Consider the following 57,671-nt stretch of genomic DNA (forward strand, 5'->3'; position numbering starts at 1 on the left):
GCCGAAGATCGCGGCGAGGCTGGCAAAAAATGCACCGGCCAGCAGCGCGACGAACATCCACAACGCGGTCAAGGCTGCGACTTTAGCTGCGGTGTCAGCCGCTTGTTGCGCCGCCAGTTTGGCGTCGGCGACGGCTTTCTGGGTGCGGGCATAGACTTCATCGACACGGCGTTCGGCGTCCGCTTGAGTGAGGTTGGTCCGCTGGGCGACCAGTTGTGCCAGGTAGGTCCGATCCTCGGGCGCCAGTTGACCGTCGTTACGCAGGCTGCGCGCGAAGATCCGGGTGACGGTGCCATTGACGGCGTCCTCGCTGACAGCGACGGGTCGATCATCACGAAACAGGCTGTCGATGAAGTAACCGTACGGATCATTGTCGGTATTACCGACCGCGCTACCGGCAGCCTGGGTCATGGCGCTGGCGGCACCGCCGGCGACCGTTGCCCCGGCCTGCACGCCGCCGCTGACGATGTTGCTGACCGAACCGACCACCAGGGTCGCGGTCACCAGCGTCGCGATACACCAGGCCAGGAAGCCATGGGCGGTGTCACGGAAGTAGACCTCATCGCCGTGCAGGTAGGCCCACCTCACCCGCAGGCGACCGGCGATGTAGCCGCCGAGCCCAGACGCCACGATCTGAGTAAAGGCCAGCCAGATAATCGTCGAGATACCCAGGCCCTTGGCGCTGACGCCTTCATGGGCCCACGGCGAAACCGCCGAAAAACCCAGGCCAAAACCAAGCAGTACGAGAATCAGCGACAACGCCGCAGCCGCCGCAGCCCCGGCGAAGATAGCGGCCCAGGACACGCCCGAGAGCGTGCTGAACTCATCTGCGACAGGATAAAAACCATCAGAGGATCTGTTCATTGTTGTAGTGCTCCAGGCAGGTGTTACAACTCGTCAAACGAGCAATTGCAGTCAACGTGCCAGACGCACTATTTAAATAAATCTTTCTATTTCAAATAGTTGAAAACAATGAACTTCTCAGGGTCATGCAGTTTGCAAGGAGCCGGCCATATCGGCGGGTTTTATGCATTGCGCTAAATGAATTACTTGCGCTTGTAGCTCTTGTTGCCGCTGGGCGTCAGGCAATACACCCCGCCTCTTGGCCCGGTGCAGAACGTGCCGGTGCCGCAGGCGCAGCCATCGGAATCCTGCAACAGCGTCTGCGGTCGCGCTTGGTCTTTACTGCCAAACATCGCCGAGCAACTTTTCTTCGAACCACTGATGGAGCCGTCATTGCACAGGAACAGATCGCCGTCGCAACGATCGATGCCGCCCTTCTTCCCCGAACATGGCGTGTTGGCAGCCCAGGCGGAGGAGCCGAACATGCACAACAACAGCAAAAACATCGGCATCCAGCCACGAACCATTAAAGTGCGCACAGTGCAGCTTCCCTTTAGAGTTATGGCCGGATGATATCAACGTTCCGGGCAGGCTCACGAGGCAACATGAAAGTTAATTTAAAAAGCCGCGCGTAATTCTTGGCAAAATGAGCCCCACTTCGTATTGAACCGATTATCAGGCAAGCCCTATGACCCGCATCTTGACCATCGAAGACGACGCTGTGACCGCCCGGGAAATCGTCGCCGAACTGAGTAGCCACGGCCTCGACGTGGATTGGGTCGACAATGGCCGCGAGGGGCTTGCGCGCGCGGTCAGCGGCGACTACGACCTGATCACTCTCGACCGCATGCTGCCGGAGCTCGATGGGCTGGCGATCGTCACCACCCTGCGCACCATGGGCGTGGCCACGCCGATCCTGATGATCAGCGCCCTCTCCGATGTCGATGAACGGGTGCGCGGCTTGCGCGCCGGAGGCGACGATTACCTGACCAAACCATTCGCCACCGATGAAATGGCCGCCCGGGTCGAAGTCTTGCTGCGCCGGCAGAACACCGTGACCGCCCAGGCCACCACATTGCGCGTGGCGGATCTGGAGCTGAACCTGATCAGCCACGAGGCCAGCCGCGACAGCCAGTTGCTGACGCTGCTGCCCACCGAATACAAGTTGCTGGAATTTCTGATGCGCAACACCGGGCAGATTCTGTCGAGGATGATGATTTTCGAAGAGGTCTGGGGTTATCACTTCGACCCCGGCACCAACCTGATCGACGTGCACATCGGCCGTCTGCGCAAAAAGATCGACCCGCCCGGCAAAGCCCCACTGATTCGGACCGTGCGAGGCTCGGGTTATGTCATTGCTGAACCCCTCTAAAGGCTGGCGTTCCTCCAGCAGCCGCTTGCTGGCGCTCTACAGTTCGCTGTTCGTGGCCTGGAGCGGGATTCTCATGGGGGTCATGTACTACGAGGTGTCCAGCTACCTGGACACCCTGGCCAAGCATTCGTTGATGCAACGTCAGCATCTGTTTTCCCGATTCCAGGGCGCGCAACTGGAGGACGCCCTCGCCGCCAGCGTGACCTTCGACGTTCGCGGCATTGATGCCTATGGCTTGTTCGATGACCAGCGGCGCCACCTCAGCGGGCCCTTGCGCCAGATCCCTCAAGGCCTGCCGCTGGACGGCAAGATTCACATCCTCAGCGATTGCGTCGACGCCGACGACCCGACCCTGCCCGCCGACAGTTGCGATGCCACGGCAACCCGAACCCTGGACGGACGCTGGCTGGTACTGGTGCGGGACAACGGTTCGTTGTTTGCCGTGACCCGGATCATCCTGCATGCGCTGCTGTGGGGCGTGTCGCTGACCATTCTGCCCGGCATCGCCGGCTGGCACTTATTGCGACGGCGCCCGCTGCGGCGGATCCGGGCGATCCAGGCCAGCGCCGAAGCCATCGTCGCCGGTGACCTGACCCGGCGCCTGCCGCTGTCCAACCGCCGTGACGAGCTGGACATGCTCGCCGCCATCGTCAACGCCATGCTCGAACGCATCGAACGCTTGATGAACGAGGTCAAGGGCGTGTGCGACAACATCGCCCATGACCTGCGCACACCGCTGACGCGCCTGCGGGCGCAGCTGTACCGGATTCAGCAACAGGCCGATGACGGTTCGACGCTGGCCGTGCAACTGGATTCCGTGCTCAGCGAGGCCGATACCTTGATGGCGCGTTTTCGTGGGCTGTTGCGGATTTCCGAGCTGGAGGATCGCCAGCGCCGTTCGGGTTTCGTGCAACTGGACCCGGTGCCGTTGCTGCAAGAGTTGCATGACTTTTATCTGCCGCTGGCCGAAGAAGGCGAACTGACCTTTGAACTGCAACTGCCTGAGTCCCTGCCCAAGCTCAACGGCGACCGGGCGCTGCTGTTCGAAGCCGTGGCGAATTTGCTGAGCAACTCGATCAAGTTCACGCCGCCGGGTGGCAAGGTGATTTTGCGTGGGGTGAATGACGCCGGGCATACACGAATCGAAGTACTCGACTCCGGCCCCGGCATTGCGCTGGCCGAACGTGAGGCGGTGTTTCAGCGCTTCTATCGCGCCGAGGGCGGTAACCCGCAAAGCGGATTCGGGCTGGGCCTGTCGATCGTCGCGGCCATCGTCAGCCTGCATGGGTTTACGCTGGAAGTGGGCAGCAGCGAACTGGGTGGTGCGTTGTTGGTGCTTGATTGCCGGCAGAGTTTGATTGCTCAGGCCTGACCCAAATCTCCTGAACTGACACATAACCTGTGGGAGCGGGCTTGTGGCGAGGGGGCTTGCCCCCGTTTGAGTGCGCAGCACTCACAAGATATTTGGTACATCAGAGATTTTGGGGCTGCTTCGCAGCCCAACGGGGGCAAGCCCCCTCGCCACAGGTCGCTCCCACAGGGATTTGCTTGCGCAGGGGAACTCAACTCAATACCCCGGAACCTCGCGCAGAAACACCGGCAGATCAGTGATCGGCGGCAGGGCCGGAATCTCGACGTACATCTGGACCACCCAGCCTCGGTGATAACTGGCGTGGTTGACCACATGCAACAGCATCGCGCCGGCGCTCATGACCCCGCTTTCCCCCGCGACGGAGGTGAATTCGATGGGTTGATCCAGCGAATCGTCGGTCTGGGCCGCACTCCATCCACAGAACCATTGATCGATCTCCTGTTGCGCCATTCGCAGCTCGGGGAGTTCGGTATGGAGCAGGTCATGTGAGGTTTTGAAGTCGTGCCCTCGGCCCTCCAGGTGGGCTTGCCAGATGCAGTCCACCACGTAGATATGGTTCAAGGTGCCGATGATGTTGTTGAACACCGACACCCGTTTGCGGTTGAGCTCTTCCGGTGGCAGCGCCATGAGGCTGTCAAAGAGTCGCTGATCGGCCCAGTGCCTGTAATCGGCGAGCATGCGGGCAGTGCGTACGTTGATCATCAGAGGTCTCCCATGAGGATGGGCGCATTGCCAAGAATAGCCCTCGCGGTGAATGGCATCGCAGACACTGATAACCGGCACCTTCACGACGACCTGTGTAGCAGCTGGCGAAGCCTGCGTTCGGCTGCGCAGCAGTCGTAAAACCTGCCCATGCGGTTTACCTGATAGACCGCAGTGCCTGAATTCACGACTGCTTCGCAGCCGAACGCAGGCTGCGCCAGCTGCTACGAGGAATGCGGAGCGGCTAGTATTTTTACCACCCGGTCGGCCAGCGCCAGGCAACTGGTCAGCCCCGGCGATTCGATGCCGAACAGGTTGACCAGCCCCGGCACGCCATGCACATCCGGGCCGCTGATGATGAAGTCTGCGGCCGGTTCGCTCGGCCCGCTGATCTTCGGGCGAATCCCGCTGTAGGCCGGTTGCAGGCTGTTATCGGGCAATGCCGGCCAGTAACGCCGGATCGCCTGATAGAAACCTTCGCTACGGCGGGGATCGACGCGGTAATCGACTTGCTCGACCCATTCGACATCCGGCCCGAAACGCGCCTGACCGCCCAGGTCCAGGGTCATGTGCACGCCCAGCCCGGCGCTTTCCGGTGCCGGGTAAACCAGATGCCGGAACGGCGCCCGGCCGCTGAAACTGAAGTAACTGCCCTTGCACAGCCAGGCCTTGGGAACGTGCTGCGCTGGCAAGCCTTCGATCCGGCTCGCCACGTCAGGCGCGGACAATCCCGCGCAGTTGATCAACTGACGACAGCTCAACGTCATCGGCTGGGCTCCACCCATGTGCAACTCGAAACCGTGCCCGGTGCAACGGGCCGATTCCAATGGCGTGTGAAAGGCTATCGAAGTACCGCACGCTTCAGCATCTGCCTGAAGCGCCAGCATCAGGGCATGGGAATCGACGATGCCGGTGGACGGCGACCAGAGTGCGGCAACACAGGATAACGCCGGTTCAAGCGCCCGCGCCTGCCCGGCATCCAGCCATTGCAGGTCATCGACACCGTTGCGCCGCCCCTGCTCCAGCAATGCTTGCAAGGCATGGCACTGACGTTCATCGGTGGCCACGATCAGCTTGCCGATACGCCGGTAATCGACGCCGCGTTCATCACAGAAGGCGTACAGCCGTTGCCTGCCCTCCACGCACAATTGCGCCTTGAGACTGCCGCTCGGGTAATAGATACCGGCGTGGATCACTTCCGAATTACGCGAGCTGATGCCCACGCCAATCCCCTCGCCCGCCTCGACCAGAATCACTTCTCGCCCGATCCGCGCCAAAGCCCTGGCCACCGCCAGCCCGACCACACCGGCCCCGACCACCACGCATTCGATATCGACGCTCACCTGCCCTCCACCCATTCAAGCCATCCCTCGCTCCCGATGATCGACCACGCTGGAGATTATCGCCAGCATGCCCATGAAGATCCCGTCACGGGTTACCTACGGTCTATGTAGGGTCGGGTGTTCGTCAGATACCACGATCCGGCTGCGTGATCAGTGCCTGACTATGGCGCAACCGTGCGGTTCTGAGCGCTCATCTGTGCCTATATCGAATCGGCAGGGAACTCCTGAGCGCTGCCAGGCATCCTAAACTATGTGTTACTTCCTTTCCGCTTTCGGAGGACGCCGTCATGCGCCGTCTGTTGCTCATATCTTCACTAGTGCTTTGTTTGCCCGTTGGTTCGGCCATGGCCGATGTAGATGCAAAAGATGTCGCCACTTCGGCCGGGGTCTCCGCATCGCTGTACTCGACGTTCAAGGATGACAAAATCGTGATTCCCGCACGGGATGATGCCTCTAGCTTCGTGGCGAGTGGCGGTACGATTCGCGGCGTTTATCTGGAGTCGGTGCTGAAGGAAATTCGACAGAATCATCCCGACCTCAAGGCAAGCGATGAGGACCTGGCCAAAGCGATCCTCGCTCAATAAAGTCCAGTCAGTCGCTGAAACCTGTAAAAGTCAGCCGTGGGGCTCGCAACACGGGATAGTGTTCGGGCCCTAGGTTGCTTGCGCCCCAGCGGACAGGCGCGCCCAGCCGGCGACCAATTGCGCGCTGATGCTGACGCCGCCGCACACCACAATCACCACATCATGGGCCTCGGCGATCGCCGGATGGTCGAGGTACGCCACCGCCAATGAAACGCCGCACGCCGGCTCGACCAACTGACGCAAGTCGTTGGCGTAACGGACCACGCCCATGATCGCCTCATCATCGCTGAGCACCACGCATTCGTGCGCGAAGTCGAGAATGTGCTGCACCGGCCAGGCTGCCACCTGCGCCGCGCCAAGTGACGTGGCGACGGTATCGATGCGCGGCAATCTGACCGGGTGGCCGGCACTCACGGCGGCCGCGAAAGACGCTGCGCCCTGGGTTTCGCACGCAACGATTCGACAATCCATGCGCTGATGACGAATCAGTCCAGTGAGCAGGCCCGCCAGCAACCCTCCGCCGCCCACCGACGTCACCAACACATCGACCTGAGGACAGTCCTCGAGAATTTCATCGATCATCGTGCTGTGCCCTTCCCACAGCACCGGATGATCGAAGGCAGGCACGTATTCGGTGTCCGCGCCCTTTGCGAGTTCTTTCGCCCGTTGATTGGCTTCGTCCCAGACCTTGCCATGAACGATCACCTCGGCACCGACTTTCCTGATCCTGGCGCGGGTGGTTTCCGGGGTGGTGTTCGGCACCACGATGCAGGCTTTCAGCCCAAGGCTGGCGGCGGCCACGGCGGTGGCCAACCCGGCGTTACCCCCGGAAGGACAGACCACTTTACGCTTGCCCTGCTCCGCGGCCTGACTGCACAGCAGGCCCATGCCGCGCAGTTTGAACGAGCCGCTGGGTTGCAGGTTTTCCAGCTTGAGCCAGATTCGCCGGGTCGGTGTTGACAGGCCTGGGTGCAGAATCAGGGGCGTTCTGATGTGAAGCATCGTGTGCTCCTTGTGACGCTCCCGGCCCAGCGAAATGTTCAACGCGCCGGGAGTGAATAGATAGAATCATCCTTATCCAAGCTTAGTTCACCCAGCCCGGCGGCTATCGTTGTGGCGATAACGCGGTACCGCGTCGAATGACCGAACAACCACTGTCGCAGGCTGCGATCTTTTGATTTTTGAGCGATATTGTCAGGGGCAAAATCAAAAGATCGCAGCCTTCGGCAGCTCCTACATGTCCTTTGCGAAGTCAGTCATGAAAATCTCTGCCAAACTCGCGTTTTTCGCCCTCGTCAGCACCCTTGCCTACCTCGCTCTGGCGGTAGTCGGGCTGGGCGGGTTGGCAGCTTTTTTCTCGCACCCGCCGCTGGTGGTCATTGCGTTTGCAACCCTGGTGATGGCGATCGTGTCTTTGTTCAGCGAGGGCAACCTGAGCTCCGGCGAACGTGAAGACCGGGCCAATCGCTGGGTATTGCCGGTTTTCGGGGTACTTGGGCTGTTGAGTGGGTACCTGCCAGCCTATACCGACCGGATCGACTTCTGGACCTTCGGTGGCGAGGGCGTGCGTTGGCTGGGCGCGCTGTTGTTCATCGGCGGCGGCGCACTGCGGATGTGGCCGGTGTTTGTATTGGGCAAACGCTTCAGCGGTCTGGTGGCGATTCAGCCGGGGCACCGCCTGGTCACCGACGGGATTTATCGGACCTTGCGCAACCCCAGTTACCTGGGGCTGCTGATCAATGACGTGGGCTGGGCGCTGGCCTTTCGCTCCGGCGTCGGGTTGCTTCTTGTGGCGCTGACGTTGATCCCGCTGATCGCCCGCATTCGCTCCGAAGAAGCGCTGTTACGCGCGCAGTTTGGCAGTGAATATGAGGCTTATTGCAACAGGACTTGGCGGTTGATTCCCGGGGTTTACTGACTCACATCAATCATTGTGGGAGCCGAGCTTGCTCGCGATGGGGCCTCTGCGGTCTGCCAAGGGATTTATGTTGTCTGTGCCGACGCCATCGCGGGCAAGCCCAGCTCCCACAGGGGACGCGGTCGATCAGAAAGAATGCAGGCAGATTCGACCATCGGCGTCCACACGGGCCTCGACCAAGTCGTAGCTGGCCAGGGTGGCGTGCGGGGTCTGGAGCGGATGAACATGGGTCGCGGTGATGACCATGACGTGGCCGCCCGCCGCTTCACCAGCACGAATCCCCACGGCGGCATCTTCGAAGATCAGGCACTCGGTGGGCTCGACCCCTAACCGACTGGCGGCCAGCCGATACCCCGCAGGGTCGGGTTTGCCGGCGCTGACGTCTTCGGCGGTGACCATCACCAAAGGCTCGGGAATGCCTGCCGCCGCCATTCGGCGCAGGGCCAGCGCCCGTGGTGCGGAGGTGACGATGGCCCATTGATTGGCGGGCAGCGACTTGAGGAAACTCGCCGCGCCGGCCACTTCGACAATCCCTTCCACATCCTCGATTTCCGCTTCGGTGATCCACGCGGCTTCAGCTTCCGCGTCCACCCCGGGCAAGGCCAGACGAGTGATAGTGTCGATGGCGCGTACGCCATGGATGGTCGGCAGGAAGGTATCGACATCAACACCGTGGCGCAGGGCCCAGGTGGTCCAGATCCGCTCGGCGGCGGCGATGGAGTTGAGGACAGTTCCGTCCATATCGAACAGAAAGGCGCGGTACGACGTGTTGAACACGGATGCTGACAAAGGGCGATTTCCAGAACCAGGCGAATGTTGTCAGGCAAATGTACATCACTCACGCAGGAGCTGCCGCAGGCTGCGATCTTTTGATTTTGCTTTTAGAACGAAGATCAAAAGATCGCAGCCTTCGGCAGCTCCTACACGGTCCGGTTCGAATGCAGGGCGTTTTGCACACAATCGAGCAATTGCCCCACCGCCCAGGGTTTCTTGATGAACGCAACCGGATGCTTGACCCCGGAGCTTTTCGGGGTTTCGAAGCCGGACATGATCATGATCGGTTTGTCTGGCCAACGGTCGCCGAACTGATTGGCCAGGTCCGCGCCATTGAGTTTGCCCGGCATGGTGATGTCCGTCAGCAACAGTCCTACCTCCGGCGCGTGCTGCTCCAGAAACTGCGACGCGGCGTCCGCGCTGATCTTTGGTTCAACCGCAAAGCCCTCCTCCTGAAGAATTTCGCAAAGAAACTCCAGAATCAACGGGTCGTCCTCCACCACAAGAATCAATCCGTCAGACAAGTGCGCGCCCGCCGTTGATACTGGACCCATGACTGTGCCACTCCCTGATTACGTAAAAAGTTCGCAGGCTCAAATCCGCCACCTACAGGTATGAGCAGCGGACTTCGTGGAAATTCATTTTTGATACAACCGGACGACGAAATCGGGCGAACTGCAAGCCTTGAGCCCTGTATCGATACGATGTTCAGCGAGTCCTTGCTCTTGCGTTCGCATCAGACTTGAACGTCGCGCAGCAACATGACAGCATTCGCAATTGCAACAACTTCCCATTTGCGAATTATCTTCGTTCGAGGTTTCGTCGTGTCGGGTCAGTCCGCTTCGTCTCTTTCCGAGCTTTACCGTGGGCATCATGGCTGGCTGTTCGGCTGGCTGCGCAAAAAGCTCGGCTGCCCCGACAATGCCGCTGACATGGCCCATGACACCTTCGTCAAACTGCTGGGCCTGGATGCTTTGCCGACATTGCAGGAACCACGGGCCTATCTGCTGGTGGCAGCCAATCGTCTGTTGATCAATCAGTATCATCGCCGCCGGGTCGAAGAAGAAACCCTTCGCAGCATGGTCGTTCTACTCGATCAGCAGACCCAACAAGGCCCGGAACAGATCATTGCCGTGCGCCAATTGCTCGGCAAAGTTCTGCTGCTGTTGCTCGAAGAACTGGAAGAGAAACCGCGCAAGGCTTTTCTGATGGCGCGTGTCGATGGCTGTTCCTATGCCGAAATTGCCAGACACCTTCAGGTCTCCGAAAGCAGCGTCAAGCAGTACCTGGCGAAGTCGCTCGCACACTGCCATGCCCGTTTGTTCGACGCGTTGCCCGAGGGGTTGAGCAATGACTGAAAGCCTCACCCAGGATCAGATCCGCGAGCAGGCGGCCCATTGGCTGGTGCGTCTGGACGAGGCGCCCTCAGCTGAAGTTCTGGCCGAATTCAACGCTTGGCATGCTGCCGATGCGCGCCACGCGCAGCTGTTCGAACAACTTCAGCAGCTTTGGCAATCCTTCTCTCCACCACCAAAAGCCCGGCGCCGTCGTGCCCACCTGATGGGCGCAGCTCTGGTGTTACCGGCGGCGATCGCCGTCGGCCAGTGGCTGCCCGTGCAGAGCTGGATGGCGCCCGCCACGCAGGCAACCGCTTCGCTCCCCGCCCGGCTGATTTTCCACGACAGGCCGCTGCCCGAAGTACTGGCCGAAATTGATCGGCATCGTCGGGGAGTTATCTGGGCGTCAGATGCGCAATTGCAAACCCTGCGCTTCACCGGCGTGCTGCCCGCGCAAGACAGCGATGCCGCACTGGCCTTGTTGCAGGCGGCCTTGCCGATTCGTATCGAGACTTACAGCAAATACCTGGTGCAGGTGCGGCAGCGCTGAGCAAAAAAAATCTTCAAGACAACTGCCCGATTTCATTTCAGCCCGGTCATTGGAGTTAATACAGTCGATTCCATGAGCAACAACAATGACCCACCAGACCTTCTCCCTCTTTCGCCTGAGCGCTCTGGCACTTGCCTTGGGCTGCGCCGTTCCGGCCTTCGCCGACTCCGCGACAGACACCTATCACTTCGAACTGGGGAACCAGCCGCTGGACACGGCACTGACGGCACTGGCTACGCAGACCGGGCTGTCGATCGGCGTCGACGCGGCGCTGCTGCGTGGCAAAACAGCGCCGTCACTCAAGGGCGATTACAGCACCGAACAGGCACTCAATAGCCTGTTGCGCGACAGTGGCCTGCAATGGCGCTTCAGCGGAAAAAACAGCGTCACGCTACAACCGGCTCCGGTGCCGCTGGAACTGCGCAGCGGTTCGCTGTCACTGTCCGACACCGTGGTGTCCGCCACACGCAGCGAGGCCAGCATCGCCTCGATTCCCGGCACCGTGCAGTTGATTCAGGCAAAGGAGATCGCGCAACAATCCGCTGCCGGGCGCAAAGTGGCCGATATTCTCGGCACGCTGGTGCCCGGTCTGGCGCCCTCCTCCGGCACCATGAGCAACTACGGCCAGACCATCCGCGGGCGTAACGTGCTGGTGCTGATCGATGGTGTTTCGCAGAACGCCAGTCGCGACGTTTCACGCCAGCTCAACAGCATCGCGCCGTCGAGTATCGAACGCATCGAGGTGGTCTCCGGTGCCAGCAGCCTCTATGGTGCGGGCGCCTCGGGCGGCATCATCAACGTCATCACCAAGCGTAACGAGGGGCAATCCCTGGCGATGAGCAGCCGCGTAGGGCTCAGCACCGCCGACAACCTCAATCGCAAAGGTTTTGCCTACGAAGTGTTCCAGAGCGTGACCGGGCGCCAGAACGCCTTCGACTGGTACGTGTCCGCCGACCTGTTGCAACGCAACGACCAGTTCGACGGCAACGGCAACCGCATCGCCCAGGAAGCGTTTCAGGGCAGCAACATGGACACCGAGAGCCATGACCTGCACGCCAGATTCGGCTTCGATCTGGATGACGATCGACGCCTGAGTCTGTCGGTGCAGGAATATGAGGACAAGCAAGACACCGGCTATGTGGCCGGTTCTCGCAATGGCGAGTCAGTGGCGATCAAAGGGTTGCAGTTGAGCGACCAGCCGTTCACCCATAACCAGGCGGTGAACTTCAATTACAGCGATCGCGATCTGTTCGGCCAGCACTTGATGGTGGAAAGCTACTGGCGCAAACAGCAGGCACGGTTCTTCCCCTACAACTGGGGTGCCAACGCCGGGGTCGTGGCTTCCGAGAGCGAAGCCGATGTCTATGGCCTGCGCACCGCCGTGGAAAGCACCCTGCCCTCGATTGGCAGCGCCACCGGCAACTTGGTCTGGGGCGCTGACTTCGAGAACGAACAAATCAGCCAGCAGGGCGACCGTTATCGCGTCGACGGCTTGGCCTACACGCCGACAGGCCAGCGCTATGCATTCGGCCCGGACATTGAGACCAACACCACGGCGCTCTTCGCTCAATCGAGCTGGGATATCGGCGACTGGACCCTGCGCGGCGGTGCGCGGCACGAGTGGATTCACAGCGACGTCGCCGACAGCGTCGCCTTCGGTGGCATCTGGCAAGCAGGCGTGACTGAGGTGCTGCCCGGCGGCACGCTGAAGTACGAAGACACCCTCTACAACCTCGGTGCGGTCTACCACATCAGCAGTGCGCAGGATGTGTTCGTCAACTTCAGCCAGGGCTTCTCGCTGCCCGATGTGCAGCGCTTCCTGCGTGATGTGCGCGGCAGTTACAACATCCAGGACCTCAACGCTCAGGCGATCAAGGTCGACAGTTACGAACTCGGCTGGCGCGGTGACTGGGAGTCGTTGCAGGCCAACGTCACGCTGTTCGAGAACCGCTCGGACGTGACGCAGTACTACGACTCCGTCACCCGTGCGCAACGGTTGATCGATCAGAAAGAACGCGTGCGCGGTGTCGAGACCAGCCTGACTTATCACCTCGATCAAGCCTGGTCGCTGGGCGGAACCTACGCCTGGACCAAAGGTGAAACCCGTCAGAACGGCGAATGGTTCGACCTGCCGGCCACGCGCATCTCACCGGCCAAAACCACCGCCTTCGCTGCCTATGAGCAAGAAGACTACAACCTGCGGTTGCAGGCGATGCGCCTGGACAGCTACGACGCCGGCTTCAAGGATGGAAACGGCCGTAAAATCGAAGGCTATACCACGGTCGACCTGCTGGCCGGCGTGGAATTGCCGGTGGGCAAACTGGACATGGGCGTCTACAACTTGAGCGATCGCAACTACGAAACGCTCTACATGCAAGCCAATGCGGCCGCGCCTTACCCTCATGCCGAAGGGCGTCGATTGGCGGTCAGCTATTCGGTGGATTGGTAAACGCGCGCCGTTCGTTCGTGGGGGGCGAATTGTGGTTAAAATGCCGCCCCCCCATGCATGGCCGACTTTGCCCGATGAACCCAGATGCCCTCTCCGTCCTCCACGACCATTTGCTGACTGCGCTTGCGGCAGCGCCCGCCGAAACCCGTCGGCTGTTCCACGGCCGTGGCCGCTGCTGGCCGGGGCTGGAGCAATTGACCGTCGACTGGCTGCAAGGCGTGGTGCTGGTCTGCGTGTTCAAGGAACCGCAAGCGTCGCAACTGGACGATTTGAAGCAGCGGCTGATGGCGATCACGCAGTCGCCTGCATGGGCGACATCCGGCGCGCATACCTTGCTGCTGCAACATCGATACCTGCCGGAAAGCACCACCGAATGGCTGCTAGGGGAGCCGATCGACGAGATGACAATCACCGAGGGCGGCCTGCATTATCGCGTGGACCTGGGCCGCAAACAGAACACCGGCCTGTTCCTCGACATGCGCTACGGCCGCGATTGGGTGCGGGCCAATGCTGATGGCAAGCGGGTGTTGAACCTGTTCGCCTATACCTGCGGGTTTTCGGTGGCCGCCATTGCGGGTGGCGCTACGCATGTGGTCAATCTGGACATGGCTCGCTCGGCCCTGAGCCGTGGCCGCGACAATCATCGGCTCAATGGGCATGACTTGAGCAAGGTGAGTTTTCTCGGCCATGACCTGTTCAAGTCCTGGGGCAAGGTGATCGGCAAGGGCCCATATGACCTGGTGATCATCGACCCGCCGTCCTTTCAGAAAGGCAGTTTTCTGCTGACCAAGGATTACCAGCGCGTGCTGCGCCGCCTGCCGGAATTGCTCAGCCCTCAGGGCACGGTGCTGGCTTGCATGAACGATCCGGCTTTTGGGGCGGACTTCCTCATCGACGGCGTCACCCGCGAAGCGCCGAGCTTGCGGTTTGAGCAGCGGTTGGAGAATCCGCCAGAGTTTCCCGATGCCGATGTTGAGTGCGGGTTGAAGGCGCTGGTGTTCAAGCTGGGGTAGTTGCAGATCAAAAGATCAAAAGATCGCAGCCTTCGGCAGCTCCTACGGGGGTTGGGTACACCCATTACATTGAGGTTGCATACGGTAAATGTAGGAGCTGGCGAAGCCTGCGATCTTTTGACGTTCAACGCGGCTGCAACACCAGCGCAAACAACTCTCCATGCCCACTCACATTGAGCTTGTGATAGAGATTGCGCCGATGCACCTTCACCGTTTCCGGGGAAATACCCAGTTGCTGGGCGATGGCTTTGCTGGAGAAGCCCTGGAGAATCAGCCGCGCCGTTTCGACTTCGCGCACCGACAAACGCGCATCGAAGCGATCCAGCAGGGTCGCCAAGTCGCCAGCCACGGCCTCGGCGGTCGGCCCTTCCGGGGGCATCAGTTGCAGGTGACGGCGCATGGCCGCCAGCACCCAATCACGCACACACAGCAGACGGCCCTGCTCTTCAAGGGTGAACGTCGTCGAGCGCCCCAACGATAAACCGAGCACCGCACCGTCGACGTTGACCATGAACTGCAACTCGTCGCGACCCACCACCGAGTGGAAGTAGCTCAGGTAATACTCGCTCTGCTGAAACTGGTCGGGAGCCACGGCGGCCAGGCTGTGCAAGCCATCGGCAATACCGGCACAAGCGGCCTGGTAGAACGGATCGAGCAGGTACATGCCGGCGCTGTAGTCCGCCAGTTCTTCATGCTCGTCGGCGCCGCCCTTGGAGTCGAAATCAATCAGCAGCCGTGGCACCCGCCCCGATCGCATTACCGCGACCAACGCGTTATCCAGCGGCACCAATAGCCGTAGCGTGTCCACCAGCGCACGCCAGAACCCGTCCTGACCCAACGCCGCAAAGACCCGCGCCAGCCCCTGGTGCACCGGCAATTCCTTGAGCAACGCGTCCACGCCCTACCCCTTTCGAGTAACCCATGATGGGAATGGGTGAGTCCCCCGCCTGCCGATACGCTGCAAGCACCTGATCATCACCGGCCTGCAGCAGGCCAGGAGTGCCGCATCATGAGTTGTCATCGCTCGCATATCAACCTGGGACTGGGCGCCTGTTTGTGCGCTTCACTCTCGGCGGTCGCCGCTGACGCCCCCACCGTGAACGTCTACAACTGGTACGACTACATCGGCCCCGACACCTTGCAGGATTTCAAGCGCGACACCGGGATCCAGCCGGTTTACGACACCTTCGACAGCGCCGAAGTCCTGGAAGGCAAACTGCTGACCAGCCGCAGCGGTTACGACGTGGTGGTGGCCAGCAACTTCAGCCTGCCGACACTGATCAAGGCCGGGGCGCTTGCCCCCCTGCCTCGCGCGCAAATGCCTGACTACAAAAACATGGATACCGCGCTGCTGGCGAAACTGGCCAACAACGATCCGGGTAACCAGTACGCTGTGCCGTATCTATGGGGCACCAACGGCATCGGCTACAACGTCGACAAAGTCCGCGCCGCCTTGGGCGACAAGGCGTCGGTGGACTCCTGGGAGCTGGTGTTCAACGAAGCGAACCTGGCCAAGCTCGGCGAGTGCGGCGTGGCGATGCTCGACTCGCCTTCGGAGATGCTGCCGGTCGCGCTGCATTACCTGGGCCTGCCGCCCAACAGCACCAACCCCGAGGACTACAAGAAAGTCCAGGCGCTACTGCTCAAGCTGCGCCCGCACATTGCCTACTTCAATTCTTCAAAATTCATCAGCGACCTGGCCAACGGCAACATCTGCGTGGCGGTGGGTTGGTCCGGCGCGATGCTGGAAGCCAAGACCAACGCCGAACAAGCAGGCAATGGTGTGAAGATCGCCTACAGCCTGCCGAAGGAAGGGGCGCCGGTGTGGTTCGACACTTTGGTGCTGCTCAAGGACGCGCCGCATCCGCAGCAAGGCCTGGCGTTCATCGACTACTTGATGCGCCCCGAAGTCATCGCTCCGGTCTCCGACCATCTGTCTTACCCCAACGGCAACCGCAACGCGACCCGCCTGGTGGCCGAGGCGACTCGCAACAACCCTGCCATTTACCCGCCGGCCGAGGTCTTGGCCAAGCTGTTCACCCTTGAACCTCTGCCCAAGGCGACCGAGCGCGTCCGCACTCGCGTCTGGAGCGCCGTGAAGAACGGTCAGTGATCCTACGCAATCCATGTGGGAGCGGGCTTGCCCGCGAAGAACGATGACGCGTAGTACCTGAAAAACCGCGGTGCATTCTTCGCGGGCAAGCCACGCTCCCACAGGTTCTACGTCGCTCAAATTCCTTAACTTACCTGCATTAACCAATAAGCCTCTTTTTTTCAGACCAATCGAACATGAGAACCACCATGAAACCACGTGCCCGCGACCTGAACATTCAGTTCGGCCAACTGCAACCCGGCCCCCTCAACGCCATCACCGATGTGCCCGGCGTACGGGTCGGCCACAGCAATGTGCGAGGACGAACCGCCAGCGGCCGCGACATCCATACCGGTGTCACGCTGATCGAGCCGCGTGACGGTTCCGCCAATCAACAGCCATGCTTCGCCGGCGTCCATGTGCTCAACGGTAACGGCGATGCCACGGGGCTTGAGTGGATTCGCGAGGCCGGCCTGCTGACCAGCCCGATTGCCTTCACCAACACCCATAGCCTGGGCATCGTGCGCGACGCGCTGATCGTTTTGGATCGTCAGGACCAACCCGACAACGGGCGTCTTTACTGGAACATGCCCGTGGTGCTGGAAACGTTCGACGGCTTGCTCAACGACATCAACGGTTTTCATGTACGTCCTGAACATGTGGCCGAAGCTCTGCACGCAGCCGTCGGCGGCCCGGTCATCGAAGGCGCAGTGGGCGGTGGCAGCGGGATGATCTGTCACGAATTCAAGGGTGGGATCGGCACCGCCTCGCGACGGCTGAATGGTGCTCAAGGAGGCTGGACCGTCGGCGCAATCGTCCAGGCCAACCACGGCATTAGTCACGAATTACGTGTCGACGGTTACCCCGTGGGGCGTTACATGGAGCAGGTCGACTCGCCCTTCCTCAAAGCCTCCCTGCCCCATCCGGGCATGGGCTCCATCGTCGTCTGCCTGGCCACCGACGCGCCTCTTTTGCCACACCAATGCACGCGCCTCGCGCAACGTGCCAGCCTCGGCCTGGCTCGCACCGGTGGCGGCAATGAAGACCACAGCGGCGACATTTTCGTGGCCTTCGCCACCGGCAATCAGCACGTGCCGCCAGCAGCTTATGAAGGCAAAGGCGCCCCCACCTGCGACCACCTGAGGATGGTCAACAACGACCACATCAGCGAGCTGTTCCTGGCCGCCACCGAAGCCGTAGAAGAAGCCATCATCAACGCCCTGTTGGCCTCGAACACCACCGAAGGCAACGGCCATACGGTGCCGGGCCTGGATGCCAACACCTTGCTCAAAGCGCTGCGCCAGGCCGGTTGGCCGGGGGGATTAGACTAATGGTACTTGAGTGCCAGCCACCGGCTTCTTACGATATTGGTACGTAGCGGTTGGAGGTTTAAAGCCGTTGCGTAGGTGGTGAGTGAACTGAACCCCAATAAGCTCACCACTTGTTTCATGCGCATCTTGAGCCTCTGGCTCTACTTCCTCCCCATCAAAGAGCTTTGAGGCTCTTTTTTTGTCTGTCAAAAAGCATTGGCGCTGGCCGGTTGGCAAAGATGAACATCCCGGGCCGCGTCGCTGCATCTGGATGCACCGAAAAGATCACGACCGATCACCCACGCAGCCTCCAGGTGAACCGTCGGCTCCTGGATTTCCGAGTCGAGCAGCAGCTCGGACGTCACAACGCTGGCACCGCAATAATCGAAGATCCCATGGTCGATCTGCGTTTTCATGGCATCGGCATAACCATGGCGTGCATAGGTTCCCGCGTCGGCGCCACCAACGCCCACAAGATGAACCTGCAGATGGCGAAGCTTCTTCTCCAACTTGGCATCCGCACTGAAATCGAATGCCCAGCCATTGGCGAACACCCGATCGATCCAGCCTTTGAGCAGCGCCGGCATCGACCACCAATAAACCGGATACACCAGCACCAGCGCATCGGCGCCATCGATTCTCGCCTGCTCGGCGGCCACATCGGCGGGGGGCGGTGCTTCCCGATGATGGACGGCGAGATCGGCCGCGCCGAACCTCGGATCGAATCCTTGCGCCCAAAGGTCCGCGATCTCGAAAGAGTTATCGGAATCAGCTGCGCAGACACCTTCGCCGATCTGCCTGGCGAGGCTATGGGTGAGCGACTGTAGATCATGGTGAGCGACAACAATGAGTGCGTGCATGTCGAAAACTCCTGCTACGGAATGAGTGATTGAGGGCTAGAGACGAGCCTTATATACTCTTGGTAAGTTACGATCAGTAAGCTACTTTTGGTACATAAGCATGTCAAGCAGCGAAACACCTGAGCAGGATTCCAGCCCGCAACCACGTCGCCGGATGTCACGGGAAGAGCGCCAGCGCCAGTTGCTGGATGTCGCCTGGCAGCTGGTTCGAGAGGAAGGCACGGAAGCGTTGACCCTGGGCCGGCTCGCCGAACAGGCGGGGGTGACCAAACCGGTGGTTTACGATCATTTCACCACCCGTCCCGGGTTGCTGGCGGCGCTATATCAGGAGTTCGACGCGCGTCAGACCGCGCTCATGGACGCCGCGCTTCAAACCAGTGAACCGACGCTGGCGAGCAAGGCAATGGTCATCGCGTCTTCATATGTTGATTGCGTTCTTCTCCAGGGCCGCGAGATACCCGGCGTGATCGCGGCGTTGACCAGCTCGCCCGAGCTGGAAAAGATCAAGCGCGAGTACGAAGCGATCTTCATGGACAAGTGCCGCAACGCCCTTCTCCCCTTTGCCGGAACGGGTGAAATCGCGCCAGCGAGTCTTCGGGCGATGCTCGGTGCAGCCGAGGCGCTGTCCCATGCCGCCGCGGCTGGCGAGATCACGCCAGTGCAGGCACAGGAGGAACTTTTCGCAACAATCGTGGCGATGGTCGAAAGGAGCGCACGCCTCGGGGTCGGCCTCGAAACCTGAACGGCTGGCCCCGCCAGGACAGCAGCGTAATGCCACCTATACTCCAAACCACCTTCCCCCACGGGGGGCTGCGCTACCAACAATAAAAAGCAGAGGTGGAACATGGTCTGGCAGCAAATCTACGACCCTTTCGATAATCCCATGCTATCAACCATCATGGCGGCGGTGCCGGTGGTGGTGATGCTGGCCTCCCTGGCGTTTTTCCACATCAAGGCGCATCTGGCGGCGTTGTTGGCCCTGGGCTCGGCCTTGTTGATTGCGATTTTTGCCTTCGGCATGCCGGCGAACATGGCAGGCTCGGCCGCGCTTTACGGCGCCGCCAACGGTCTGCTGCCGATTGGCTGGATCGTGCTCAACATCATCTTCCTGCACCGGCTGACCACCGAGAACGGCTCGTTCAAAGTGCTGCAAGACTCCCTGGCGCGCATCACTGACGATCGACGTCTGCAACTGCTGCTGATTGCCTTCTGCTTCGGCGCTTTCTTCGAAGGAGCCGCCGGTTTCGGCACCCCCGTGGCGGTGACCGGGGCCATTCTGATCGGGCTGGGCTTTTCGCCCCTGGCCGCGTCTGGCCTGGCATTGATCGCCAATACTGCACCCGTGGCATTCGGCGCCCTGGGCACGCCCATCATCACCCTGGCCAAAGTGACCGGGCTGGATGAAATGGAGCTGTCGATGATGGTCGGCCGGCAACTGCCATTTTTCTCGGTGATCGTCCCATTCTGGCTGATCTGGGCCTTCGCCGGCTGGCGCAAGATGCTGGAAATCTGGCCGGCGATCCTGGTCGCCGGGGTCAGCTTCGCCATACCGCAATTTCTTGTGTCCAACTACCACGGGCCGATGCTGGTGGATGTAATCGCCGCGCTGATTTCCATGGCCTGCCTGACCGGTTTCCTGAAGGTCTGGAAGCCGGTCACTGTGTATACCTCCGCCGCGTTGTCAGGCCGGGCCGACGACTCCAGAGTAGAGCCTGACCCGGACGAGAAGCCCAGCGCGACCTTTGCCAGCGATGCAAAACCTGCCGTGATGCGGGCATGGTTGCCGTGGATCATCCTCACGGTTTTCGTCTTTGCCTGGGGCACCCAAAGCTTCAAAAACCTGTTCGATACCCGCCCGGCGATAGATCCGCAAACAAGCTCCGCCAAGCTCGATCCTCAGGGTAAGCCAATGCGCGAGGCGAACCCGATCTTTGCCCCGACCTTGACCTTCACCACCATTCACCAACAGATCGAAAAGGTCCCGCCCGTGGTGCCCGTGGCTAAAACCGAGGACGCGGTCTACAAGTTCAACTGGTTCACCAGCACCGGCAGCGGCATCTTGCTGGCGGCAATCCTTGGCGGGCTGCTGATGGGCTATTCCATCCCGCAGCTGCTGCACCATTATTTGCGAACGCTGTGGGTGGTGCGCTACTCGCTCATTACAATTGTGGCCATGCTTGCCCTGGGCTTCCTGACCCGCTACTCGGGCCTGGACGCCACGATGGGGCTGGCCTTCGCCGCAACGGGCATTTTCTACCCCATGTTCGGCACGTTGCTCGGCTGGCTGGGTGTTGCCCTGACCGGCTCGGACACGGCTTCCAACGTACTGTTCGGCGGCTTGCAACGGGTAACGGCCGAGCAGTTGGGCCTGAGCCCGGTCTTGATGGCGGCGGCCAACAGTTCCGGCGGGGTCATGGGCAAGATGGTCGACGCCCAGTCGATCGTGGTCGCGTCCACCGCCACCCGCTGGTACGGCCATGAAGGGGAAATCCTGCGCTACGTGTTTTTCCACTCCGTTGTGCTGGCGATTCTGGTCGGCGGGCTGGTGACGTTGCAGGCCTATGTGGCGCCGTTCAGTCATATGGTGGTGGGCGGGAATTAACCCAGGCGAGCGCTGTTAACCATGGCCCGGCAACGCAACCCGGGCCATGGCTCACGCCAGATAACCGCCGTTCACATCAGGCCGAAACTTGCGCATGGCAACAGTAGGCTAAGCTTTCAGCAGCTCATTGCTCACGATGCTCGATTCTGCAGGGTTTGGTTTTTTCTGGAGAGCGTCAGCAACAGCTACTTCAGACAGGCCCAAACCTTTCACGCAGGATTGACGTGATGACCGAGCCCCTCCTCAGCTTTGATGCACTCAAGCGCGCCGCTGCCTCTGGCGAAATCGATACCGTGTTGGTTTGCATGGTCGACATGCAAGGACGACTGGTTGGCAAGCGATTCCAGGTCGAGTTTTTCATCGACAGCGGCCATGAAGAAACCCACTGCTGCAATTACCTGCTGGCTGACGACATCGACATGGAACCGGTGCCGGGTTACGCCGCTGCCAGCTGGAGCAAAGGCTATGGCGACTTTGTACTGAAACCCGACATGGCCACCTTGCGTCGCGTGCCCTGGCTGGAATGCACAGCGCTGGTGCTCTGCGACGTGCTCGATCATCACCACCGGCGCGACCTGCCGCACAGCCCGCGGGCGATTCTGAAAAAGCAGGTCGAGCGCCTGCGCGAACGTGGCTATACCGGCATGTTCGCCTCGGAGCTGGAGTTCTATCTGTTCGACGAGAGCTATGAGGCGATCCACGAGCGCAACTACCACAAGCCGAAGACCGCCGGCCACTACATCGAGGATTACAACATCCTCCAGACCACCCGCGAGGAGCCGGTACTGCGGGCGATTCGCAAGCATCTGCAGGCCTCCGGCATTCCGGTGGAAAACTCCAAGGGTGAATGGGGGCCGGGGCAGGAAGAGATCAACATCCGTTATGCCGACGCGCTGACCATGGCCGATCACCATGTGATCATCAAACACGCCTGCAAAGAGATCGCGCAACTGCAAGGCAAGGCGATCACGTTCATGGCCAAGTGGCGCTATGACGCCGCCGGTTCCAGCAGTCATGTGCACAACTCGCTATGGGACAAGAATGCCAAGAAGCCGCTGTTCTTTGATCCCAAGGCCGAGTTCGGCATGTCGAAGCTGATGCGTTCCTGGGTGGCCGGGCAGCTCAAATACGCCAACGACATCACCTGTTTTCTTGCGCCCTATATCAATTCGTACAAGCGCTTTCAGGCCGGCACCTTCGCGCCGACGCGGGCCGTATGGAGTCGGGACAATCGCACCGCAGGCTTTCGCTTGTGCGCGGAAGGCAGCAAGGCCATCCGTATCGAATGCCGCATCGGCGGTGCCGACCTCAACCCCTATCTGGCCTTCGCCGCCTTGATCGCTGCGGGCCTGGCCGGTATCGACGAGAAACTCAACCTGGCGCCGCCCTTCGAAGGCGATGCCTACGTCGACGAGCACTTGCCTGAGGTGTCGAAAACCCTGCGCGAAGCCTGCGCCGCGCTCAAGGCCTCGAGCATGTTGCGCGAGGCGTTCGGTGATGAAGTGATCGACCACTACGTGCACACCGCCGAGTGGGAACAGAAAGAGTACGACCGGCGCATCACCGACTGGGAACTGCAGCGCGGCTTCGAGCGCTATTGAGCACGCCATGACTGAGATCGTTCAACTCATCTCCCCGGTCGATGGCCGGGTCTACGCCGAACGCCGCCGTGCCGATGCGGCGCAGCTCGACCAGGCTCTGACGGCGGCCGCAGCCGCCCAGGCGCAATGGCAGCGCCGACCACTGAGCGAACGCGCCGCGTTTTGCAGCGCCGCCGTGGACGCGATGCTGGCGATGAAGGCCGAGATCGTGCCAGAGCTGGCCTGGCAGATGGGCCGCCCGATACGCTTCGGTGCCGGCGAGCTTCGCGGTTTCGAAGAACGTGCGCGGCACATGATCGCCATTGCACCTGAAGCGTTGGCAGCGATTGAACCTGCGCCTGTCGCCGGTTTTCGGCGCTGTATCAAACGCGAGCCGTTGGGTACGGTGCTGGTCGTCGCACCGTGGAATTACCCCTATCTGACGGCGGTGAATACGATCATCCCGGCGCTGATGGCCGGCAACAGCGTGATCCTCAAACACGCCACACAAACGCTGCTGGTGGGCGAGCGTTTCGCCGAGGCCTTTCGCCGCGCCCATCTGCCCGAAGGCCTGTTCCACAACGTGCTGCTCGATCATCAGCAGACTGCCGCGGTCATCGCTTCAGGACGCGTGCAGCAGATGAACTTCACCGGCTCGGTTGACGCCGGCAAAGCCATGGAAAGCGCCGCCACTGGAAGCTTCCTCGGCGTGGGCCTGGAACTTGGCGGCAAAGATCCGGCCTACGTCCGGGCAGACGCCAATCTTGAGCATGCGGTGGAAAACCTGGTGGACGGCAGCTTCTTCAACTCCGGGCAAAGCTGCTGCGCCGTCGAGCGTATCTATGTCGATGAAAAAATTTACCCGGCCTTTGTCGAGCGCTTCGTCGCCTTGACCCGCCAATACGTACTCGGCAACCCGCTGGACGAAGCCACCACCCTCGGCCCCCTGATCACACCGAGCGCCGCTGAATTCGTTCGCGGGCAGATCGCCGATGCGCTGGCACAAGGGGCCAGGGCATTGATCGTTCCACAGGACTTTCCCGCCGACGTGCCGGGCAGCGCCTACCTCGCGCCGCAGGTACTGGTGGACGTCACCCATCAAATGTCGGTGATGCGCGAGGAAAGTTTTGGCCCGGTGGTCGGCATCATGCCGGTGGCCAGCGACGACGAAGCCATCGCCTTGATGAACGACAGCGAGTTCGGGCTCAGCGCTTCTATCTGGACCCAGGATCTCGCCGCCGCCGAACGCATCGGCGACGAGATCGCCACCGGCACCGTGTTCATGAACCGCTGCGATTATCTGGACCCGGCCCTGGCCTGGACCGGGGTGAAAAACAGCGGGCGCGGCGTCACGCTGTCGCGCCTTGGCTATGAACACCTGACCCGCGCGAAATCCTTCCATCTGCGCCACGAGATCTGAGCCATGAGCCTGACCGCGAACTGGAACTACCCCACGAGCATCCGCTTCGGCGTTGGCCGCATCGCCGAACTGGCCGAGGTCTGCCGCAGCCAAGGGATCCAGCGACCGTTGCTGGTCACCGACAGCGGCCTGGCGCGTGCCCCGATCACCACCGCGGCGCTGGAATCCTTGCGCGCTGCCGGCCTTGGTGTAGCGCTGTTTTGCGACCTCAAGCCGAATCCGATCGAAGCCAATCTGGCAGGAGGACTCGACGCCTGGCGCGCCGGCAAACACGATGGCGTGGTCGCCTTCGGCGGTGGCAGTGGCCTGGACATGGGCAAGCTCATCGCGTTCATGAGTGGCCAGACCCGACCGGTTTGGGATTTTGAAGACATCGGCGACTACTGGACACGCGCCGACGAAAGCAGCATCGCCCCGGTCATTGCGGTGCCGACCACCGCCGGCACCGGTTCCGAGGTGGGCCGTGCGGCGGTGATCATCGACGAGCGTACGCACACCAAACGCATCATCTTTCACCCGAAAATGATGCCGCGGGTGGTCATCAGCGACCCGGCCCTCACCGTCGGCATGCCGGCAAAAGTCACCGCTGGCACCGGCATGGATGCGTTTGCCCATTGCCTGGAATCGTACTGCGCTCCCGGCTTTCATCCGATGGCCGAAGGCATTGCGGTGGAAGGCATGCGCCTGGTGGCCAATGCGCTGGTACGCGCCGTACATACTCCCTCCGATCTCGACGCGCGTGCGCAAATGCTGGCGGCTGCGGCGATGGGCGCTACCGCTTTCCAGAAAGGCCTGGGTGGCATGCACGCACTCGCCCATCCAGTGGGCGCTCTGTACGACACCCACCACGGCATGACCAATGCCACGTTCATGCCCTATGTGCTCAAGTTCAACCGCCCGGCCATCGAGGAACGCATCACCCGCCTGGCGGCTTATTTGCGCCTGCCCTCCCCGGGCTTCGACAGCTTTCTGGCCTTCGTCCTCAAGCTGCGCAAAGACATCGGCGTGCCGCATACGCTGTTTGAACTGGGGGTGGATGACAAGCAGGCCGATTTGATCGCGGACATGGCGATTGTCGACCCCTGCGCCGGCGGCAACCCGTTGCCGTTGACACGAACTGGCGCGGCAGAAATTTTCGACGCGGCGTTCCACGGCCGTCTCTAGAGCAATCGTCTGTCCATGGCCAACGTGTGAGCACGCGACCTGGATGGATTTCAACCGTTAGAGGCAGGAGCAGTACGACAGGGGGTTGAAGACGAACCCATTCGGCACGCACCACGCGGATGGATGTGGATCAAAACCTGAACAAGAGCACACGTTATGAGTCCAGTAAGCCAACCTGGCGCCACCGCGCCACAAGACGACGACATCAAGGTGTTGCACAGCATGGGCTATGCCCAGCAGCTTTCGCGACGCATGGGCGTTTTCTCCAACTTTGCCATTTCCTTTTCGATCATTTGCATCCTCTCGGGTGGCATCAACTCGCTGGCACAGGGCACCTCGGGTGCAGGCGGTGCAGCCATCGGTATCGGCTGGCCACTGGGCTGCCTGATCTCCGGGGTTTTCGCCATGGCCATGGCACAGATTTCCTCGGCCTTCCCCACCGCTGGCGGCCTTTATCACTGGGGCTCGATTCTCGGCAACCGCTTCACCGGCTGGCTGACGGCCTGGTTCAACCTGTTGGGGTTGATCACGGTGCTCGGCGCGATCAACGTCGGTACCTATTACTTCTTTTTCGGTGCCTTCGGTCCGGCCCTGGGAATGGAAGACACCATCACCACACGGATTACTTTCCTGGCGATCCTGACCGGCCTCCAGGCCTTGTGTAACCACTTCGGCATCGGCCTGACCGCAAAACTCACCGACTTCTCGGGCTACCTGATCTTCGCCACGGCGCTCGCGCTGACCATCGTCTGCCTGATCGCCGCACCCAGCTATGAGTTCGCCCGACTGGTGACCTTCAGCAACTATTCCGGCGAGGCTGGCGGCAACGTCTGGCCACAGGTGTCGAACAGCTGGATTTTCATGCTCGGCCTGCTCTTGCCGATCTACACCATCACCGGCTATGACGCCTCGGCGCATACCTCCGAAGAAACCCATCAGGCATCCGTGTCGGTACCGGTCGGGATGGTCAGCTCGGTGGCCTGGTCGCTGCTGTTCGGCTGGGTGATGCTCTGCTCGTTTGTACTGATGCTGCCAAGCATGGACGAAGCGGCGAAGCAGGGTTGGAATGTGTTCTTCTGGGCGATGGACACTCAGGTGAACCCGGCGATCAAGATGGCGCTTTACCTGGCCATTTTCATCTCGCAGGTTCTCTGCGGGCTGGCGACCGTGACCTCGGTTTCGCGCATGATCTTCGCGTTTTCCCGTGACGGCGGCCTGCCCTTCTCCAAAGCATTGGCCTCAGTCTCACCGACCCATCGCAGCCCCGTGCCAGCGATCTGGACCGGTGCCACGCTCGCGGTGTTGTTCGTGTGGGGATCGTCCCTGGTATCGATCGGCGAAACGCCGGTTTACACGATCGTGGTCTCCTGCACGGTGATCTTCCTGTTCTTCTCTTTCATCATTCCCATCGTGCTGGGCCTGTTTACCTACGGGACTGCGAAGTGGCCGACCATGGGGCCGTGGAACATGGGGCGCGGGTTTTACTCATTGTTCGCCATCCTCTCCATCCTTTCGATGGTGCTGATCTTTGTCATCGGCATCCAGCCACCGAACGATTGGGCGCTGTACATCACGCTCGGTTTTCTGATTCTGACGGCGATTGTCTGGTTCGCCTTTGAAGCCCGGCGCTTCCAGGGCCCACCCGTAGGCGACATGATCATCAAGCGTCAGGCAGAAATTGCAGCGGTTGAAGAAGCGTTGAACAAACAGGCTGGGAGCTGATTGCCATAGCCATGAACAGCGGGAGGGCTGAACGCTAATGCCAGTCAGTTAAGCGATCCATGTAGGAGCGGGCTTGCTCGCGAAAGCGGTGTATCAGGCGACGCCACTATTGACTGTGCCGCCGTCTTCGCGAGCAAGCCCGCACAGGTTCCGCATGCTTAACGGCCACAGCCCTCCCCGCCGGTTACCTGGCTTGATTTTTCAAATACGAATAATGGCGATAAGGAACTTGAAGCTTATGAAGAAGTAACTGAACAGTGTTGCCTTCATCGCCAATCTTAATATTGAACACACGCCTTCTAACCCATCGCGATTAATAAAATAATATAAAAAAATTACTCTTCCATTGCCCATTGCATATTTATCCGCGCCTGCTTAACTGCAAAAACTGCTGATCACGGCAGTGCCCGCAAAACACCACGGAAGGAATCGTTATGAGCAGTTCAACTCGCCATAGCATGCCCCCCTATGGGGTGGCCATACAAAGCGCGATCAAGGCAGGCGACCTGCCGCAAATGAAGACGCTATTGAAACAACGCGATGCATCCACACCAGAAAACAAAGAGCTAAGTAACGCTTACGAGCAGCTGGCCAAGGAAGTCGCACGCCTGGAAAAGCACTAACAGCTATTTCCGCTCCCCTTATTGCAATGGAGGCAATAACCATGTCTGGTTCTAATCAGCAACTTGTCGGTTTGTTCCCGCTCGGCTACCGAATTGGTACTTCGATGCCGGGTGCACAAAGTCTGGCACTCAATCTCCTGGTCTTTACCCCTGATGAGACTGTAATCGGCACCGCTGCAATCACTCAGGCGACCAACCCGCCGCTGGATGTGCATTCCGATGTCTGGGGCGAATACACCTACCTGACGGTCATGTCACCCGGCGTCAGCAAAATCCTGATCACCGCCCAAGGCAATCACGGCGGCTCGGGCTCCAATTCCATCGTGAATTTCAAGTTGCGACTGGTGGTGGGCACCGACTGGAAAGAAGGGGTCGCCAACTACTCGTACTTGAATGGTCAGCAGTGGGTCGAGGTCAACAATGCTCCCGCCCACCTCATTGAGGCTGTGCCGTCCCACGTTTCCCCACTGCCGTTGGAACCCAGCCCGGTGATTCCGCCGGAGTCATCGTATCCGCCAATCATGCCGCTGTACGCCGCACCGATTCAAAGTGCAATGGCCAGTGGTGACCTGGCCCAGATGAAAAACCTGTCGCGCCTGGCCCAGCAGCAACTGGATCAGCAACCCCAACTGCAGACGGCGCTTGAAACGGCCAAGGAAGAAATCAGCCGGCAGGAACGCCGCTGACTCGACCACGAAACATGCCCGACTTGTCTTGAACACAAATAAGGGAGTAGCACCATGTCAATCGGACTTTTTCATACCCGCCTCAACATCAGCAGTCACCTGCTGGGCGCACCGGTTTTAACCCTCGATTTGCTGGTGGATACCGCAAAGAAAAAAGTCAGCGGGATTGCGAGTATTTTCCAAAGCACCTACCCACCCCTCAACTTCCGTGCCCGTGTATGGGGTGAGTACTCCGAGGCCAAACTGGTGCCGACGGCGGAGAACCACATCATCCTCACCCTGGCCGGCAGCCCGAGCGGCCCTCTCAGCCAGATTGCCCAGACCTTCGGTTTGAAGGGCATTTTAGGCGGCGATTGGGCGAGCGGTTATGCCGACTACAAGTACGAGAATCAGGGCCAATGGCATTACGTGAAACACGCAGCGGTCAGCCAGGCTCCCGTTATTGTGCGCCCAGAGCATCCGCACCATGCGGTGCCGCTCTACGCCGTCGCGGTACAGCAAGCGCAAACCAGCGGTGACTTGGCGCAACTGAAGGCCGTGGTCAGCCAGGGTGAACAGCAACTGGCTCACAGCGGTGCGCTGCGCAACGCACTGGACCAGTTGAACGTTGAAATCGCCCGGCTGGAGGCTCGCTAACCCGCACCCGGTAATGCCAGTCAGGCAAGCACAATCCATGTGGGAGCGAGCTTGCTCGCGAAAGCGGTGTGTCAGGCAACATCAACATTGACTGTGACGCCGTCTTCGCGGGCAAGTCGAATCGTCGCACCGCCGCTCCCACAGGGTTCCGCGCTTAACTGACTGGTCCGGCTCACTTCAACAACAAAAGGTAAATCCGGTCGCGCCACTGCCCCAAGGAAGGCGCGAACACTTCGATGGATTCGTGCCGCGCACGCGTTGTGCGCAAGGATTTCCCATGTCAGACACTCGCCCTGCCCGCTACCTCAGTGAAACCGACCTCAAACGCTACGTGCCCGTGCATGTGGTCTGGGAAATCACCCTGGCCTGCGATCTCAAATGTCTGCATTGCGGCTCACGCGCCGGCCACAGACGACCCGATGAACTGAACACCCGGGAATGCCTGGACGTCATCGATTCCCTGGCCGCCCTCGGCACTCGCGAGATCACCCTGATCGGTGGTGAAGCCTATTTGCGCAAGGACTGGACGCAGCTGATCCAGGCCATCCACGATCACGGCATGTACTGCGCCATACAAACCGGTGGACGCAACCTGACACCGGCGAAAATGCAGGCAGCGGTGGATGCCGGGCTCAATGGCGTGGGGGTTTCACTGGATGGATTGGCCCCGCTGCATGACGCGGTACGCAATGTTCCGGGCTCCTTCGACAAAGCGGTTGATACCCTGCGGCGGGCCAAACAGTCCGGGCTTGCGGTGAGCGTCAACACCCAAATCGGCGCAGCCACGTTGCCCGACTTGCCCGAGTTGATGGACCTGATCATCGGCCTCGGCGCCACTCACTGGCAGATCCAGCTGACGGTCGCGATGGGCAATGCCGTCGATCACCCGGAGCTGTTATTGCAGCCGTATCAGCTGCTGGAAGTGATGCCGTTGCTGGCGCGTCTGTATCGCGAAGGCGTCGACCGCGGTCTGCTGATGAACGTGGGCAACAACATTGGTTACTACGGGCCTTATGAACACATGTGGCGTGGTTTCGGCGACGAGCGCGTGCATTGGAGTGGCTGCGCTGCCGGCCAGACTGTGCTGGCGCTGGAAGCCGACGGCACCGTCAAGGGTTGCCCGTCATTGGCAACCGTGGGGTTTTCGGGCGGCAACGTTCGCAACATGAGCCTGCACGATATCTGGCACTACAGCGAAGGCATGCACTTTGGCCGCCTGCGCGGTGTCGACGACCTGTGGGGTTATTGCCGAAGCTGTTACTACAACGACGTCTGCCGTGGCGGCTGCACCTGGACGTCGCACTCCCTGCTCGGTAAACCCGGCAACAACCCCTACTGCCATTACCGCGCGCTGGACCTGCAAAAACGTGGGCTGCGCGAGCGCATCGTCAAACTCGAGGACGCGGCGAAGACCTCCTTCGCCGTCGGACGTTTTGACCTGATCACCGAACGCATCGACACCGGCGAGACGGTCAGCAGCGTCAGCGACAGCGGCCAGGTGATCAAACTGGCCTGGGCAAACCAGGGCCAGAAATCGCCGGACGAAGGACGTATTCCACCGCAACTGGCGCTGTGTCGCGGTTGCTTGCAGTACATCCATGCGCACGAAGTGACCTGCCCTCACTGCAACGCCGATGTCGCCGCCGCAGAAGCCGTGCACCAGACAGACCGTGCCCGACAGCAAGCGATTATCAACACCCTGACTGGCCTGTTGGGGATGCCGCAAAATACCTTCTTGAGTCAGTGAGAAACCTGTGGCGAGCGAGCTTGCTCGCGCTTGAGTGCGTAGCACTCACCAAAATCGGTAATTGTTGTCAGATTTTGGGGCCGCAACGCAGCCCAGCGCGAGCAAGCTCGCTCGCCACAAAGGTAGGCATGACTGAAGAGTCGCGTTTAAGTGGGAGTGGCGCTTGGTGTATTTGCAGGGTTGACCCAAGGTGGCCCTTGCGCAAATCTGCCCTCCAGCCATTCCTTGAATGCCATGAGCGTCGCCGGCGTGAAAGCTGCTGACGCTCGCACCAGATAAATCCCGCCCTGAGCATCCAGATCCCACTCCGGCAGAACGCGAACCATCTGGTCGTTGGCGATTTCCCGGCTCATCAGCCACTCGCCAGCGCCCAAAATACCGACGCCAGCCTTGGCCGCGGCGAGCAACGCTTCGCCGTCGTTCGAGGTCAAGGTGCCCTTGGTGATGACCCTCTCCTGCCGATCACCCTTCGACAAACGCCATTCAGGAAACGCCGCGAGGCCGGTGAAGCCCAGGCAGTTGTGCTCGGTCAGTTCTTTCGGGCTGGCCGGTAAACCATGCTGTTCTATGTAACTCGGTGAAGCGCAGAGAATGCGGCGATGATCGCTGAGCTTCTTCGCGACGAGGCGGTTGTCGTTCAGTTCACCGATACGAATCGCCGCATCGAATCCTTCACCAATGATGTCGACCACGCGATCGCTGTAATCCACCTCGACGGAGACCAGCGGATGAGCCGCCAGAAATTCCGGCAGCATCGACGCCAACCACAGGCGCCCCATCGCCGCAGGAAAAGCCAGGCGCAAGACGCCACGAACCTGCGCCGCGCCCAGTGACGCTTCCTGTTCAGCCTCGATGATCAACCCCGTGGCGGAGCGCAGACGTTCGACGAGACGGTTGCCGGCATCGGTCAACCGCACTTGACGCGTCGTACGCTCCATCAACCGCACGCCCAGGCGCTTTTCCATGGCCGCCAGGCGCTTTGAAATCACCGTCGGATGGCGTTGCAGCAGACGTCCGGCGGCCACGAACGAATGCGCCGAGGCGACCGCAAGAAGCGCTGCTATTTCATCGATGTGGCGGCTGTCCAGTGGGTTCACAAAACACTCTTTTTTTCAGGTAACAGATGATCAGGGTTTGAGGACGATCGTTCCGCGAGATTGGCCGCCTTCCAGATCGGCATGGGCCTTGGCCACATCGGCCAATGCATAGCGGCCCCAGATGCCGGGCTTGATTATGCCCGCCTCGACCGCGGCCAGTACATCCTCGGCCCGTTGCCGGTATTCGGCGATATCCGTGGTGTGCGCGGCGAGTGAAGGACGGGTCAGGAACAACGAGCCCTTGGCATTGAGCGTGCCCACTTCGACCGCTGTCGGCGCTCCGGAGGATGCCCCGAAAGACACCATCAACCCACGCGGTCGCAAGCAGTCGAGCGACGCTTCGAACGACACCCGCCCGATGGGATCGTAGACCACATCGGCTTTCTTGCCGTGGGTGATCTGCGCGACGTCCGCAGCCAGTGTCTGGGCATTGAATACCAGCACCGCATCGCAGCCCAGCGCCTTGGCTGTCTCGACACTCTCGGCCCGGGACACAATGCCGATGACAAAAGCCCCCAGGTGTTTGGCCCACGTCGCCATGATCTGCCCGAGGCCGCCCGCTACGCCATACAGCACCAGAATGGTGCCGGGGCCGACCGGATATGTCGTCTTCAGCAGGTATTGCGCGGTAATGCCTTTGAACAACACCGCGGCCGCCTCTTCAGCCGTCAATGCGTCCGGAATCGGCACCAGCCGCTCGGCCGGAAACAATCGCGCACTGGCGTAAGCGCCGATAGGCCCTGTTGCGTAGGCCACCCGATCACCCACCTTGACGTTGTTCACTCCCGCGCCGATGGCGGCAACCCGGCCCGCCCCTTCAAGGCCCAGCCCCGACGGCAATGGCAGCGGTACGGCGCCCTTGCGCTGACTCACATCGAGGAAGTTGACGCCAATCGCCTCCTGCTCCAGCCAGACTTCACCCGGCCCCGGCTCACGCGCCGTCACCTGCTCGATGGTCATCACCTCAGGTGCGCCGGTGTGGGCGATACGAACGACAGAAACCATTGCCTGACTCCTTCACTTCAGCGCAGCCCATCTGCGCCATGTGGGGGAAGTATCGGCATTCGATTTAACGTGAACAATACGACCTCACTGCAGTTCATTACTGCATGCAGTGCAGCAGTGTGAAACTCGCAGCGTCAACGCGACAGCAAGGGCCAGGACGATCAACAGCATGGCGACGGCAAACGTTACCTGCATACCGTTGGCGATGGCGGCGGGAGATGCCGTGGTGATGTCTGCCGTCGCCGACGCAAAGGCGAACACCGCGCCCATGACCGAGGCTCCGGTGATCAGTCCGAGATTGCGCGACAGGCTGAGCATGCCGGCAATCACGCCGCGCTGGTCCGCACGGATGTCGGTCATGATCGCGGTGTTGTTGGCCGCCTGAAATAACGCATAGCTGGCAGTGATCACCGCGATGGGCGTGAGGTAACCGAGGATGCCGAAACCCGCCGGCATCATCGATAAAGCCCCCGTGCCGAGCGCCATTGCCACAAGCCCGAGAAGGGTCATGCGCCGAGTGCCAAAACGATCCACCAGGCGACCGGCCGGTATACCGGTCAGCGCCGCCACCAACGGCCCCACCGACAAGGCGAAACCGACAAGTGCCGTGCCGAGCCCAAGCGCACCCGAGAGATAAAACGGCCCGACCACCAACGTCGCCATCATCACCGTCGAAACGAGCGTGCTCATGGCCAGGCTGGCGCTCAATCCTGGCTCGCGGAACAGCGCCAATTTAATCAATGGCGAGGCAACCCTGGCCTCAACAAATATGAAAATCCCGGCACCGACAACAGCCGTCAGCAGCAGCGCGATGTTGACCGGCCCAAAATCACCCTGCCCGATCGTCATGGCGAGCGCATACGCCGCGAGCGTCAACGCCAGCAGCAACGTGCCTGCCTTATCGAAACCCGTCCGCCCTGCTTTCTCCCGCAGTGCATCCGTCGGCAAATAGCGATATGCGAGCCAGATATTCAGAACACCCAGCGGCACGTTGATCAGAAAAATCGCCTGCCAACCGAAACCGGAAATCAGTAACCCACCCAGTGACGGCCCCAGCGTGGTGCCGACCGCCGACATCGTGCCAAGCAGCCCCATGGCGCTGCCGGTCTGGGCTTTCGGCACCGTCTCCCCGACAAACGCAACGGTCAGCGCCAACATGATCGCCGCCCCCAGCCCTTGCACTGCCCGGGCACCGACCAGCCACCCAAGCGACGGCGCGACACCACACGCCAGCGATGACAGGGTGAAAATGCCGATACCCGCCAGCAGCAAACGTCGACGGCCGACGAGGTCACCGAGTCGTCCAACGCTGACAATCAGCGTGGTGATCGCCAGCAGATACGCCAGAACGATCCACTGCACTTGTTGAAAAGACGCATCGAATGCCTCGGCCAATGTCGGCAACCCCGCATTGGCGATACTGGTGTCGAGTGAGGGCATCAACATCGATAGCGAAAGGCTCGCGAGCGCCCAGCGGACGGAGCCTGATTGGGTGATGAGTTTCATGGTTTGGCCACATCTGAAAGGTAGATCAGCAGCGTATGCCCATGCGTAACATGGCGGAAGGCGCACCACTTGCACTTGATAGTTGCGTTTGACGCCATATCACCCACACGCCGTGCTAACGTGGAGGCATGACAACTCCCGACCTGAATTTGCTGATTACCCTGGATGTGCTGCTCGCCGAAGGCAGCGTCGCACGCGCCGCCCAACGACTGCGCCTGAGCCCGTCGGCCATGAGCCGGGCGCTGGCGCGATTGCGCGAAACGACGGGCGACCCGCTGTTGGTACGGGCCGGACGCGGGCTGGTGCCGACGCCTCGGGCGCTCGAATTGCGCGAACAGGTCAGTCGATTGGTGCAAGACGCCGAAGCCGTTTTGCGCCCCGCCGAACAGCTTGATCTCAAACAACTGGTCCGGACGTTCACGCTGCGCACCAGCGACGGTTTCGTCGAGAACTTCGGCCCGGCGCTGATTGCCCGCGTCAGTGAACGAGCACCCGGCGTGCGCTTGCACTTCGTGCAGAAGCTGAACAAGGACAGCGCCGCCCTTCGCGACGGTTCCGTCGACCTGGAAACCGGTGTGGTCGGCGGCACTACAAGCCCGGAAGTGCGCACCCGTGCGTTGTTCGAAGATCATTTCATCGGCGTCGTGCGCACGGGGCATCCGCTGAGCCAAGGCGAAGTCACCGCCTCCCGTTATGCCGCTGGCAAGCACATCCTGGTCTCACGACGCGGGCTCGATAAAGGGCCGATGGATGAAGCCCTGGAAGTGCTGGGACTGGAGCGTGAGATCACCACCATCGTCGGCGGTTTCTCGGCCGCGCTGGCGCTGGCTCGCGCCTCGGACCTGATTGCCACCGTGCCTGCACAACACACACGAAACCTGCACGCAGGCTTGTACAGTTTCGACCTTCCGTTCGACCTGCCGCCGATCACCATTTCAATGCTCTGGCACCCACGTATGGATGCCGACTCAGCGCATCGGTGGCTGCGTGAATGTGTTCGGGAGGTTTGTGCGCAGCCCCATGAGCTGGTGAAGTCAATGTCAGCCACAACGCACGCTTTGTAGTTGCGCTACTGTGGCGAGGGAGCTTGCTCCCGTTCGGCTGCGAAGCAGTCGTAAATTGGTTTTGGGACAGCTGCGCTGTCCAGCGGGAGCAAGCTCCCTCGCCACAGTAGTGCAGCCTTCGCCAGATGCTATAGATCGCATTACGGCTTGCTGACGGGCATTACCCTCAAACACTCTTTTTCTGCAGCCCCTTCAACCGCAAACTCGCCCGCTGCGCCGCCGCCATTTTTTCCGGACGCTTCATGCGCTTCCATTTTCTGATGTCGTCCTTGGTGCGGCCACAACTGACACACAGCTCACCACTGAGCTGGCAAATGGAAATACACGGATTTTCGATATCCTTGGCCACGCTTCAACCCCGCGTCGAGCGCTTGGGCGCCAGGCGTTGCTGCCAGTTGCCGGCATTGACGCGCTGACATTGCTCTTCAGAATCAAACTGCACATGGGCCGCTACCGGGCTGATGAGTACATCCGCTTCGCTGAACGCCACGGCCGTCAGTTCGACCATACGCTCGCCCTGCCCGCTCGCCAGCGCCTGATCCTTGTTGGCCTGCGTATCGAAAACCCAGATCACCCGCAGACTGGAAGGAAAGACCGCGTAATCGACTTCGTGGGTCAGCCAGCAGAACCCGACTATTTCCGCCTTGGCGGTTTCACACGCCTCGGTCAGGGTGGCGACCAGGCGACGTTCGATTTTGGCCTGATCGCGTTTGCTTAAAGACATCGGGTAAGGAATCCTTGGGTGGGCGTCGATGGAAAGGGCTCATCATACCTTCGGTCGCTCGTTTCCTCTCTGCGTCATTGCCCGCCTAAGACCCCGGTTGGTGTTCAGTGACAAATAGCGCGGCAGACCTGAAAGCTTCTGTGTTTGTGCTTGCTCGCGAAGAGGCCCGATTAAACAGCACAAATCCCGACCCGAAAAATATTCAGAGCCGCCCGTGGCTCCCAATCTTTTTCATTTGTATGAGCGCTACACGGCGCCCATCCGGCGACACTCGCTCCTCAACCCCAAACGGCACAAATCCAAGCTGCGGATACAGAAGCAGCCCCGCCGTATTCTCGTTGAAGCACGAAATCTGTACCTCGCTTGCCCGATGACGCTCAAAGGCCAGCTCCACCATCGTCTCCACCAAAAACTTCGCGACACCTTTCCCCCGCGCCTTGGGCGACACGATCACATTGCCGATCGCGCAAACGCCATCGCGCTCAAACGCATAAAAGTTCGCAAAGCCAACAACAGAACCGTCCCCCTCAACCACCGTAGAGTCTGAACGTAGAGCAATCGATGCACGCAGTTGATCTTCCGTCAGCGGGTAGTGCGCCTTCGGGAACATGTAAAACAGTTCTTGGGCGTTTTGCGGAAAGTCGCAAACAGTCAACACATCTTCAGCATCGACGGGGCGGTGGGTGAGTAGCATGGGTTGGGTTCCATCCAAAGGTCGGTGCGACAGATTACGTTTTGCCTATGCTGGATAAAAGAGACTCGTATCAGCGGTTCCATTTCGAGGGCTCAGGTAAAAGATTCTGCCTATCAAGCGTGAATACCCCACCTATTAGCTGACTGCTTTATAGGCGTCTAACCTTAATGCAGCGCTGGCGTGAGCCGGCCGGTTGAGACTTGATAAAAGATACGAATGAATCAGAAGCGTACTAGGCTTGCCGTGGGCCACCGTATAGGCAACTCGATTTGCCGCTATCCAGATTCCCCTGTGACCACGATGAACGGTTGATCGAACGGCTACAGCCTATGTCATTGATTTCGCTCGTCGCTATTGCGCGCCCACCCCGGGCCGGATAGCCGGATGAATACGACCAAAGGTAGCGCACACATGGCAAATGAATCGAAATGCCCGTTCAATCACGCCGCCGCGGGCGGTGGCACGACAAACCGCGATTGGTGGCCGAACCAACTGAACCTGAAGATCCTGCACCAGAACTCGCCCCTGTCCGACCCCATGGACAAGGGCTACAACTATGCGGAAGCATTCAAGAGCCTCGACTTTCAAGCGCTCAAGCAAGACCTGCACGCACTGATGACCGATTCGCAAGACTGGTGGCCTGCGGACTTCGGTCACTATGGGCCGCTGTTTATTCGCATGGCCTGGCACAGCGCCGGCACCTATCGCGTTGGTGACGGTCGTGGCGGTGCTGGCTCCGGTCAGCAGCGCTTTGCACCGCTCAACAGCTGGCCGGACAACGTCAGCCTCGACAAGGCGCGCCGGCTGCTCTGGCCGATCAAACAAAAATACGGTCGCAACATCTCCTGGGCCGACCTGATCGTGCTCACCGGCAACGTCGCACTGGAGTCCATGGGCTTCAAAACCTTCGGCTTTTCCGGTGGTCGGCCGGACGTCTGGGAACCGGATGAGGCTGTCTACTGGGGCTCCGAAAACAAGTGGCTGGGCGGTGACACCCGTTACGAAAAAGACAAAAAGGAACCCATGCAAGAACCCGGCGAAGGCCCACTCGTTGCTGAGCCGGGGGAAAATGAGGACAGCCGTACCGACGGAGGACGCAATCTGGAAAACCCGCTCGCCGCGGTGCAAATGGGCCTGATTTACGTCAACCCGGAAGGCCCGGAAGGCAACCCCGATCCGGTCGCTGCTGCGGTGGACATCCGCGAGACCTTCGGGCGCATGGCGATGAATGACGAAGAAACCGTGGCACTGATCGCCGGTGGCCACGCCTTCGGGAAGACCCACGGCGCCGGCCCTGCCGACAACGTCGGCGCCGAGCCCGAAGCCGCTGGCCTCGAAGCTCAAGGCCTGGGCTGGAAGAGCACCTTCGGCAGCGGTAAGGGCGGCGACACCATCACCAGCGGCCTGGAAGTGACCTGGACCACCACGCCCACCAAGTGGAGCAACAACTACCTGGAAAACCTGTTCGGCTTCGAGTGGGAACTGACCAAGAGCCCGGCGGGTGCGAACCAATGGACGGCGAAAGGCGGCGCTGGCGCGGGCATCATTCCGGATGCTCACGACCCGTCGAAGCGGCGTAATCCGACCATGCTGACCACGGACCTGTCCCTGCGATTCGACCCGATCTATGAGCCGATTTCACGGCGCTTCCTGGCGAACCCGGACCAGTTGGCCGACGCATTCGCCCGCGCCTGGTTCAAGCTGCTCCATCGCGACATGGGCCCCCTCTCCCGCTACCTCGGCCCGGAAATGCCCAACGAAGAACTCCTGTGGCAAGACCCGATTCCAGAGGTCGACCATGCCTTGGTCAACGACAGCGACATCGCTGCACTCAAAGGCAAGCTCCAGTCCTGCGGCCTATCTGTCTCGCAACTCGTATCGACTGCCTGGGCGGCAGCTTCCACCTTCCGCGGCTCCGACAAACGCGGCGGCGCCAACGGTGGACGCCTGCGCCTGGCTCCGCAGAAATTCTGGCAAGCCAACCAACCTGAGCAACTGGCGAACGTGCTGGCGAAACTCGAGAGCATCCAGAACGAGTTCAACAGCGGCGGCAAGAAAATCTCGCTGGCAGACCTGATCGTGCTGGCCGGCTGCGCCGGTGTCGAACAAGCGGCGAAAAATGCCGGTCACACCGTCACGGTGCCTTTCACGCCGGGCCGGATGGACGCCTCGCAAGAGCAAACGGATGTCGAATCCTTCGGGTTCCTCGAACCCGCCGCCGATGGCTTCCGTAACTACCTCAAAACCCGCTACAGCGTACCGGCCGAGGCCTTGCTGATCGACAAAGCACAACTGTTGACACTCACCGCGCCAGAAATGACCGTGCTCATCGGTGGCCTGCGGGTGTTAAACACCAACGTCGGACAAACTCAGCACGGGGTGTTCACGAAGCAGCCAGAAGCGTTGACCAACGACTTCTTCAGAAACCTGCTGGACATGAGCGTGGAATGGAAACCGGTGTCGCAGGCCAATGAAGAGTTTGAAGGGCGCGACCGGAAAACCGGCGACCTTAAATGGACGGGTACGCGTGTCGATCTGGTGTTTGGCTCGAATGCGCAGTTGAGGGCCTTGGCTGAGGTCTATGCCTGCGACGATGCGAAGGAGAAGTTTGTGAAAGACTTCGTTGCGACCTGGGACAAGGTGATGAATCTGGACCGGTTTGACCTGAGATGATCTGAGCAATACTGCTGAAAACCCGCAACGCCTCCCTGTGTGGAGGCGTTGTGGTTTTTGCTGATCTGTGGCCCTGATCGAGTCGACCGTCGACAGCGGTCATTCCTCTCACCTGCACGTTGGCGCTCCACAAGATTCTCAAGCTCCGCTACTCTGCGCGCACATGCTCCAACACCACTTCAAGTGGGTGGCGCAGCTGCCTGTTGGCGCGACGCTTTACCTGACTGCGACAGGAGTAACCCGTTGCCAGTGCTTCTCCCGCCTTGTCCAGCTTGCCGGCCCATGACTGCTCGAAAATGGTCCGCGAGGTGTCCTGGTTGCGGGCTTCATGGCCATAGGTTCCGGACATGCCACAACAGCCCGTCGCCTCCGTCACCAACTTGAGGCCAAGCCGGGCAAACACTGCTTCCCATTGCGAAGTACTGGCCGGCACATTGGTCTTCTCGGTGCAGTGCGCCAGCAAACGGAATGTCTGAGTAGCGGGATGCGGGTTTTCAGGCAACACATCGAAGAGCCACTCCTGGGGTAGCAAGACCTTTGGGCAATCATTGAGCCCCGGCACTTTCTGGTATTCCTGGCGGTAGACCAGCGTCATCGCCGGATCCAGCCCCACCAGCGGTACCTCGCAGTCGGCTAGCGCCTTGAGTTGACTGGCGTTGCGGATCGCCGCTTTGGCGAATGCGCCGAGGAAGCCTTGTACATGCAACGGCTTGCCGTTGGCACTATAGGGCGCCAGAAACACACGATAGCCCAACTGATGCGCCAACTGGATAAAGCTCGCCAGCAACGGTGTTTCGAAGTAACGGGTGAAAGCGTCCTGCACCAACACCACGCTGCGCTGACGTTGCGCGATGGTGAGTTCGCGCAGGGCTGGCACGCTGGCGACCACCACCTTGCAGCGGGTCAATGTGGCCTGCAAGTCGTAACGGTTGATCAGCGGGCTGTCGAGCATGCCGACGTGTCGCGCAAGCAAGCGGCTCATCCATGTTGAGCCCATTACCGCGTTGTACAGGCCCGGCGCATAGGCCATATAAGGAATGGTGAACTCCAGCGAGCCGATCAGGTAATCGCGAAGCGGACGTTGATAGCGACCGTGATAGAGCTCCAGAAAACGCGATCGGAATTCCGGGACATTGACCTTGACCGGGCATTGTCCGGCACAGGATTTACAGGCCAGACAGCCCGCCATCGCGTCGTAGACTTCGTGGGAGAAATCCGCCTCGCCGCGCGAGCGTGCCAGGTTATTGCGCATCCTCGTTGGCAAGCCGCTCAACCACGACAACTTGCCCCGCGCCGCTTCCAATACATCGATATTGGCCGCGCCTTGCAGACGCAACCATTCGCGAATCAATGACGCCCTGCCCTTTGGCGAATGCTGGCGTTCACGGGTGGCTTTCCACGACGGGCACATTGCATCGTCGGGGTCATAGTTGTAACAGGCGCCGTTACCGTTGCAGTGCACAGCGGTGCCGAAACTTTGCCAGACACGCTCGTCGATTTGCCGATCCAGCTCACCGCGCAGCGTCACTTCGTTAACCTTGAGCAAGCCTTGGGCGGCATCCGGCGGAGTGCAGATCTTGCCGGGGTTGAGCTGATTGTGCGGATCGAACGCGCCCTTGAGCAATTGCAGCGCCGGGTACAGCTCGCCAAAAAACTCAGGGACATATTCCGAACGCAATCCCTTGCCGTGCTCGCCCCACAGCAAACCACCATAGCGCCGGGTCAGCTCGGCCACGGCATCGGAAATCGGCTTGACCAGCGCGGACTGGGCCGGGTCTTTCATGTCCAGCGCCGGGCGCACATGCAACACACCCGCGTCGACATGCCCGAACATGCCATAGGCCAGGCCATGGCTGTCGAGCAAGGCGCGGAACTCCGCGATGTAGTCGGCCAGTTTCTCCGGCGGCACGGCGGTGTCTTCCACAAAAGGCTGCGGGCGAATCTCGCCGTCGACGTTGCCCAGTAGCCCGACCGAGCGTTTACGCATGGCGTATACGCGGGTCACTGCTTCGGCACCTTCGGCCAACGTGTGGCCCAGCCGTTCGATCGTCGTGTCGGCCTGCAGATGCGCCACAAACGACGCCACGCGAGCCTTCACTTGCGTCAGGTCTTCCCCGCTGAACTCCACCAGATTGATACCCAGCGTCGCGCGCTCGGCGTCCGTCGGGAAATACTCGGCGACGCTGTGCCAGACAATGTCTTTCATTGCCAGCATCAACACTTTGGAGTCCACGGTTTCGATGGACAGCGGCTTGTGCGCCAACAGCGCATTGGCATCGCGCAACGCATCCATGAAGCTGGCGTAGCGTACGTTTACCAACACCGAGTACTTGGGAATCGGCAGCACGTTGAGCTTGGCTTCGACGATGTAGCCCAACGAACCTTCCGCACCGCACAGCACGCTGTTGAGGTTGAAGCGTCCGTGCTCATCACGCAGGTGCGCCAGGTCGTAACCCGTCAGGCAGCGATTGAGTTTGGGGAACACCGACTCGATCAGGTCGGCCTGGGTTTCCTGAATGTGCCGCGCGGTGCGGTACACCTCGCCGATGCGGCCGGGCTGCGTACACACCGCCTCCAGCTCCGCGTCGGACAGAGGCTGGCTGTGCAGGCGCTCACCGCCGAGCAGTACGCTGTGCAATTCCAGAACGTGATCGCGGGTCTTGCCATAGGTGCAGCTGCCCTGGCCGCTGGCGTCCGTGTTGATCATGCCGCCCACGGTGGCGCGGTTGGAGGTCGACAGCTCCGGGGCGAAGAAAAGCCCATGAGGCTTGAGCGCGGCATTCAGCTGGTCCTTGACCACGCCCGCCTGCACCCGCACCCAACGCTGGGCGACGTTGATTTCGAGGACAGTGTTCATATGCCGCGACAAGTCGACCACGATGCCTTCGGTCAATGACTGGCCATTGGTCCCGGTGCCACCGCCTCGCGGGGTCAGCTTGATCTGGCGAAAGCGTGGTTCGGCCATCAATGTCGCGATGCGCACGATGTCGTCCGCGTCCAGGGGGAACACCGCCGCTTGCGGCAGACGCTGGTAAATCGAGTTGTCGGTCGCCAGCACGGTCCGAGTGGCATAGTCGGCGCTGAGCTGACCGCGGAAGCCGCTGGCGCGCAGGGCTTGCAGAAATTCCGGGTACTGTGCCGCGGGTTCAACGGTCGTCAACTGGGCGATCATCGCAGGATGGTCTCTTGTAGGTCTAATCACGGAAAAATCAAAACACTTGTCGCCTGAGCATTAATGGGTCAGCCTCAGGTGGTCGGCTATGCCAATGATCCTGCAGGCTCGGGCACCGGACAAACGGATAATCCTGCCGCTATTGATGACTTTTACGAATGAATTACCGTCACCTCACCCCCTCGATGTCGTTGCTGCTAGCCTTTGAAGCCGCCGCCCGACATGAAAGCTACACCCACGCTGCGCTGGAACTCTCCCTGACCCAAAGCGCAGTCAGCCGCCAAGTCCAGGCGCTGGAGCAGCAACTGGGCCTGACGCTGTTTCGCCGTGAAGGCCGCCAGGTGAAGTTGACCGATGTCGGTCGTCTTTATCAGCGGGAAATGAGCGAAGCGCTCGGACGCATCCGTAGCGCCACGTTGCAGGCCATGGCTTATCAATCCGGCAGCGGCACATTGCGCCTGGCCACATTGCCGACCTTCGGCTCGAAGTGGTTATTGCCGCGCCTTCATGACTTTTATAAAAGCCATCCTGGCATGCTGGTGCACATCAACTCCCGGATCGACGCCATCGACTTTGAAACCAGCGGCATTGATGCTGCGATTGTCGTCGGCAATGCTGATTTACCGGGCCTGATCAGCCATCGGCTGCACACGGAAGAACTGATGGTGATCATTTCTCCGCAAGCGGCCAAGGCCCATGACGCCTGGCCTGCGGAGCGCATTGGCGGGCAGACGCTGCTCAATGTCGCGAGTAATTCCAACGTCTGGGGCGAGTGGTTCAGCCACCACGGCTTGCCCCATCGAATGATGCGCCTGGGGCCGAGTTTCGAACTCACCTCACACTTGATCCAGGCCGTCAGAGCCGGCATCGGAATAGGTCTGGTGCCTCGTATTCTGGTGGCCGATGAATTGGCCAATTCAGAGCTGATCGGCCTGGACCTGCCCTTCGCCAGTCAGCGCAGTTACTACCTGACCTACCCGCCGCGCAACGAAATACTGCCGTCACTCATCGCGTTCCGTACCTGGTTGCTGGAGCAGATATGAACGCCCGGGATCTCAAGGCGAGAGCCGCCCTCTCACCTACACCGGAGAGATCGTGGCAAGCGCACCAATCAAAATGGTCAACACCAGAAATCCACCCAGGAAAAATGCCATCTTGCCCATTGGGCCTCCTACGTTATGAGTTTGCGGTGCAGCGGCTACCGCCGCTGCTGACCGTGCTGTCATTGTGAGCCGCAGGCTGATCCCATTACAGGTGCAGATGGCGAAGTAAAAACCGTATCAGCCCCAACCTTGACTGATTGACCTGGACAAGAGGACGACTCATCGCGCCACTTTCCGGTTAGCGTTTACCTTGGGAGCGGTATGGCGGGAACGCACGATGGGCCAGAACAATTCTTCTTTCCAGCTTATCGGTGACACGTGTTCGATGCCGTAGGCTGGCGGACGTCGACGGGTAATTTTTGCGGTTCCGAACAGGATGTCCCAAAAAAATAACAGGTTGCCGAAATTGCCTTTGTAATGGGTAACGCCATCCTCGGCCGTCAAACCGTGATGCGCAGAGTGAGTGGAGGGTGTGGAGAAGGTTCGTTCCAAAACCCAGACAACCGGGCGTAATGCGCGGATGCGATAAAGTTTGTCGTCCCACGCAACGCTGCTGTGTGCCGCGAAGATCACGGTCATTTTCAGAATCAGATAACCATAATAAACCGGCGCAAGCCCAAGGTAGATCAACACCCCGGATAACCAGATGCCGGGCATCAGAAGATAGTAAAAACTGTTGTTGCGATAGACGATGCGCACACTCATATAGGGTGCGGAATGATGCGCACGGTGCAATGCATAAAGTGCGGGAACCCGGTGAGTCAGGCGATGCCACCAGTATTGGGTCATGTCATCGAACAGTAAAAACAAGACAAATCCTGCAATCCACGGGATTCCAGCCAATGCGTCCTTCATCTCCGGTACAGCGTGACTTAGTATCTTGCCACTTAGCCACATGACTAAAGGGAATGTGACCGCCACCAGGATGCCGGAGCCGACGACTTCAATGAGTACGTCACGTTTGCCGCCTGACGACTGACGAAACGAAGAACAGGCCAGTTCCAGCAAAATGAAGGCAAGGAAAATCCCGGCCACGATTACAGCAGGGTTATTGGCGAGCATTGTTATATTCATGGCACTCTCGATTCAGGCCCTTGCGGGCAATGCCATGTCATTAGAAACCCAGGAGCCAGCCCTCCCAATGCGCGAAATGGACAGAATCGAGCTAGAACCGGCCAATCGCCCGCCCCAGCGCTTTCATCGAGGCAGGCTGGGCCAAGTGCTGGAGCGCTTTCTTGACAGCCAGGTTTCCCGAAAAAGCACGGATTACAGCCTGATCGAACTGGATCAGCTTTGGCGCGAGGCGGCGCGCATTGATCCGGCGATCGGGTTAAAACTGTTCGCGCTGTTCACGCCTCAGGACTGGCACGTTCTGGCTTATCTTTGCCTCTATAGCCCCGACGTTTTGTCGTCCATGCACCTTTGGGCCCGGTACGCACCGCTTGCATCGGACACCGACAACGTGAGGTTGGTGAATGACGAAAACGGCGTCGGAATCGAGCTGTGCGTCGATGCGCCAGGCGAGTTGGCGCGGTATGTCATCGAACACTACGGCGTGATGTCCATCGCGCAATTGCGACGTGGAACGGGGCAGGATGTGCAGCCGATTCTGGCAAAATTCATGCATTCGCGTCCGTCGTATTACAAGCAATACACCCAATGGTTTGGAGACCGCATCGAGTTTGACTGCCCGGTTAACCGCTTCTATTTCCATGCGCAAAGCTTGAGCCTGCCAATGCAGACCCGTCATCACGGGATGCTGGAGTTATTGACTCAGGAACTGGATCGACGGATTGCCGCGCATCGCAATTTCAGCGGTTGGTCAGCCAAGGTTGCCGAAGGTGCGCGACGCTCTCTGGCCAGAGGTGAAACGCCAAATCTGGACAATCTGGCAAAGACGCTGCACCAGACGCCCAGGACATTACGCAGACGCCTGGAAGAACAAGGCACGACCTTCAGGCAATTACTCGATCAGGTTCGTGCAGAACTGGAACTGCATCTTGAATTGCAAGGCGAGTCGTTAACAGAGATTGCAGCTCAATTGGGCTATAGCGATTTGACGGCCTACCTCCATGCCCGAAGTCGATGGCGTGACAGGAAATAAGGTGGCGGCCAGATTATTTCGAGCCTGTCTTTTGCTTTATCTATCCTGCCCTCAAGTCAACTCCTACGCCGACCGCATGCACCCCTGAGGTGCGCCATCATTACCCCGCCCGCCACCAAACGACCATTCATCTGCCGCGGTAGTGGTAATCACCACCATGATGTCTTCAGAGTCGATGCCTGGTGCTCGACTCAGTCTCTCGACCAGGTTGCGATAGAAACGCTGTTTCGTCTCGATGTCCCGAGGGCGGCCGGCAGTAATCGCGATCAGCACAAAGTCATGGCTGCGCGGACCGCCCAGGTAGCCGGGATCAAATATCCGGTTTGGGCCTCACGTTGCGAACCCGCATTGGACTGCCAGGACATCTCGCCGTCATTGCCGGCCTACCCACGCTGCCGACCCTCGGCTATGTGCTTTATCGTGGAGCAGAACACCTGGCGCCTGCCACCCGACAACTGGCTGCGTTGATACAAACCAGTCTGGAAGAGCAGGCGTTCAGTATCACCGCAGGCGCCACCGTATGATGCTGTCTAAAGCAAATCGCCCAAGGTGTCGTACTTGTAATACTGGCTGTAATTCAGGACATCTCGAGGTGTCACCTTTTCCGGAAAAGGGCTGTACATCGGGTCATCAATCCGATGGAACTTGAGCGTATCCGGGGCATTTCCCGCAGGTACGTATGCGGCGGCGGGATGCTTCGCTTGCCATGCAGCCCAGAGCCGGTCGACGTTGCAATGATGCAGAAAGAACACTGGATCGTTCGGCGAGGACGACAATCCCATGTCACCACCGACCCACACATGAACGTTGTTATGAATGTGTTCTTCGCCCGCCCATCCCTCGATGCTGTTGCGCGCACCACCGGTGGACTGCGCCGCGTTGTAGGGCGCTTTGTCATACACCGGGTTTTCATGGATGACCTTGCGCACATTGGCTCGGCTGGGCAGTGACCCACCTCTTCCCAGATAGCGCACCAGGGGGCGGTTTACCCCGTCGAGTTCCATGGTGCGGCCATTACCCGTCAATCGCACCCGCCACTGCCCATTCACGAACTGCCCAAGGTATTCATCCGACCAGATGAGTGAAGTCCTCGGGTCCTGAAGTTCCGCGTCAGTGTTCCAATCCCAGTACGGGACTCGAAAGTGTGGGTCGTTTATCGCCTTGCGAAGCAAGGTTTCCAGGCGCACGAGAAAGTAGCGGTGCCACGGCAAGAATGATGGCCCGCCATGCGCAGCGTTCCTGGCCATCTGTCCCGCAGGCGTTGAAATCATCATGGCCCGGTGATGCCAGGCCACGAACGAATCATAAATCGAGAGATTGGCCTGCCCGGGCCACGGATTCTGCGCGGGATCCTTGAGTCGCTTTACCCCTTCGACGTATTTCTTAAGCGCCGGGAGATCATTGACAGCATTAGACCTGATCATGATGTGCTCCGTGGGCATGGTGGTCGGGCTGCTCTCCCCCGTCGCCATCGCCCTTGGCGAAGGATTCTGGATAGGCGTCGATCACCGCGGTCATCAAGTCGAGAGCCGATCCGTAAGTGACGAATGGGGTGGCGTGCGTATGGACCTGGCCCGCATCGTCCACAAACAGATGCGCCTGGACCGGAGCCCCATCAACCTCCACCTGGTAGGTGGTCACGATCCGGACAACATGCCCTTTGTGGTTAATCTCGCGAACCGTCCTGGTTTCATGTCCTGCATGCGGGTCCACGTACTCAGGGAACTGCTCCTTGATCCACGCCGGGTGCGTCTTGTCAGGATCGGTGATGGATATCTTCGCGAGAGCATTTATGTCAGGCAGGCTCAATAGCGCATTGGGTTTCGTACCCGTTGGTTCGGGGCTGGAGACATTTTTCCGTGTCATGATTCCTCCTGGAGTGTGCCCCGGACGGTTGCCCGGATTGGCTGGAGAAAGTGTAGTTGGTCGCTGGCAGGTGGGCTGTCTCACGCTACTGCTCGTGAAGCGCGCACTTTCTCGTATCGTGCGAATCCGATCTTGATGCCGACCAGAATGGGGGCAGCGATTACAAACAGCAGGGCCACGGCAACGAACGCTGCGTCGAAGGCAATCACCGTGGACTGACTTGTCACCAACCGGCCCAGAAGGCTCGTCGCTGCCCGGCCCGCGGCCACTGCATCCATTCCTTTCGCGCTCAGCATGGCTGTCGTGGTCGTCATCCGCTCGATGACCGCGGCCCCGCCTGGGGTGACGTTGGCGCCGAGGACCACGGCATTGGTGACGACGTTATGGTCGATCAGTGTCTGGAGCCCTGCGACCCCAATAAGGCCACCCAACTGGCGCCCTGTATTGAAAAGGCCTATTCCACTCGCAAGGTTCCGGCTGTTGAGGTGGCTGAAGGCGATCAGCGTGATCGATAGAAACAGGAAGCCAAGCCCCAACCCGCGCAACAGGATAGCCCCCATCATGTCGTCCGCGCCGCTTTCGCTGGTCGAACCGGACAGCATCCACATCGCCACCATAATCATCAGGATTCCAAAGGGCACGGTGGCGAACGGCGCAACGCGGTGGGCCTGCATGAGATAAGCAGATATGAGAAGCGCGCCGACAAAAAATGCGCCACTGGGCAACAGCAGCTGACCGGCATCGGTAGGCGTGAACCCGAGGACCGACAGGGCGAACGCCGGAATCAGAAACGCGCTGCCGAACAAGGCGGCGCCGGCGACAAAACTGACGATAAAGGCGAAGGAAAAATCGCTCGTTTTGAACAGGGTGAAGTCGAGCAGGCCCTGCCCTTTGGCCAACACTTGTTGGCCGAGAAATGCCAGCAAAGCCGCTGCGCCAATCACGGTTAGCCACAGGATGCGAGGCTCCTCGAACCAGTCCCATCGGCTGCCCTGGCTGAGAACATAGGTGAAACACAACAGCGTGGTGGATATCAGCAAGAAGCCGATCCAGTCAAACGGACGCTGCCGGACCTTGGCGGGCATTGGGCCGTCTGCGATCAGCACAAGCCCGCTAGCCGCCAAGGCAATCGGGACAACGCTGAAGAAGATCCATGTCCAGGATTGGCTATCGATCAACCACCCTTGAAGCGCCGGGGCAAGCGTCGCGGGCGCGACAACGGAGCCCATGGCAAACAGGGCCTGGAGGATGGGCTGACGGGACCGCGGAAAAGCGCGAAATATGATCGCCTGGCCCCCGACCAGCAGGGTGCCGCCGGCGAAGCCCTGAATCACCCGAAGTGCAACCAGCAGATCCAGCCGAGCGGTGATGGCGGCAATGCCACACGCCAGGCCCATGACCAGGGTTGAGCCGATGATCACATGACGCGCAGCGAAACGGTTCATCAGCCAAGGGGCGGTCATGAACCCGATCAGCTTGAGCACGATGTAGCCGATATCCAACCAGGCAAACTCATCAGGCGTTGCATAGGTGTCGCCGATGATGTCGCTGCGTCCGAGCGACAAAACGGTGCTGGCGATCGCTTCCGTCAGCGTGGCGAGCACGATGCCCGCCATGAGCAGGACACCGGTCGTAGCGCTAGCGTTGCTCCGCGTGGCGCTGGCAACCGTGTTCATGAGCCGCCCCCTTGCGCAACCTCAACACGCGCGGACAAGCCAGGGACGATGCGGCCCGGCAACGGGTTGTGGGCAAGCCGGATTTTTACCGGAACCCGCTGCACGACACGCACAAAGTTCCCTGTTGCGTTGTCTGTGGGGAGCAAGCTGAACGCGGACCCGCTACCCGGAGCAAAGCTGTCGACCACGCCTTCCAGTACCCCGTCGGGATAACCATCGACCGTGATGCGCACACGCTGACCGGGGCGGATATGTTCGAGCTGGGTTTCCTTGAAGTTCGCCACGACCCACACATCATCGACCGGCACGATATCGAGCAACGAAACACCCGGCGTAACGAATCGGCCGACCCGGACCTGACGGTTACCGATAACGCCATCAACAGGTGCGTGGACCACGGTGCTGTCGAGATCGATCTGGGCCAGATCGCGCGCGGCCTGTGCCTGGGCCACAGCAGCAACGGCAGTTTCTCGCTGGGCCACAAGGACGGCGATGCGTTGCTGTTGAGCTTCTACCGTTGCCGACGCTGCCGAGACCGTCGCCTCGGCTCTGGAACGTGCCGTGCCGGTTTCATCGACGAGGGCCTGGCTGACCGCGTTGCTGACGATAAGTTTGCGGCTGCGATCATGGGTCTTGGTTGCCAGATTCATCTCGGCGGAGGCCGAGCGTCGCTGGGCTTCGGCCTGTCGAATCAGGGCACGCTGAAGCTGGGTTTCGGCATCGACATGGGTCAGGCGAGCCTCGGCAGCGCTGACATTGGCAACGGCCTGCGCAAGCCGTGCACGATAGTCCCGATCGTCAATCCGGAACAGGACGTCACCCGCCCGGACGGTCTGGTTGTCCTCTACTTCTACCGCCGTGACATAGCCGGCAACCTTGGCGGCGAGCGAAGTGAGGTCGCCGCGCACATAAGCGTTGTCGGTGGAGGTCGCACCGCTCGAAAACGCCATGGCCCATCCGCCAGCCAAGACCACCACGGCACCGATGCACAGCAGGATGCCGATCATCTTTCTCTTGCTTTGCCGCGCCACCACGACAGGGATCTCATCGCTTGCGCCGGTGGCAATGGCGGCCTTGTCCTGAAGCGAGTTCATGTTCTTGTTTCCTGTTCCATGCCAAGGACCTGCAACAACCGCAGGACGGCAGTGACCTGCCGCCCGGCTGTCGAGCGTCGATGAGCGCGTTGATCGGCTCACTTTTTAATAGGTGTAACGAGTTCCTTTTCGTCGCTGTCGAGGACGAACACGGCCAGCAGGCGTGCAGGTTTCGTGTCGCTGGCGTTGGCGCTGACTTCGTGCACGGAGCCCGGCTCCTCTACGAAATTTTCGCCGACGTTGTAGATCTTTTCCGGCTCGCCTTTGACTTTGATGCGAAACGAGCCCTCCAGGACCGTTGCATAAATGAAGGCCGTTTTTGGATGGGTGTGGGACGGCGACGCGGCGCCCGGCCCATACTCGACCAGCACGCCCTTCATGCTCTTGCCTGGGAGGTTGGGAATGGGGCGGTCGAATACGACCGTCACCTTGCCTGCGGGCGGCTCGGCGGCCGACGCTGCGCTGATCGACAGTGCCGCGAAGGCAGCGGCCAAGAGAAATCGGGTAACCATGGCAATGCTCCTTGGTGCGTAGGTGGTGTGAGCGCGCGGCCCGATACCGGGTCGCCGCTTTCCTGATGTGTCTTGGGTAGCCTCAGCGCGCCGCTTGGGCCGTCGACTGACCGAGCCAGTCCTCGAAGCGGATCGCGCCCAGGCGCGGGTTCTTGCCGGGCGTCAGCGATTGATCGTCGAGCACCGAACCGAAGTAGCGCGCGTGCACATCCGGCACGACCTTGCGCGTGTCCTGAGTGGCCCGCAGGAAGCGCCTGACCAGTTCGTCGAGCGGCATGGCCTCGGGACCGGCGACTTCGACCGTGCCATTGACCGGCGTTGCCAGCGTGACCTCGGTGAGCGCCGCCACCACGTCGTCGGACGCCATCGGCTGGATCAGCGCCGGCGACAGGCAAATCTCCTCGCCGACGGTGGCCGCCTGCGCAATGCCGCCGACAAACTCGAAGAACTGTGTGGCACGCAGGATGGTGTAAGGAATGCCGGACGCCTTGATCAGGTTTTCCTGCGCGACCTTGGCCCGGAAATAGCCATTCTCGGGAAGCCGTTCACTGCCGACGATCGACAGGGCCACGTGATGGCGAACGCCAGCGGCCGCCTCGGCAGCCAGCAGGTTACGGCTCGACGTTTCGAAGAACTCGAGAACGGCCTGGTCTTCCCACGAAGGCGCGTTCGCCACGTCGACGACAATATCGGCGCCATCCATCGCCTGGGCCAGGCCCTCGCGGGTGATGCTGTTCACGCCCGTGCTAGGGGCGGCTGCGAGCGCGTCATGGCCGCGCTCGCGGAGGTTCTGCACAAGTTTCGATCCGATGAGGCCGGTGCCTCCAATGACGACGATCTTCATGGTTTCTCTCCGCTTCTCGACGGCAACCATTGCTGTCGATGTAGATCGAGAATGCCAGCGTGCGTCAGGGACGTCCTTGTGCCTGCCTTGAGTTTGCCTTCAGGGAAGCTTGGTTTTTCGTCCAGAAAAACAGTTATTCGACGGGTCTCCCTTGCCGCAAACGGTGCAGCGGGCCAGGCGCTGCCGTATTATCGATACCTCTTACCAACCGCCAGCTCAGACACGGAGTCGGGGGCGCTCGACCAGGGGATCCTCACCTTGCAATTCGTGTTTGAAGACTACGTGCTCGATCAGCAGCGCCGGGAACTGACCTTGCGCGGGCAAGTCGTGGCTGTCGGGCCACAAGTCTTTGATCTATTGCTGCAGCTCGTCAGCAACCGCGATCGCGTCATGAGCAAGGACGACCTGCTCAAGGCCGTGTGGAGCGGTCGGATCGTCTCGGAATCGACGATCACCAGCCACATCAATGCGGTGCGCAAGGCCATCGGCGATACCGGCGAAGAGCAGCGACTGGTGCGCACGGTCGCCCGCAAGGGATACCGCTTCGTCGGCGAGATCAAGGTGGATGAGGTCGGGGAAACGCCACAGCCTGACATCGAAGAACCCACCCCCGTGGACCTGAAGCAAACGCCTGCGCCCACCCTCGTCCTGCCGGACAAACCCTCCATTACTGTCCTGCCCTTCCACAACCTGAGCGGCGATCCGGAGCAGGAATATTTCGCCGACGGCATGGTGGAGGACATCATCACCGCCCTGTCGCGTATCCGCTGGCTGTTCGTCATCGCACACAATTCAAGCTTCACCTACAAGGGTCGGGCCGTGGACGTCCAGGGCGTCGGCCAGACGCTCGGCGTGCGCTACGTGCTGGAAGGTAGCGTGCGCAAGTCCGGGAACAAGGTACGTATCACTGGGCAACTGATTGACGCGACAACCAGGATGCATATCTGGGCGGAGCGCTTCGAAGGCATGCTCCACGACATCTTCGAGCTGCAGGATCAAATCGCCGAAAGCGTCGTCGGCGCCATAGCGCCGCAGCTGGAACGGGCGGAAATCGAGCGCGCCAAGCGCAAACCAACGGAAAGCCTGGACGCCTACGACTATTACCTGCGCGGAATGCCGAAACTGCACAACGGCACCCGCGAAGCCATCGAGCAAGCACTGCCGTTGTTCTACAAGGCCATCGAGCTCGATCCGGAATTTGCCTCGGCCTACGGTATGGCAGCCTGGTGCCACTTCTGGCGCAAGTTGAATGGCTGGATGACCGATCGGACTCAAGAGATCGCCGAGGGCGCACGACTTGCGCGTTTGGCGGTGGAACTCGGCCGGGACGATGCGGTGGCGCTGACGCGAGGCGGACATGCACTTGGCCATCTCGCCGGCGATATCGATGGCGGCATTGCCCTGCTCGACAGGGCACGCCTGCTCAACCCCAACCTCGCTCCCGCCTGGTACCTGGGCGGAATCCTGCGCGCGCTGCGCGGTGAAACAGACACCGCCATTGCGGATTTAACCCATGCCGTTCGCTTGAGTCCGCTGGATCCGGAAATGTTCAGGATGCAGGTCGGGATGGCGCTCGCACACTTCTTCGCCGGGCGCTTCGATCCCGCTTCTGCCTGGGCGGAAAAGGCGCTGGGTAACCTGCCCTGCCTCCTCGTGTCGGTTGCCCTGATGGCGGCCAGTCATGCGCTCAGCGGACGCAAGGACAAAGCGAAGCAGGCGATGCAGCGATTGCACGAGCTGGATCCGTCCTTGCGCGTCTCTAACCTGAAGGACTGGCTGCCAATCCAGCGTCCTGAGGATTTTGCACGGTTTGCTGATGGGTTACGGCTGGCTGGGTTGCCTGAGTGACTGCGGTCCGGTGAACTGCGAATGGCTTGCCAAAGCCAACGCGGGAATTCCCTACCGAGCTGCCGAAGGCTGCTAATGCGAACTGCGATCTGTAGCTGGCTTCGCCAACGCTCCAAGGAATGCGCAGGCTCGCAGATTGCAATATACGAATGGAAGCTACACTGAAGTTGCTTGAATCTTGCATCCCCTCTTTCGGGAGAGCCAGGTGGATCTAACGATCGAGCCAGGTTCAAAGCAGCAGAAGCCAGTTTTGGCTGGTACGAAACTGCGACTTAAATGCGTTTTAGTTGTTTGTGCCCAGCTGCGGGGGGCAGTGACATCAACCCCATTGCCGCAGCGAAAAAGCAGTCTGTTCGGTGGCATGCGTCACTCGAAGGGGTCATGCAGTGCATTAGCGACCATCTCTTGTTAGCCCGTCACCTCTTGAACGATTCCGTTTCGGTAAGGAGATTCAGATGGTCGACTCCGTCAGCAACATCGACAAAGATGCCCTGCCTCACAAAGATACCCAGATCTCTGCCTCAAGCGATAAGTTGAAGTTCGGAGCCTTGATCGCTCTGGTCGTCGGCTCCATGGTGGGCGGCGGGATTTTTTCGCTACCGCAGAACATCGCTAAAAGTGCCAGTGCTGGCGCCACGCTGATTGGCTGGCTGATCACTGGCGTCGGCATGCTGATGCTGGCATTCGTCTTCCAGACACTGGCCAACCGCAAGCCCAAGCTCGATGGCGGGGTTTACGCCTATGCCAAGGCCGGTTTTGGCGACTACATGGGTTTCTCATCGGCTTGGGGTTACTGGATCAGTGCCTGGATCGGCAACGTCAGCTACATGGTGTTGCTGTTCAGTACCCTCGGGTTCTTCCTCCCTATGTTCGGAGAAGGCAACACGCTACCGGCAATCATTTGCGCCTCCGTGCTGCTCTGGCTCCTGCATTTTCTGGTTCTGCGCGGAATCAAGGAAGCCGCCTTCATCAACGTGATCACAACCATCGCCAAGATGGTCCCGCTGGCGCTGTTCATTGTCATTGCCGGCGTGGCCTTCAAGATGGATGTTTTTACCAGCGACTTCTGGGGCGCTGGCAACAGTGACCTGGGCACGGTGATGAATCAGGTTCGCAACATGATGTTGGTCACCGTCTGGGTGTTTATTGGCATTGAAGGGGCCAGCATCTTTTCCGCCCGTGCTGAAAAGCGCAGCGACGTCGGCAAGGCGACTGTGGTTGGCTTCGTCGGGGTGCTGCTTTTACTGGTTCTGGTTAACGTGTTTTCTCAGGGGATCATGGCCCAGGCACAACTGGCCGGCCTGAAAAATCCTTCCATGGCGGGCGTACTGGAACATGTGGTGGGTCACTGGGGGGCAGTACTGATCAGCGCAGGGCTGATCGTCTCGCTGGTCGGTGCGCTGTTGTCTTGGACACTCCTCTGCGCGGAAATCCTCTTTGCCAGTGCCCGCGACCACACCATGCCGGAGTTCTTGCGCAAGGAGAACGCTAATCAGGTCCCCGCCAATGCGCTATGGCTATCCAACGGGCTTATCCAGCTGTTCCTGATTATCACGTTGTTCAACAGTTCCACCTATTTAAGCCTGTTGTACCTGGCAACCTCGATGATCCTGGTGCCGTACTTCTGGTCCGCCGCCTACGCTTTACTATTGGCCTGGCGTAACGAAACCTATGAGGAGGCTCAAGGCGAGCGGACCAAGGACCTGATAGTCGGGGTGATCGCTGTGCTCTATGCCGTATGGCTGGTGTACGCAGCCGGGGCGCAGTACCTGCTGCTGTCTGCACTGCTTTATGCTCCCGGCGCAATCCTGTTCGCCAAGGCCAAGCGCGAACTGGGCCAACCGGTGTTCACCTCCATTGAAAAGGTCATTTTCGTTGCCGTGATGATAGGTGCGCTGATCGCGGGTTACGGCCTCTACAGCGGCTTCCTCAGCCTCTGAAACAAGGGTTTGCATGGCGGATGGAATGCTCCGTCCGCCATGCAGCTTCAATGAAAACCGAGGCGGACTTCTTCAATGGCATAGGCCATCAGCAGTCGGTCGTCCGTCACTTAGCCTGATTCGATGGATAAAGACCGGCAAAACGAGCGATTACAACACCAACGTAAAAGACGCCTGAAAACTCTTCGACCATTACCAGTGAGCGGGCGTGATTGGTCAACGGGAGAATATCTCCGTAACCGGTGGTTGTGAGCGTCGTGAGGCTGAAATAGATTAATTTGAAGAACGTACCAGGCTGTGCGAAGTCGAGTTGGCCAGGCCCGAATGAACCAGCGCTGGATATCTCCACCAGGGCATAAACGAAGGACCAAACGAAAGCCAGCATGATGTAACCCGCCAGCGCACCATGCAGCTTGCCAGCTGTAATTGGCCCGCGCTTGAGAATGTAGAGAAGCACTCCGCTAAACGAGACTGCAAGAGACGCCGTATACGCTATCCCGGCAAGGCCAAGAATCGCGATACTCTCAGTCCATAACGCCGTCCATTGAAGGCCAACCCCAAGCAACGCCAGGCCCAGTTTGAGAATGAACCCCCGCCGAGTCTGCCTGGTGGCGAAAGCCCCCACGAGCAGCACGATCGAAAAAAGAATGCCGAGCAAGGTACGAGCAAATATACCTTCCTCAAGAAAGGGAAACAGAAGGATCAACCCTAGCAAGAGCAGCAATAGATAGGTGTAGGGACCTTTCCCCATAATCACCCGAGCTAAATCCTCGTCGGGTTCGGCGTTATTTTGAGGATTTGTCATATCGGTTTCCCAGAGGCAAAAGTAACGCTCGATATCTGACTGTGCACCGTTGAAATCTGGCTTGGTTTTAGAGTAGTCGGCGGTGAAATCCTTGAGTGGCGGAATGGGTCGAATTCTGCCAGTCAGGAAGGGCAGCAGTCGGGTCAGAAGCGGCCATTTTCGGTCAGTTGTGACAGGCTAAAGTCGTCAGTGTGCTTCGCTGCGACTCCAGATTTTTGTCCTGAGTGGGAACCGAGCGTATCGGATTTACCTCCCTTCTTTCTCAATGCCACATCTGTACATCTCATGTCTCAGATAACTGAGTACGTGCGACAGTTTCACGCCCGAATTAGTCGTCGCATAACTCAGAAGTTATGCGATGGCATTTTCATATCCGCTGCACCAGTATCAAAGCGCAAGGCCCATCGTAAAAAGTTAACTCACTCATCTTAAACGCTGCCCCCCTAAATTCATAAGTTCGTTAGTCATCATCAGCCATATGACCATGGTGTATTGCCGCTTACCTCACGTAAACTCCCGAGACGGTTCCCCATTAATATGTATGGATTGAGTGAGGCAGTATCCACGATTTCTGACTGCGCGAAAGAGATACCTACCTCCAGCGCTTTTCTTGAACTTTACTTGCAGCCTACTCAAACTCATCTCCAGGCCACGATAGAGGCCAGGCTCTCTCCCAATACTACTAATTAGCTCTGCCCTACTGATTATGCGCTCCTCCTTGAGGAGCATGTTCTTTACAATGATGTTCTCAATATTTGTCAAGTGTATTTGATTGGCACCGTCAAACAGGATTCGATTATTTATATCGAGCATCCAGCATTGAGGGCATTGAAGTGATATCTTTGCAAAGTTTGTCATGGTTTTTGATTGTACAATTTATGAATATAACAAAAAAACAAATCGCAAAAACTATTACTTATTTTTATCTTCAGCAATGTGATTTAGGAACGCTTTTTAAACGTAAGCTTTATTAGGGCGACTGCGCAGCCAGGCTGTTGACTTATAGCAATATATTTGTAAGTTAGATATTAATCACTTATAGTTTGTTAGTTTGTTAGTTTGTTAGTTTGTTAGTTTGTTAGTTTGTTAGTTTGTTAGTTTGTTAAAATTCTTAATTATCCAGATTCAAAGTTGATGAATAATTTTCAAATATACAAAGCATACTAATAGATAGCCAGCTTATGATCTGTGGCAGTCTACTGCTGTTTTGGTAACAATGTGCCGTCCAACCGACAGCGCACTAGT

At 59.7% G+C, this 57,671-nt stretch carries 50 protein-coding genes and 2 pseudogenes (1 of these 52 only partly in view); 27 read left to right on the forward strand and 25 right to left on the reverse strand.

Annotation, left to right across the window (positions count from 1 at the left end; genetic code table 11):
* Together AB7M26_RS23545 and AB7M26_RS23550 are read right to left on the reverse strand one after the other, a co-directional pair.
* Positions 1-864: the 5' portion of a hypothetical protein gene (locus AB7M26_RS23545; RefSeq protein WP_123494144.1), read on the reverse strand. It extends 87 nt beyond the left edge of the window; only the first 864 of its 951 coding nucleotides appear in the window; its start codon is at positions 862-864; its stop codon lies off the left edge, out of view.
* Positions 865-1,046: 182 nt separating this feature from the next.
* Positions 1,047-1,370 carry a YdcA family protein gene (locus AB7M26_RS23550; protein WP_123360836.1) on the reverse strand — a complete coding sequence of 108 codons (324 nt, stop codon included), beginning with the start codon at positions 1,368-1,370 and terminating at the stop codon, positions 1,047-1,049.
* Between the two features lie 161 nt (positions 1,371-1,531).
* On the opposite strand from AB7M26_RS23550, the gene AB7M26_RS23555 reads away from it, so the two are divergent.
* A complete protein-coding gene (locus AB7M26_RS23555; RefSeq protein ID WP_123494142.1) occupies positions 1,532-2,215 on the forward strand; it encodes a response regulator transcription factor in 684 nt (227 codons plus the stop codon).
* The gene (locus AB7M26_RS23560) at positions 2,193-3,587 is read left to right on the forward strand and encodes a sensor histidine kinase (protein ID WP_123494140.1); all 1,395 of its coding nucleotides are present in this window, start codon (positions 2,193-2,195) and stop codon (positions 3,585-3,587) included. Before AB7M26_RS23555 ends, AB7M26_RS23560 begins: the two co-directional genes overlap by 23 nt.
* A 195-nt stretch (positions 3,588-3,782) precedes the next feature.
* Here the strand turns inward: AB7M26_RS23560 and AB7M26_RS23565 are convergent, their stop codons facing one another.
* Both AB7M26_RS23565 and AB7M26_RS23570 read right to left on the reverse strand, forming a co-directional pair.
* Positions 3,783-4,289 carry a DinB family protein gene (locus AB7M26_RS23565; protein WP_008070680.1) on the reverse strand — a complete coding sequence of 169 codons (507 nt, stop codon included), beginning with the start codon at positions 4,287-4,289 and terminating at the stop codon, positions 3,783-3,785.
* A 224-nt stretch (positions 4,290-4,513) separates the two neighbouring features.
* Positions 4,514-5,632 (reverse strand): NAD(P)/FAD-dependent oxidoreductase, encoded by a 1,119-nt coding sequence (locus AB7M26_RS23570; RefSeq protein ID WP_123494372.1) that lies wholly within the window; start codon positions 5,630-5,632, stop codon positions 4,514-4,516.
* 287 nt (positions 5,633-5,919) lie between these two features.
* Here AB7M26_RS23570 and AB7M26_RS23575 point away from each other — a divergent pair, with 287 nt between their 5' ends.
* Positions 5,920-6,216 carry a DUF2388 domain-containing protein gene (locus tag AB7M26_RS23575; RefSeq protein ID WP_008012177.1) on the forward strand — a complete coding sequence of 99 codons (297 nt, stop codon included), beginning with the start codon at positions 5,920-5,922 and terminating at the stop codon, positions 6,214-6,216.
* A gap of 69 nt (positions 6,217-6,285) precedes the next feature.
* Here AB7M26_RS23575 and AB7M26_RS23580 read toward each other — a convergent pair whose 3' ends face one another.
* On the reverse strand, positions 6,286-7,218 hold the full coding sequence (locus AB7M26_RS23580; protein WP_123494136.1) for a pyridoxal-phosphate dependent enzyme: 933 nt from the start codon (positions 7,216-7,218) through the stop codon (positions 6,286-6,288).
* A gap of 256 nt (positions 7,219-7,474) precedes the next feature.
* Between AB7M26_RS23580 and AB7M26_RS23585 the strand changes: the two genes are divergently transcribed.
* Entirely contained in the window at positions 7,475-8,134 is a 660-nt protein-coding gene (locus tag AB7M26_RS23585) for a methyltransferase family protein (protein WP_123494371.1), read from the forward strand.
* 126 nt (positions 8,135-8,260) lie between these two features.
* On the opposite strand, the gene AB7M26_RS23590 is transcribed toward AB7M26_RS23585, so the two are convergent.
* Positions 8,261-8,923, reverse strand: coding sequence for an HAD-IA family hydrolase (locus tag AB7M26_RS23590; protein ID WP_368731955.1), 663 nt, complete (start codon positions 8,921-8,923; stop codon positions 8,261-8,263).
* A gap of 131 nt (positions 8,924-9,054) precedes the next feature.
* The gene (locus AB7M26_RS23595) at positions 9,055-9,462 is read right to left on the reverse strand and encodes a response regulator (protein ID WP_123494134.1); all 408 of its coding nucleotides are present in this window, start codon (positions 9,460-9,462) and stop codon (positions 9,055-9,057) included.
* Positions 9,463-9,732: 270 nt separating this feature from the next.
* Between AB7M26_RS23595 and AB7M26_RS23600 the strand changes: the two genes are divergently transcribed.
* The 4 genes from AB7M26_RS23600 (at position 9,733) to AB7M26_RS23615 (ending at position 14,257) form a co-directional block, all read left to right on the forward strand.
* A complete protein-coding gene (locus tag AB7M26_RS23600) occupies positions 9,733-10,266 on the forward strand; it encodes a sigma-70 family RNA polymerase sigma factor (RefSeq protein WP_123494132.1) in 534 nt (177 codons plus the stop codon).
* Positions 10,259-10,795 (forward strand): FecR family protein, encoded by a 537-nt coding sequence (locus tag AB7M26_RS23605; protein WP_123494130.1) that lies wholly within the window; start codon positions 10,259-10,261, stop codon positions 10,793-10,795. Before AB7M26_RS23600 ends, AB7M26_RS23605 begins: the two co-directional genes overlap by 8 nt.
* 85 nt (positions 10,796-10,880) lie before the next feature.
* Complete coding sequence (locus AB7M26_RS23610) at positions 10,881-13,244, forward strand: TonB-dependent receptor domain-containing protein (protein WP_429386416.1); 2,364 nt, start codon at positions 10,881-10,883, stop codon at positions 13,242-13,244.
* 74 nt (positions 13,245-13,318) lie between these two features.
* Positions 13,319-14,257, forward strand: a complete 939-nt coding sequence (locus AB7M26_RS23615; RefSeq protein ID WP_123494126.1) for a class I SAM-dependent methyltransferase — start codon at positions 13,319-13,321, stop codon at positions 14,255-14,257.
* A gap of 124 nt (positions 14,258-14,381) precedes the next feature.
* Here AB7M26_RS23615 and AB7M26_RS23620 read toward each other — a convergent pair whose 3' ends face one another.
* Entirely contained in the window at positions 14,382-15,155 is a 774-nt protein-coding gene (locus AB7M26_RS23620) for a helix-turn-helix transcriptional regulator (protein ID WP_429386419.1), read from the reverse strand.
* Between the two features lie 111 nt (positions 15,156-15,266).
* Between AB7M26_RS23620 and AB7M26_RS23625 the strand changes: the two genes are divergently transcribed.
* Positions 15,267-16,370 (forward strand): polyamine ABC transporter substrate-binding protein, encoded by a 1,104-nt coding sequence (locus AB7M26_RS23625; RefSeq protein ID WP_429386422.1) that lies wholly within the window; start codon positions 15,267-15,269, stop codon positions 16,368-16,370.
* 188 nt (positions 16,371-16,558) lie between these two features.
* Positions 16,559-17,680: a DmpA family aminopeptidase gene (locus AB7M26_RS23630; RefSeq protein WP_429386425.1), complete on the forward strand. Its 1,122-nt coding sequence runs from the start codon at positions 16,559-16,561 to the stop codon at positions 17,678-17,680.
* A gap of 185 nt (positions 17,681-17,865) precedes the next feature.
* Here the strand turns inward: AB7M26_RS23630 and AB7M26_RS23635 are convergent, their stop codons facing one another.
* A complete protein-coding gene (locus tag AB7M26_RS23635) occupies positions 17,866-18,519 on the reverse strand; it encodes an NAD(P)H-dependent oxidoreductase (protein ID WP_123494118.1) in 654 nt (217 codons plus the stop codon).
* A gap of 100 nt (positions 18,520-18,619) precedes the next feature.
* Here AB7M26_RS23635 and AB7M26_RS23640 point away from each other — a divergent pair, with 100 nt between their 5' ends.
* The 10 genes from AB7M26_RS23640 to AB7M26_RS23685 all read left to right on the forward strand — a co-directional run bounded on the left by AB7M26_RS23640 (position 18,620) and on the right by AB7M26_RS23685 (position 30,699).
* Positions 18,620-19,261 carry a TetR/AcrR family transcriptional regulator gene (locus AB7M26_RS23640; protein WP_429386428.1) on the forward strand — a complete coding sequence of 214 codons (642 nt, stop codon included), beginning with the start codon at positions 18,620-18,622 and terminating at the stop codon, positions 19,259-19,261.
* A gap of 102 nt (positions 19,262-19,363) precedes the next feature.
* Positions 19,364-21,121 carry an L-lactate permease gene (locus AB7M26_RS23645; protein WP_123494115.1) on the forward strand — a complete coding sequence of 586 codons (1,758 nt, stop codon included), beginning with the start codon at positions 19,364-19,366 and terminating at the stop codon, positions 21,119-21,121.
* A gap of 227 nt (positions 21,122-21,348) precedes the next feature.
* Positions 21,349-22,722, forward strand: a complete 1,374-nt coding sequence (locus AB7M26_RS23650; protein ID WP_123494113.1) for a glutamine synthetase family protein — start codon at positions 21,349-21,351, stop codon at positions 22,720-22,722.
* A 7-nt stretch (positions 22,723-22,729) separates the two neighbouring features.
* Positions 22,730-24,121 (forward strand): aldehyde dehydrogenase family protein, encoded by a 1,392-nt coding sequence (locus AB7M26_RS23655; RefSeq protein ID WP_123494110.1) that lies wholly within the window; start codon positions 22,730-22,732, stop codon positions 24,119-24,121.
* A gap of 3 nt (positions 24,122-24,124) precedes the next feature.
* Positions 24,125-25,285 carry an iron-containing alcohol dehydrogenase gene (locus AB7M26_RS23660; RefSeq protein ID WP_123494108.1) on the forward strand — a complete coding sequence of 387 codons (1,161 nt, stop codon included), beginning with the start codon at positions 24,125-24,127 and terminating at the stop codon, positions 25,283-25,285.
* A 156-nt stretch (positions 25,286-25,441) separates the two neighbouring features.
* Positions 25,442-27,007, forward strand: coding sequence for an amino acid permease (locus AB7M26_RS23665; protein WP_123494106.1), 1,566 nt, complete (start codon positions 25,442-25,444; stop codon positions 27,005-27,007).
* Between the two features lie 434 nt (positions 27,008-27,441).
* Positions 27,442-27,630, forward strand: coding sequence for a DUF1843 domain-containing protein (locus tag AB7M26_RS23670; RefSeq protein ID WP_123494104.1), 189 nt, complete (start codon positions 27,442-27,444; stop codon positions 27,628-27,630).
* A gap of 41 nt (positions 27,631-27,671) precedes the next feature.
* Positions 27,672-28,316 carry a DUF1842 domain-containing protein gene (locus tag AB7M26_RS23675; protein WP_123494102.1) on the forward strand — a complete coding sequence of 215 codons (645 nt, stop codon included), beginning with the start codon at positions 27,672-27,674 and terminating at the stop codon, positions 28,314-28,316.
* A gap of 54 nt (positions 28,317-28,370) precedes the next feature.
* Positions 28,371-28,952, forward strand: a complete 582-nt coding sequence (locus AB7M26_RS23680; protein ID WP_123494100.1) for a DUF1842 domain-containing protein — start codon at positions 28,371-28,373, stop codon at positions 28,950-28,952.
* Between the two features lie 277 nt (positions 28,953-29,229).
* Complete coding sequence (locus AB7M26_RS23685) at positions 29,230-30,699, forward strand: GDL motif peptide-associated radical SAM/SPASM maturase (RefSeq protein ID WP_123494098.1); 1,470 nt, start codon at positions 29,230-29,232, stop codon at positions 30,697-30,699.
* Between the two features lie 146 nt (positions 30,700-30,845).
* On the opposite strand, the gene AB7M26_RS23690 is transcribed toward AB7M26_RS23685, so the two are convergent.
* From AB7M26_RS23690 to AB7M26_RS23700, 3 genes are all read right to left on the reverse strand, one after another.
* Entirely contained in the window at positions 30,846-31,796 is a 951-nt protein-coding gene (locus AB7M26_RS23690) for a LysR family transcriptional regulator (protein ID WP_123494096.1), read from the reverse strand.
* 30 nt (positions 31,797-31,826) lie between these two features.
* Positions 31,827-32,801, reverse strand: coding sequence for a quinone oxidoreductase family protein (locus AB7M26_RS23695; protein WP_123494094.1), 975 nt, complete (start codon positions 32,799-32,801; stop codon positions 31,827-31,829).
* 84 nt (positions 32,802-32,885) lie between these two features.
* Positions 32,886-34,307 (reverse strand): MFS transporter, encoded by a 1,422-nt coding sequence (locus tag AB7M26_RS23700; RefSeq protein ID WP_123494092.1) that lies wholly within the window; start codon positions 34,305-34,307, stop codon positions 32,886-32,888.
* Positions 34,308-34,435: 128 nt separating this feature from the next.
* On the opposite strand from AB7M26_RS23700, the gene AB7M26_RS23705 reads away from it, so the two are divergent.
* Complete coding sequence (locus tag AB7M26_RS23705; RefSeq protein ID WP_123494090.1) at positions 34,436-35,371, forward strand: LysR family transcriptional regulator; 936 nt, start codon at positions 34,436-34,438, stop codon at positions 35,369-35,371.
* A 166-nt stretch (positions 35,372-35,537) separates the two neighbouring features.
* Here AB7M26_RS23705 and AB7M26_RS23710 read toward each other — a convergent pair whose 3' ends face one another.
* From AB7M26_RS23710 to AB7M26_RS23720, 3 genes are all read right to left on the reverse strand, one after another.
* The gene (locus tag AB7M26_RS23710; RefSeq protein WP_123494088.1) at positions 35,538-35,720 is read right to left on the reverse strand and encodes a DUF1289 domain-containing protein; all 183 of its coding nucleotides are present in this window, start codon (positions 35,718-35,720) and stop codon (positions 35,538-35,540) included.
* Between the two features lie 3 nt (positions 35,721-35,723).
* Positions 35,724-36,095 (reverse strand): hypothetical protein, encoded by a 372-nt coding sequence (locus AB7M26_RS23715; RefSeq protein ID WP_123494086.1) that lies wholly within the window; start codon positions 36,093-36,095, stop codon positions 35,724-35,726.
* A gap of 202 nt (positions 36,096-36,297) precedes the next feature.
* Positions 36,298-36,789 carry a GNAT family N-acetyltransferase gene (locus AB7M26_RS23720; RefSeq protein WP_123494084.1) on the reverse strand — a complete coding sequence of 164 codons (492 nt, stop codon included), beginning with the start codon at positions 36,787-36,789 and terminating at the stop codon, positions 36,298-36,300.
* 384 nt (positions 36,790-37,173) lie between these two features.
* Between AB7M26_RS23720 and katG the strand changes: the two genes are divergently transcribed.
* Positions 37,174-39,462: a catalase/peroxidase HPI gene (katG, locus tag AB7M26_RS23725; protein ID WP_123494082.1), complete on the forward strand. Its 2,289-nt coding sequence runs from the start codon at positions 37,174-37,176 to the stop codon at positions 39,460-39,462.
* A gap of 148 nt (positions 39,463-39,610) precedes the next feature.
* Here the strand turns inward: katG and ydiJ are convergent, their stop codons facing one another.
* The gene (gene ydiJ / locus AB7M26_RS23730) at positions 39,611-42,634 is read right to left on the reverse strand and encodes a D-2-hydroxyglutarate dehydrogenase YdiJ (protein ID WP_123494080.1); all 3,024 of its coding nucleotides are present in this window, start codon (positions 42,632-42,634) and stop codon (positions 39,611-39,613) included.
* A gap of 158 nt (positions 42,635-42,792) precedes the next feature.
* Here ydiJ and AB7M26_RS23735 point away from each other — a divergent pair, with 158 nt between their 5' ends.
* Positions 42,793-43,677: a LysR substrate-binding domain-containing protein gene (locus AB7M26_RS23735; protein WP_123494078.1), complete on the forward strand. Its 885-nt coding sequence runs from the start codon at positions 42,793-42,795 to the stop codon at positions 43,675-43,677.
* Between the two features lie 279 nt (positions 43,678-43,956).
* Here AB7M26_RS23735 and AB7M26_RS23740 read toward each other — a convergent pair whose 3' ends face one another.
* The gene (locus AB7M26_RS23740; RefSeq protein ID WP_123494075.1) at positions 43,957-44,811 is read right to left on the reverse strand and encodes a sterol desaturase family protein; all 855 of its coding nucleotides are present in this window, start codon (positions 44,809-44,811) and stop codon (positions 43,957-43,959) included.
* A 67-nt stretch (positions 44,812-44,878) separates the two neighbouring features.
* Here AB7M26_RS23740 and AB7M26_RS23745 point away from each other — a divergent pair, with 67 nt between their 5' ends.
* Positions 44,879-45,841: an AraC family transcriptional regulator ligand-binding domain-containing protein gene (locus tag AB7M26_RS23745; RefSeq protein WP_123494073.1), complete on the forward strand. Its 963-nt coding sequence runs from the start codon at positions 44,879-44,881 to the stop codon at positions 45,839-45,841.
* Between the two features lie 63 nt (positions 45,842-45,904).
* Here AB7M26_RS23745 and AB7M26_RS23750 read toward each other — a convergent pair.
* Positions 45,905-46,159: pseudogene (locus tag AB7M26_RS23750) on the reverse strand (tautomerase family protein); the annotation flags it as partial.
* Here AB7M26_RS23750 and AB7M26_RS23755 point away from each other — a divergent pair.
* Positions 46,159-46,365, forward strand: a pseudogene (locus tag AB7M26_RS23755) (LysR family transcriptional regulator); the annotation flags it as partial. The pseudogenes AB7M26_RS23750 and AB7M26_RS23755 overlap by 1 nt on opposite strands.
* A 6-nt stretch (positions 46,366-46,371) precedes the next feature.
* On the opposite strand, the gene AB7M26_RS23760 reads toward AB7M26_RS23755, so the two are convergent.
* The 6 genes from AB7M26_RS23760 to AB7M26_RS23785 form a co-directional block, all read right to left on the reverse strand.
* On the reverse strand, positions 46,372-47,265 hold the full coding sequence (locus AB7M26_RS23760) for a tyrosinase family protein (protein WP_123494071.1): 894 nt from the start codon (positions 47,263-47,265) through the stop codon (positions 46,372-46,374).
* A complete protein-coding gene (locus AB7M26_RS23765) occupies positions 47,252-47,707 on the reverse strand; it encodes a hypothetical protein (RefSeq protein ID WP_429386440.1) in 456 nt (151 codons plus the stop codon). Before AB7M26_RS23765 ends, AB7M26_RS23760 begins: the two co-directional genes overlap by 14 nt.
* Positions 47,708-47,787: 80 nt before the next feature.
* Positions 47,788-49,383, reverse strand: coding sequence for a DHA2 family efflux MFS transporter permease subunit (locus AB7M26_RS23770; protein WP_123494067.1), 1,596 nt, complete (start codon positions 49,381-49,383; stop codon positions 47,788-47,790).
* Entirely contained in the window at positions 49,380-50,477 is a 1,098-nt protein-coding gene (locus AB7M26_RS23775; RefSeq protein ID WP_123494065.1) for an HlyD family secretion protein, read from the reverse strand. The genes AB7M26_RS23770 and AB7M26_RS23775 overlap by 4 nt, the downstream gene beginning before the upstream one ends.
* A gap of 98 nt (positions 50,478-50,575) precedes the next feature.
* Entirely contained in the window at positions 50,576-50,989 is a 414-nt protein-coding gene (locus tag AB7M26_RS23780) for a cupin domain-containing protein (RefSeq protein WP_123494063.1), read from the reverse strand.
* A gap of 82 nt (positions 50,990-51,071) precedes the next feature.
* Complete coding sequence (locus AB7M26_RS23785) at positions 51,072-51,833, reverse strand: SDR family oxidoreductase (RefSeq protein ID WP_123494060.1); 762 nt, start codon at positions 51,831-51,833, stop codon at positions 51,072-51,074.
* A gap of 258 nt (positions 51,834-52,091) precedes the next feature.
* Between AB7M26_RS23785 and AB7M26_RS23790 the strand changes: the two genes are divergently transcribed.
* On the forward strand, positions 52,092-53,681 hold the full coding sequence (locus AB7M26_RS23790) for a winged helix-turn-helix domain-containing tetratricopeptide repeat protein (RefSeq protein ID WP_429388943.1): 1,590 nt from the start codon (positions 52,092-52,094) through the stop codon (positions 53,679-53,681).
* A gap of 512 nt (positions 53,682-54,193) precedes the next feature.
* On the forward strand, positions 54,194-55,621 hold the full coding sequence (arcD, locus tag AB7M26_RS23795) for an arginine-ornithine antiporter (protein WP_123494369.1): 1,428 nt from the start codon (positions 54,194-54,196) through the stop codon (positions 55,619-55,621).
* Positions 55,622-55,727: 106 nt separating this feature from the next.
* Here the strand turns inward: arcD and AB7M26_RS23800 are convergent, their stop codons facing one another.
* Complete coding sequence (locus AB7M26_RS23800) at positions 55,728-56,426, reverse strand: ion channel (protein ID WP_123494056.1); 699 nt, start codon at positions 56,424-56,426, stop codon at positions 55,728-55,730.
* Positions 56,427-57,671 lie beyond the last annotated feature (1,245 nt).

This window comes from Pseudomonas sp. F-14 TE3482 (genome assembly GCF_053629455.1).

Excerpts from the sequence above, each read along its gene's own strand:
- AB7M26_RS23550 (WP_123360836.1), bottom strand. The coding sequence starts at position 1,370 with ATGGTTCGTGGCTGGATGCCGATGTTTTTGCTGTTGTTGTGCATGTTC.
- AB7M26_RS23555 (WP_123494142.1), top strand. The coding sequence starts at position 1,532 with ATGACCCGCATCTTGACCATCGAAGACGACGCTGTGACCGCCCGGGAA.
- AB7M26_RS23560 (WP_123494140.1), top strand. The coding sequence starts at position 2,193 with ATGTCATTGCTGAACCCCTCTAAAGGCTGGCGTTCCTCCAGCAGCCGC.
- AB7M26_RS23565 (WP_008070680.1), bottom strand. The coding sequence starts at position 4,289 with ATGATCAACGTACGCACTGCCCGCATGCTCGCCGATTACAGGCACTGG.
- AB7M26_RS23575 (WP_008012177.1), top strand. The coding sequence starts at position 5,920 with ATGCGCCGTCTGTTGCTCATATCTTCACTAGTGCTTTGTTTGCCCGTT.
- AB7M26_RS23580 (WP_123494136.1), bottom strand. The coding sequence starts at position 7,218 with ATGCTTCACATCAGAACGCCCCTGATTCTGCACCCAGGCCTGTCAACA.
- AB7M26_RS23585 (WP_123494371.1), top strand. The coding sequence starts at position 7,475 with ATGAAAATCTCTGCCAAACTCGCGTTTTTCGCCCTCGTCAGCACCCTT.
- AB7M26_RS23595 (WP_123494134.1), bottom strand. The coding sequence starts at position 9,462 with ATGGGTCCAGTATCAACGGCGGGCGCGCACTTGTCTGACGGATTGATT.
- AB7M26_RS23605 (WP_123494130.1), top strand. The coding sequence starts at position 10,259 with ATGACTGAAAGCCTCACCCAGGATCAGATCCGCGAGCAGGCGGCCCAT.
- AB7M26_RS23610 (WP_429386416.1), top strand. The coding sequence starts at position 10,881 with ATGACCCACCAGACCTTCTCCCTCTTTCGCCTGAGCGCTCTGGCACTT.
- AB7M26_RS23615 (WP_123494126.1), top strand. The coding sequence starts at position 13,319 with ATGAACCCAGATGCCCTCTCCGTCCTCCACGACCATTTGCTGACTGCG.
- AB7M26_RS23625 (WP_429386422.1), top strand. The coding sequence starts at position 15,267 with ATGAGTTGTCATCGCTCGCATATCAACCTGGGACTGGGCGCCTGTTTG.
- AB7M26_RS23630 (WP_429386425.1), top strand. The coding sequence starts at position 16,559 with ATGAAACCACGTGCCCGCGACCTGAACATTCAGTTCGGCCAACTGCAA.
- AB7M26_RS23635 (WP_123494118.1), bottom strand. The coding sequence starts at position 18,519 with ATGCACGCACTCATTGTTGTCGCTCACCATGATCTACAGTCGCTCACC.
- AB7M26_RS23640 (WP_429386428.1), top strand. The coding sequence starts at position 18,620 with ATGTCAAGCAGCGAAACACCTGAGCAGGATTCCAGCCCGCAACCACGT.
- AB7M26_RS23645 (WP_123494115.1), top strand. The coding sequence starts at position 19,364 with ATGGTCTGGCAGCAAATCTACGACCCTTTCGATAATCCCATGCTATCA.
- AB7M26_RS23650 (WP_123494113.1), top strand. The coding sequence starts at position 21,349 with ATGACCGAGCCCCTCCTCAGCTTTGATGCACTCAAGCGCGCCGCTGCC.
- AB7M26_RS23655 (WP_123494110.1), top strand. The coding sequence starts at position 22,730 with ATGACTGAGATCGTTCAACTCATCTCCCCGGTCGATGGCCGGGTCTAC.
- AB7M26_RS23660 (WP_123494108.1), top strand. The coding sequence starts at position 24,125 with ATGAGCCTGACCGCGAACTGGAACTACCCCACGAGCATCCGCTTCGGC.
- AB7M26_RS23665 (WP_123494106.1), top strand. The coding sequence starts at position 25,442 with ATGAGTCCAGTAAGCCAACCTGGCGCCACCGCGCCACAAGACGACGAC.
- AB7M26_RS23670 (WP_123494104.1), top strand. The coding sequence starts at position 27,442 with ATGAGCAGTTCAACTCGCCATAGCATGCCCCCCTATGGGGTGGCCATA.
- AB7M26_RS23675 (WP_123494102.1), top strand. The coding sequence starts at position 27,672 with ATGTCTGGTTCTAATCAGCAACTTGTCGGTTTGTTCCCGCTCGGCTAC.
- AB7M26_RS23680 (WP_123494100.1), top strand. The coding sequence starts at position 28,371 with ATGTCAATCGGACTTTTTCATACCCGCCTCAACATCAGCAGTCACCTG.
- AB7M26_RS23685 (WP_123494098.1), top strand. The coding sequence starts at position 29,230 with ATGTCAGACACTCGCCCTGCCCGCTACCTCAGTGAAACCGACCTCAAA.
- AB7M26_RS23695 (WP_123494094.1), bottom strand. The coding sequence starts at position 32,801 with ATGGTTTCTGTCGTTCGTATCGCCCACACCGGCGCACCTGAGGTGATG.
- AB7M26_RS23700 (WP_123494092.1), bottom strand. The coding sequence starts at position 34,307 with ATGAAACTCATCACCCAATCAGGCTCCGTCCGCTGGGCGCTCGCGAGC.
- AB7M26_RS23705 (WP_123494090.1), top strand. The coding sequence starts at position 34,436 with ATGACAACTCCCGACCTGAATTTGCTGATTACCCTGGATGTGCTGCTC.
- AB7M26_RS23715 (WP_123494086.1), bottom strand. The coding sequence starts at position 36,095 with ATGTCTTTAAGCAAACGCGATCAGGCCAAAATCGAACGTCGCCTGGTC.
- AB7M26_RS23720 (WP_123494084.1), bottom strand. The coding sequence starts at position 36,789 with ATGCTACTCACCCACCGCCCCGTCGATGCTGAAGATGTGTTGACTGTT.
- katG (WP_123494082.1), top strand. The coding sequence starts at position 37,174 with ATGAATACGACCAAAGGTAGCGCACACATGGCAAATGAATCGAAATGC.
- ydiJ (WP_123494080.1), bottom strand. The coding sequence starts at position 42,634 with ATGATCGCCCAGTTGACGACCGTTGAACCCGCGGCACAGTACCCGGAA.
- AB7M26_RS23735 (WP_123494078.1), top strand. The coding sequence starts at position 42,793 with ATGAATTACCGTCACCTCACCCCCTCGATGTCGTTGCTGCTAGCCTTT.
- AB7M26_RS23740 (WP_123494075.1), bottom strand. The coding sequence starts at position 44,811 with ATGAATATAACAATGCTCGCCAATAACCCTGCTGTAATCGTGGCCGGG.
- AB7M26_RS23745 (WP_123494073.1), top strand. The coding sequence starts at position 44,879 with ATGCGCGAAATGGACAGAATCGAGCTAGAACCGGCCAATCGCCCGCCC.
- AB7M26_RS23760 (WP_123494071.1), bottom strand. The coding sequence starts at position 47,265 with ATGATCAGGTCTAATGCTGTCAATGATCTCCCGGCGCTTAAGAAATAC.
- AB7M26_RS23765 (WP_429386440.1), bottom strand. The coding sequence starts at position 47,707 with ATGACACGGAAAAATGTCTCCAGCCCCGAACCAACGGGTACGAAACCC.
- AB7M26_RS23770 (WP_123494067.1), bottom strand. The coding sequence starts at position 49,383 with ATGAACACGGTTGCCAGCGCCACGCGGAGCAACGCTAGCGCTACGACC.
- AB7M26_RS23775 (WP_123494065.1), bottom strand. The coding sequence starts at position 50,477 with ATGAACTCGCTTCAGGACAAGGCCGCCATTGCCACCGGCGCAAGCGAT.
- AB7M26_RS23780 (WP_123494063.1), bottom strand. The coding sequence starts at position 50,989 with ATGGTTACCCGATTTCTCTTGGCCGCTGCCTTCGCGGCACTGTCGATC.
- AB7M26_RS23785 (WP_123494060.1), bottom strand. The coding sequence starts at position 51,833 with ATGAAGATCGTCGTCATTGGAGGCACCGGCCTCATCGGATCGAAACTT.
- AB7M26_RS23800 (WP_123494056.1), bottom strand. The coding sequence starts at position 56,426 with ATGACAAATCCTCAAAATAACGCCGAACCCGACGAGGATTTAGCTCGG.